General features: G+C 64.1%; 52 protein-coding genes and 1 tRNA gene (2 of these 53 cut by a window edge). 17 read left to right on the forward strand and 36 right to left on the reverse strand.

From position 1 onward, the window contains the following. A protein-coding gene (locus D2E23_RS01510; RefSeq protein WP_126029229.1) for a ComF family protein crosses the window boundary here: on the reverse strand, positions 1 to 114 show its 5' end (the start). 666 nt of this gene lie to the left of the window's left edge; the window shows 114 of its 780 coding nt (coding positions 1–114); its start codon is at positions 112 to 114; its stop codon lies beyond the left edge, outside the window. A gap of 43 nt (positions 115 to 157) precedes the next feature. Further along, complete coding sequence (locus tag D2E23_RS01515; protein WP_126029230.1) at positions 158 to 982, reverse strand: HAD-IIB family hydrolase; 825 nt, start codon at positions 980 to 982, stop codon at positions 158 to 160. Between the two features lie 189 nt (positions 983 to 1171). Between D2E23_RS01515 and D2E23_RS01520 the strand changes: the two genes are divergently transcribed. After that, positions 1172 to 1642 carry a metallopeptidase family protein gene (locus D2E23_RS01520; RefSeq protein ID WP_093961475.1) on the forward strand — a complete coding sequence of 157 codons (471 nt, stop codon included), beginning with the start codon at positions 1172 to 1174 and terminating at the stop codon, positions 1640 to 1642. 58 nt (positions 1643 to 1700) lie between these two features. Here D2E23_RS01520 and D2E23_RS01525 read toward each other — a convergent pair whose 3' ends face one another. From D2E23_RS01525 to D2E23_RS01535, 3 genes are read right to left on the reverse strand one after another with little or no spacing between them, the layout of a single operon-like run. Then, a complete protein-coding gene (locus D2E23_RS01525; RefSeq protein WP_126029231.1) occupies positions 1701 to 3248 on the reverse strand; it encodes a DUF5719 family protein in 1548 nt (515 codons plus the stop codon). Then, a complete protein-coding gene (locus D2E23_RS01530) occupies positions 3245 to 6391 on the reverse strand; it encodes a glycosyltransferase family 2 protein (RefSeq protein WP_126029232.1) in 3147 nt (1048 codons plus the stop codon). The genes D2E23_RS01525 and D2E23_RS01530 overlap by 4 nt, the downstream gene beginning before the upstream one ends. A 42-nt stretch (positions 6392 to 6433) precedes the next feature. Continuing rightward, a complete protein-coding gene (locus tag D2E23_RS01535) occupies positions 6434 to 6775 on the reverse strand; it encodes a WhiB family transcriptional regulator (RefSeq protein ID WP_240541516.1) in 342 nt (113 codons plus the stop codon). 399 nt (positions 6776 to 7174) lie between these two features. Between D2E23_RS01535 and D2E23_RS01540 the strand changes: the two genes are divergently transcribed. Then, on the forward strand, positions 7175 to 8557 hold the full coding sequence (locus D2E23_RS01540) for an LCP family protein (RefSeq protein WP_126029233.1): 1383 nt from the start codon (positions 7175 to 7177) through the stop codon (positions 8555 to 8557). A gap of 147 nt (positions 8558 to 8704) precedes the next feature. Here D2E23_RS01540 and D2E23_RS11765 read toward each other — a convergent pair whose 3' ends face one another. After that, positions 8705 to 8875: a hypothetical protein gene (locus D2E23_RS11765; protein WP_240541515.1), complete on the reverse strand. Its 171-nt coding sequence runs from the start codon at positions 8873 to 8875 to the stop codon at positions 8705 to 8707. Positions 8876 to 9080: 205 nt separating this feature from the next. Here D2E23_RS11765 and D2E23_RS01545 point away from each other — a divergent pair, with 205 nt between their 5' ends. The 3 genes from D2E23_RS01545 (at position 9081) to D2E23_RS01555 (ending at position 12406) form a co-directional block, all read left to right on the forward strand. Then, positions 9081 to 10031: an LCP family protein gene (locus tag D2E23_RS01545; protein ID WP_241227164.1), complete on the forward strand. Its 951-nt coding sequence runs from the start codon at positions 9081 to 9083 to the stop codon at positions 10029 to 10031. A 176-nt stretch (positions 10032 to 10207) separates the two neighbouring features. Beyond that, positions 10208 to 12028 (forward strand): FtsK/SpoIIIE domain-containing protein, encoded by a 1821-nt coding sequence (locus D2E23_RS01550; RefSeq protein WP_164520620.1) that lies wholly within the window; start codon positions 10208 to 10210, stop codon positions 12026 to 12028. 99 nt (positions 12029 to 12127) lie between these two features. After that, on the forward strand, positions 12128 to 12406 hold the full coding sequence (locus tag D2E23_RS01555) for a WhiB family transcriptional regulator (RefSeq protein WP_093961469.1): 279 nt from the start codon (positions 12128 to 12130) through the stop codon (positions 12404 to 12406). Between the two features lie 126 nt (positions 12407 to 12532). Here the strand turns inward: D2E23_RS01555 and D2E23_RS01560 are convergent, their stop codons facing one another. After that, entirely contained in the window at positions 12533 to 14014 is a 1482-nt protein-coding gene (locus D2E23_RS01560) for a sensor histidine kinase (RefSeq protein WP_126029236.1), read from the reverse strand. Between the two features lie 200 nt (positions 14015 to 14214). Here D2E23_RS01560 and trhA point away from each other — a divergent pair, with 200 nt between their 5' ends. After that, positions 14215 to 15081 (forward strand): PAQR family membrane homeostasis protein TrhA, encoded by an 867-nt coding sequence (gene trhA / locus D2E23_RS01565; RefSeq protein ID WP_126029369.1) that lies wholly within the window; start codon positions 14215 to 14217, stop codon positions 15079 to 15081. A gap of 89 nt (positions 15082 to 15170) precedes the next feature. Here trhA and D2E23_RS01570 read toward each other — a convergent pair whose 3' ends face one another. From D2E23_RS01570 to D2E23_RS01650, 17 genes are all read right to left on the reverse strand, one after another. After that, positions 15171 to 15656, reverse strand: a complete 486-nt coding sequence (locus tag D2E23_RS01570) for a GreA/GreB family elongation factor (RefSeq protein ID WP_093961467.1) — start codon at positions 15654 to 15656, stop codon at positions 15171 to 15173. 93 nt (positions 15657 to 15749) lie between these two features. Then, positions 15750 to 16160 (reverse strand): FKBP-type peptidyl-prolyl cis-trans isomerase, encoded by a 411-nt coding sequence (locus D2E23_RS01575; RefSeq protein WP_126029237.1) that lies wholly within the window; start codon positions 16158 to 16160, stop codon positions 15750 to 15752. A 175-nt stretch (positions 16161 to 16335) separates the two neighbouring features. Then, positions 16336 to 16950 (reverse strand): 4-hydroxybenzoate polyprenyltransferase, encoded by a 615-nt coding sequence (locus tag D2E23_RS01580; RefSeq protein WP_126029238.1) that lies wholly within the window; start codon positions 16948 to 16950, stop codon positions 16336 to 16338. An 84-nt stretch (positions 16951 to 17034) separates the two neighbouring features. Next, positions 17035 to 17114, reverse strand: a tRNA-Leu gene (locus tag D2E23_RS01585). 77 nt (positions 17115 to 17191) lie between these two features. Then, on the reverse strand, positions 17192 to 18211 hold the full coding sequence (locus D2E23_RS01590) for a Ppx/GppA phosphatase family protein (RefSeq protein ID WP_126029239.1): 1020 nt from the start codon (positions 18209 to 18211) through the stop codon (positions 17192 to 17194). After that, positions 18208 to 18816 carry a DUF501 domain-containing protein gene (locus D2E23_RS01595; protein WP_126029240.1) on the reverse strand — a complete coding sequence of 203 codons (609 nt, stop codon included), beginning with the start codon at positions 18814 to 18816 and terminating at the stop codon, positions 18208 to 18210. The genes D2E23_RS01590 and D2E23_RS01595 overlap by 4 nt, the downstream gene beginning before the upstream one ends. Beyond that, a complete protein-coding gene (locus D2E23_RS01600; protein WP_126029241.1) occupies positions 18813 to 19508 on the reverse strand; it encodes an FtsB family cell division protein in 696 nt (231 codons plus the stop codon). The genes D2E23_RS01595 and D2E23_RS01600 overlap by 4 nt, the downstream gene beginning before the upstream one ends. Before the next feature lie 123 nt (positions 19509 to 19631). Further along, complete coding sequence (eno, locus tag D2E23_RS01605; RefSeq protein ID WP_093961461.1) at positions 19632 to 20930, reverse strand: phosphopyruvate hydratase; 1299 nt, start codon at positions 20928 to 20930, stop codon at positions 19632 to 19634. Positions 20931 to 21070: 140 nt separating this feature from the next. After that, on the reverse strand, positions 21071 to 22540 hold the full coding sequence (locus D2E23_RS01610) for a DHA2 family efflux MFS transporter permease subunit (RefSeq protein ID WP_126029242.1): 1470 nt from the start codon (positions 22538 to 22540) through the stop codon (positions 21071 to 21073). Further along, positions 22537 to 23043 carry a MarR family winged helix-turn-helix transcriptional regulator gene (locus D2E23_RS01615; RefSeq protein ID WP_240541512.1) on the reverse strand — a complete coding sequence of 169 codons (507 nt, stop codon included), beginning with the start codon at positions 23041 to 23043 and terminating at the stop codon, positions 22537 to 22539. The genes D2E23_RS01610 and D2E23_RS01615 overlap by 4 nt, the downstream gene beginning before the upstream one ends. 133 nt (positions 23044 to 23176) lie before the next feature. Next, positions 23177 to 24013, reverse strand: a complete 837-nt coding sequence (locus D2E23_RS01620; protein WP_126029243.1) for an aminotransferase class IV — start codon at positions 24011 to 24013, stop codon at positions 23177 to 23179. Beyond that, on the reverse strand, positions 24006 to 25478 hold the full coding sequence (locus tag D2E23_RS01625; RefSeq protein ID WP_164520621.1) for an anthranilate synthase component I family protein: 1473 nt from the start codon (positions 25476 to 25478) through the stop codon (positions 24006 to 24008). The genes D2E23_RS01620 and D2E23_RS01625 overlap by 8 nt, the downstream gene beginning before the upstream one ends. Positions 25479 to 25495: 17 nt before the next feature. Next, positions 25496 to 29110 carry a transcription-repair coupling factor gene (gene mfd, locus D2E23_RS01630; RefSeq protein WP_126029245.1) on the reverse strand — a complete coding sequence of 1205 codons (3615 nt, stop codon included), beginning with the start codon at positions 29108 to 29110 and terminating at the stop codon, positions 25496 to 25498. Beyond that, entirely contained in the window at positions 29100 to 29699 is a 600-nt protein-coding gene (gene pth, locus D2E23_RS01635) for an aminoacyl-tRNA hydrolase (protein ID WP_126029246.1), read from the reverse strand. Before pth ends, mfd begins: the two co-directional genes overlap by 11 nt. Continuing rightward, a complete protein-coding gene (locus D2E23_RS01640) occupies positions 29699 to 30328 on the reverse strand; it encodes a GNAT family N-acetyltransferase (RefSeq protein ID WP_126029247.1) in 630 nt (209 codons plus the stop codon). The genes pth and D2E23_RS01640 overlap by 1 nt, the downstream gene beginning before the upstream one ends. A 76-nt stretch (positions 30329 to 30404) precedes the next feature. Further along, the gene (locus tag D2E23_RS01645; protein WP_126029248.1) at positions 30405 to 33644 is read right to left on the reverse strand and encodes a UPF0182 family membrane protein; all 3240 of its coding nucleotides are present in this window, start codon (positions 33642 to 33644) and stop codon (positions 30405 to 30407) included. 118 nt (positions 33645 to 33762) lie between these two features. Next, entirely contained in the window at positions 33763 to 34506 is a 744-nt protein-coding gene (locus D2E23_RS01650) for a L,D-transpeptidase (protein WP_241227165.1), read from the reverse strand. A gap of 211 nt (positions 34507 to 34717) precedes the next feature. Between D2E23_RS01650 and D2E23_RS01655 the strand changes: the two genes are divergently transcribed. Both D2E23_RS01655 and D2E23_RS01660 read left to right on the forward strand, forming a co-directional pair. After that, positions 34718 to 35995, forward strand: a complete 1278-nt coding sequence (locus D2E23_RS01655) for a glycoside hydrolase family 3 N-terminal domain-containing protein (protein ID WP_241227166.1) — start codon at positions 34718 to 34720, stop codon at positions 35993 to 35995. A gap of 26 nt (positions 35996 to 36021) precedes the next feature. Continuing rightward, entirely contained in the window at positions 36022 to 36786 is a 765-nt protein-coding gene (locus D2E23_RS01660; protein WP_126029249.1) for a Fic/DOC family protein, read from the forward strand. Here D2E23_RS01660 and D2E23_RS01665 read toward each other — a convergent pair. After that, on the reverse strand, positions 36752 to 37681 hold the full coding sequence (locus D2E23_RS01665) for a DMT family transporter (RefSeq protein WP_241227167.1): 930 nt from the start codon (positions 37679 to 37681) through the stop codon (positions 36752 to 36754). The genes D2E23_RS01660 and D2E23_RS01665 overlap by 35 nt on opposite strands. Positions 37682 to 38154: 473 nt before the next feature. On the opposite strand from D2E23_RS01665, the gene D2E23_RS01670 reads away from it, so the two are divergent. Then, on the forward strand, positions 38155 to 39417 hold the full coding sequence (locus D2E23_RS01670) for an alpha-amylase family protein (protein WP_241227179.1): 1263 nt from the start codon (positions 38155 to 38157) through the stop codon (positions 39415 to 39417). Positions 39418 to 39462: 45 nt separating this feature from the next. On the opposite strand, the gene D2E23_RS01675 is transcribed toward D2E23_RS01670, so the two are convergent. Continuing rightward, on the reverse strand, positions 39463 to 40290 hold the full coding sequence (locus tag D2E23_RS01675; protein ID WP_126029252.1) for a histidine phosphatase family protein: 828 nt from the start codon (positions 40288 to 40290) through the stop codon (positions 39463 to 39465). Positions 40291 to 40576: 286 nt separating this feature from the next. On the opposite strand from D2E23_RS01675, the gene D2E23_RS01680 reads away from it, so the two are divergent. The 4 genes from D2E23_RS01680 to brnQ all read left to right on the forward strand — a co-directional run bounded on the left by D2E23_RS01680 (position 40577) and on the right by brnQ (position 45020). Then, complete coding sequence (locus D2E23_RS01680; RefSeq protein WP_126029253.1) at positions 40577 to 41239, forward strand: MptD family putative ECF transporter S component; 663 nt, start codon at positions 40577 to 40579, stop codon at positions 41237 to 41239. 3 nt (positions 41240 to 41242) lie between these two features. After that, a complete protein-coding gene (locus tag D2E23_RS01685; protein WP_126029254.1) occupies positions 41243 to 41944 on the forward strand; it encodes an energy-coupling factor transporter transmembrane component T in 702 nt (233 codons plus the stop codon). Beyond that, positions 41941 to 43515: an ABC transporter ATP-binding protein gene (locus D2E23_RS01690; protein ID WP_241227168.1), complete on the forward strand. Its 1575-nt coding sequence runs from the start codon at positions 41941 to 41943 to the stop codon at positions 43513 to 43515. Before D2E23_RS01685 ends, D2E23_RS01690 begins: the two co-directional genes overlap by 4 nt. 110 nt (positions 43516 to 43625) lie before the next feature. Then, positions 43626 to 45020 carry a branched-chain amino acid transport system II carrier protein gene (gene brnQ / locus D2E23_RS01695; protein ID WP_126029255.1) on the forward strand — a complete coding sequence of 465 codons (1395 nt, stop codon included), beginning with the start codon at positions 43626 to 43628 and terminating at the stop codon, positions 45018 to 45020. Between the two features lie 76 nt (positions 45021 to 45096). On the opposite strand, the gene D2E23_RS01700 is transcribed toward brnQ, so the two are convergent. Next, a complete protein-coding gene (locus D2E23_RS01700) occupies positions 45097 to 45807 on the reverse strand; it encodes an SDR family oxidoreductase (RefSeq protein WP_126029256.1) in 711 nt (236 codons plus the stop codon). A gap of 243 nt (positions 45808 to 46050) precedes the next feature. Here D2E23_RS01700 and D2E23_RS01705 point away from each other — a divergent pair, with 243 nt between their 5' ends. The 4 genes from D2E23_RS01705 (at position 46051) to D2E23_RS01720 (ending at position 50317) form a co-directional block, all read left to right on the forward strand. Further along, entirely contained in the window at positions 46051 to 46839 is a 789-nt protein-coding gene (locus D2E23_RS01705) for a sulfite exporter TauE/SafE family protein (RefSeq protein ID WP_126029257.1), read from the forward strand. A 140-nt stretch (positions 46840 to 46979) separates the two neighbouring features. Next, on the forward strand, positions 46980 to 47825 hold the full coding sequence (locus D2E23_RS01710; protein ID WP_126029258.1) for a sulfite exporter TauE/SafE family protein: 846 nt from the start codon (positions 46980 to 46982) through the stop codon (positions 47823 to 47825). A gap of 361 nt (positions 47826 to 48186) precedes the next feature. Further along, positions 48187 to 49071 (forward strand): hypothetical protein, encoded by an 885-nt coding sequence (locus D2E23_RS01715; protein WP_164520622.1) that lies wholly within the window; start codon positions 48187 to 48189, stop codon positions 49069 to 49071. Between the two features lie 82 nt (positions 49072 to 49153). After that, positions 49154 to 50317: a caspase family protein gene (locus D2E23_RS01720; protein WP_126029260.1), complete on the forward strand. Its 1164-nt coding sequence runs from the start codon at positions 49154 to 49156 to the stop codon at positions 50315 to 50317. Positions 50318 to 50355: 38 nt separating this feature from the next. Here D2E23_RS01720 and D2E23_RS01725 read toward each other — a convergent pair whose 3' ends face one another. The 9 genes from D2E23_RS01725 to D2E23_RS01765 form a co-directional block, all read right to left on the reverse strand. Continuing rightward, positions 50356 to 51039: an HAD family hydrolase gene (locus D2E23_RS01725; protein ID WP_126029261.1), complete on the reverse strand. Its 684-nt coding sequence runs from the start codon at positions 51037 to 51039 to the stop codon at positions 50356 to 50358. 98 nt (positions 51040 to 51137) lie between these two features. Next, positions 51138 to 51842, reverse strand: a complete 705-nt coding sequence (locus D2E23_RS01730) for a hypothetical protein (RefSeq protein ID WP_126029262.1) — start codon at positions 51840 to 51842, stop codon at positions 51138 to 51140. Beyond that, complete coding sequence (locus D2E23_RS01735) at positions 51839 to 54094, reverse strand: hypothetical protein (protein WP_126029263.1); 2256 nt, start codon at positions 54092 to 54094, stop codon at positions 51839 to 51841. The genes D2E23_RS01730 and D2E23_RS01735 overlap by 4 nt, the downstream gene beginning before the upstream one ends. 8 nt (positions 54095 to 54102) lie before the next feature. Continuing rightward, positions 54103 to 54360: a hypothetical protein gene (locus tag D2E23_RS01740; RefSeq protein ID WP_126029264.1), complete on the reverse strand. Its 258-nt coding sequence runs from the start codon at positions 54358 to 54360 to the stop codon at positions 54103 to 54105. Positions 54361 to 54448: 88 nt separating this feature from the next. Beyond that, a complete protein-coding gene (locus D2E23_RS01745; RefSeq protein ID WP_126029265.1) occupies positions 54449 to 54886 on the reverse strand; it encodes a hypothetical protein in 438 nt (145 codons plus the stop codon). Positions 54887 to 55138: 252 nt separating this feature from the next. After that, the gene (locus tag D2E23_RS01750; RefSeq protein ID WP_126029266.1) at positions 55139 to 55477 is read right to left on the reverse strand and encodes a hypothetical protein; all 339 of its coding nucleotides are present in this window, start codon (positions 55475 to 55477) and stop codon (positions 55139 to 55141) included. Between the two features lie 182 nt (positions 55478 to 55659). Then, the gene (locus tag D2E23_RS01755) at positions 55660 to 55998 is read right to left on the reverse strand and encodes a hypothetical protein (RefSeq protein ID WP_126029267.1); all 339 of its coding nucleotides are present in this window, start codon (positions 55996 to 55998) and stop codon (positions 55660 to 55662) included. 140 nt (positions 55999 to 56138) lie between these two features. After that, positions 56139 to 57230, reverse strand: coding sequence for a hypothetical protein (locus tag D2E23_RS01760; RefSeq protein WP_126029268.1), 1092 nt, complete (start codon positions 57228 to 57230; stop codon positions 56139 to 56141). A gap of 120 nt (positions 57231 to 57350) precedes the next feature. Next, a protein-coding gene (locus tag D2E23_RS01765) for a hypothetical protein (RefSeq protein ID WP_126029269.1) crosses the window boundary here: on the reverse strand, positions 57351 to 57671 show its 3' end. Its footprint extends 780 nt past the window's final position; the window shows 321 of its 1101 coding nt (coding positions 781–1101); its start codon lies off the right edge, out of view; it ends in the stop codon at positions 57351 to 57353.

Below are 57671 nucleotides of genomic sequence, written 5' to 3' on the forward strand. Positions count from 1 at the left end.
GGGCAGATCGCAGCCGGCGCATCCACGGGGCAGCAGCAGGTCGCGCATCTCCCGTCCCAATCCGATCATGGCGTCCATGATGGATGCCGCATATGGGCGGGGATGTGGGTGCATGTCGGGTCTCGCTTCCGTGGTCTGCTCGTCGGCGTCCGTTACGTTATTCGGCCGTTGTCAGCGACAGCACGGCGGTCAGTCGTCGGATCGCCTCGAGCGTATCGTCGGGGCAGGTGACGCGAATCGCATAGGCTCCGGCCACCGCCGTCGGATAGTCGTTGCCGTCCGGGTCCATACGGTCGCCGATGAATGCGATGCGTCCGATCGGCACGTTGAGAATGGTCGACAGCTGGTGCATGGCGTATGCCTTGTCGATGCCCTTGGCGACCACGTCGACGCTGGTGGAGCCGCCCGAGCGGACGGTCAGCTGGGGTAGGTCGGCCGCCACCGCGGCGGCGAGCCGGTTCTTCTTGGCACGGTCGGGATCCCATGCCTCCTTGGCTGCCACCGGGGCGAGCTGTCCCAATGCGGAGAACGTGATCTGGCTGCCGCGATCCTCCAGCCGGTCGCCCCAGATACGGTCGTCGGGCAGCCACAGCCCCTGTTCCTTGGCGTGTCTGGTCAGGGATGCGATGGCGGCGTCGCGGTCCTCCGGGCTGAGATCATGGGCATAGCGGCACTGCCATGCGGAACCGTTCCACGCGTAGTATCGGGTGCCGCTGGTCGGCATGAGGTGGAGGTTGCGGCGATTCGCCTTGTCGCCGATCATGGCGAGGATCTGATTGGTGAACAGATGGTATTTGCCGCCGGACACCACGGCGCAGGGGATGTGATGGGTCAATTCGGCGAAGGCATCGGCCATGTCACGGGTCATGGGCGTCTTCGATTTGGCCAGTGTGGTGTCCAGGTCGAATCCGACGGCGTCGATCAGTCCGCCCAGTCGATCGTAATCAACTTCGTCCCAGCGGTGAATCATCACGTCGCCCATCAGTCCTCCTTTGACACCTATGAACGCCCACGACAGGCATCCGCATTCCAGCATTATCGCACAATCAGCGCTGCGAACACAGGTCACACGCCATTGTTCACAACGCCTTCCAGAGGTTCGGAGTGTCGGCGCGGACCGGTCCCGTGCAAATGACGTCGACATCAGCACCGCAGGCTAGTGTAGAGGCTCATGACCAAGGAATCCGAGTTCACTTCGCTGCTGCGTGCCACGGGCACCGTATTGCCGTGGGAGCGCAAGATCTATCGTAATCGTCACGGTCGGGGAAGCCGTCAGGCGATGTTCGGCATTCGAATGCCCCGATACCGCACCAAGTCGGGCACGTTTGACGGCATGGTGGTGGCCCAGTTGAAGCGGCTCAACGCCGCATGGCCGGAACTGCTGAAAAACGTGGAGTGCGCGGTGGAGGACGTTCCCCCGTCGGGCCCGGTGTCGTGGGAGACGAAACGCGCGTTTCTGTCACAGGGATTCCCGGCGGAGCATGGTTCCCCCGCACGTATCGTGCTGTATCGCAAGCCGATCGAGCAGCGCAGTCGAGATCGTCTGGACATGCAGTTTCTGATTCGGGACGAGATCGTGGCTCGACTGGCCGATCTGACGGGCCGACATCCCGAGGACATCGACCCGGATTGGGGATTCTGACCGACAGGACCGGCGATGGTGCCGGTCCGTTATTTCGCGATTATCCCGATTGCTTCGATTATTTCACGACGGACAGCGACTGATCGGTGCGCACCTGTGCCTGTGCCGGCATGAGGCTTGACGAGCCGATCACGCCGAGTCCGGCGAGCTGTGCATCGTTCACCGCGCCGACGCTGATCATGGCGCTCCAGACGACTGAGGCGTCGTCATCGTTCATGGTTACCGCGACGACGCCGTCGGCGATGTCGTTGGGGTTGACCGAGACGGCCTTATGCGCGTCGATCGTGACGTCCTTCTCGCCCTTTTGCGTCCCGTCATCGCCATATCCGGTCAGTTTCACCGTGGTCTGGCCGTCGGAGTCGTTCACCATTGCCAACGTGGCGTTCACGCCGTCCGGTATCGCGACCGCGCCGGACGCCACCGCAACGGTGCCGTTCGTCAGCGAGAAATCGGTCTGGCTGTCGGAGGATTCAGAGCAGATCGCCGACGCATACGCGGCGGCGGAGCTTTCCACGCGCACGCCCAGAACGCCGTCCGGCGCCTTACCGAGTGACACCGTCTTGACCGTATTGGCGGACACATTGTCCTTCTTCGCCTCGCTGGTGCCTGAATCGGTGATCCAGGAGAGCGTTACGTCACTCCCCTGTTCGGCGTACAGATTCACGGTGACGTCCTGTCCCGCGCCGACGCCGGCGATCGTGGCATCGGTGGAGGCCGTGGACGGCAATGCGGTGGCATAGTCGGAGCCACGCGGGGTGAGCCCTTCGGCGTGGACTACACGCACGACGGCGGCCACCGGGGCGCCGCTGCTGGTCAGGGACAGGTACAGGCCGTCCTGGGACGGTGCCGCGGCGGAGACGTCCACCACGGTCTGCGACTTGCCGGCCACGGTCACCTTGCTGTCGGTGGACGAGGCGATGGCCTTATCGGAGCCGGTGCCCCACATGTTCAGCGACACGGTGGTCGACTTCTCCGACGGGTTGGCCAGCACGAGCTGCTGCGTCCAGCCGGTCTGGGTGGCCGGCAGCAGGAAGGACTGGCGTAGCTGGGCGGATGCGCACTGCACGGCCGAAACACCTCGCAGATCACCTTCGGTGGCCCATGACGCGCTCGCCGCGGCGGAACCGGAGCCCTTGCCGACCTCCAGCATCTTGGCGGTGAGCAGCAGCGGGTCGGCCGCGATGTCGGAACCATGCACGAACGCCTTGGTCGAATCGGTCAGGTCGATGTCCGCGGTGTCCTGCTTGGTGTTGCCGTCCAGCGACGAGACGACGGTGCTGTACATGGAGCCGAACGTGGCGAACCGCGCCTTGCCGGTGATGTTGCCTTCCGAGATCTGGTAGGCGGAGTCGCCGTAGGTGCCGGTGTCGGCGAGCTGCATGCGTGCCGGGCAATAGGTCTGCAGTGTGGTCTGCCCCACGCTGACCGTGTGGAAGCCCGGCTGCGCATCGGATCCGTCGACCAGCCAGCCGGCCGGCGCAACGACCGCGAGCAGGCCGAACACGGCCAACAGAACGATCGCGGTGATCGAGGAGACGACCACCTTGCCGAGGGTGCCCCATATGCTGCGGGAACGCCGCGCGGTCGAACGTGATGATCTGCTCATGCCTGTCCCCCATTGACGTTAATTCGACGGAACCGCGGGAATGCGACGATGCAGTACAGCGCCACGACGATTCCCATGCACCAGACCCAGGCCAGACGCCATCCATCGGCCAGCGCACGGGATTCGGCGCCGGTGTCTATGCCGATGTTGCCGCCGGACGTGGTGGTCAGGCGCACATAGGTTCCGGACTCGTTGCTCACCACGGACTGCGTGCCGCCGCTGGCGAGAATGTTCGACACCAGATCACGGCCCGCGGCATCGTCGGAATACGGAATATAAAGACCGCCGATACCCAACGACGCCAGCGTGCTCACCGCGGAGTCGTCGTTGCTCTGCAGCAGGCTGGCCACGGCCTTGGACACCTGACGCGACGTCTTGTCCTGGGGCTGCGAAACCGCGCGCGCGTTGATGACCGGCGAATTGTCGATGAAATCGCCCTGACCGCTGCGCATGAACGCATAGTCGACGGATGTGGACGATTCGGCGCTCAACGCGAGAACGCGATGCCCCGGATCGGCGGCGAGATAGTCCTGCGCGATCAGCGGAAGCTCATGGTCCTGCACGGCGAGATGCGCACCCTGCTGCACGCGCACGCCGCATATCGATCCCCACAGTCCCAGGCATGCGGCCAGTAGCAGCACCAGTGCGGCACGAGCCACGATGATGAGATTGCGACGGCCGTAGAAGCCCCGATGACGGGATTCGATGCGGGCCGCCGAGTCGCCGTCATCGCGTACCAGCAATGGAGAGAACGGGCGCACGGCGCGGCCGGCGACGATGCACACGCAGGCGAAGACGCCGACCATCATGAACGCGAGTCCGGGCAATGCGGTGCCGGCGATCGGCGCATCCACGCCGGGAGCCACCGCCACGCGTACCGCAATGATCGCGGTCAACGCGCCCATCAGGACGATGGTCCACATCATGCGGGACGCGCGCAACGCGAACGGCAGGAACAGGGCGACCACGGCCACGACGACGATCAGCACCACGGTGGCAAGCACCGCGGCCGATTCGGGGTTGCGCAGCATGGACAGCACCGGGGATGCGGTTCCCTCGGAAACACCCATGGCCTCGCCGAGAATGCCGAGCAGGCTCGCCGATCGGACGGATCCGTTTACCGCGGTCGTCGGCACCATCATGTCGGCGAACAGCTGACGGTAGGACCCGTCATTGAGGTTCAGCACCACGTTAAGCAATGTGGGCGCGAGCAGGAAGGCGCCGGTGACCGGAATGAGCAGCAGCATCACACGATGCGAGCGCACCATGACGAGGAACGCCAGGAAGACCGCCACCAGCGGCAGTACCAGCTGGGGTTCGCATGCCACCACCACGGCCAGGCAGAGGGACGCGAGTCCGGCGGACTGCACGGATGCGGTGGGGGTGAGCACGGCCTCGGTGTGGTACATGCCCACGGCACGGAACACGAATGCCATGCCGGCCGGCAGAAAGACCATCACCATGAGCATCGGCAGGTTGCCCTGGGCGTAGAGTCCCAGCATGCCGCCGAACATGCACCACAGCAGACCGGTGGCGACACGCACCGAATTGGATCGGGTGAAGATGCCGGCGAGCGCCCAGAACGACAGTGCCGACAATGGCGCCGCGAGGAAGACGATGAGCGCCATCGCCGCGGTGACGTGTCCGAGAGTGGCCGTGGTGGCCACCATGAGGATCAGCAGGAACGGCGCGGGCGGCGCCGGAGTGCCCATGCCGTTGGCGTAGGTGAAGACGCTGGTCGCCGATTCGGCGATCTGGGCGAGGCTGGCCGACGAGGGTACGAGCGTTGCGGAGTGGAAGGACGTGCCGGCGGTCAGCGCGGTGAAGACGCTGAGATTGGACAGGATGCCGGCGACGAAGGCCAGCAGCAGCATGGCGCTCACCCAGAGGAACCGGCGGCGGCGCTGGGCGCGCAGATGCGCGAGCGCGAGCGGGCTGAGCAGCGTGGTGCCCTGCGAGTCGGCGAAGGCGGCGCGGCGTTCTCGCCATTGGGCGATCTGGTCGCGTCGGGCGACGAGTACGGACAGCTGGCGCAGGCTTATGGTGGCCTGGCTGGCCACTTTGCGTCGTACGCCTGCGCCTCTGGGCATCCAAATGAGGGTGCGCCACGGCGTGCCGAGTTCGCAGAGGGCCTCGTAGGGGCGTTTGCGGGCCAACTGGGTGAAGGCGAGCACGAAGGCCATGAGGAAGCGTAGAAGCCAGACGGGAAGCCACATGATGCCGCGGATGTCGGTGAAGCGGTAGCGTTCGCGGGCGTCGGCCTTCATGGCGTAGGGGTTGATTGAGGTGTGATTGCCGGTGGCGTGCCCATTGTGGGTGCGCAGTCCCTCGAAGCGTGCGCGCCGGTGGCGGATGGCGCTGCGCGGTACGACGAGGACGCGGCCTCCGGAGAGGCAGACGCGTCGGCAGAAGTCAGCCGATTCGGCGAATGGTCCCATGTGGGGGCTGGTGCCGCCGAGGTCGGTCCAGGTCTGCAGGGAGACGAGTGCGCCGGCGAGGTCGACCGCGTAGACGTCCTGTCGGGCGTCGTACTGTTCCTGATCGGGTTCTCCGTCGACCACGAGGGAGACGATGCCATGGCTGCGGGTGGCGTAGGAGCCGACGTCGTGCAGGTGATCGCCCTCCCAGGCGAGCTGCTTGCAGCCGAGCACGGATGCCGTCGGGGCGTTGCGCCAGGCTTCGATCATGGTGTCGAGGCAGTCGTCGCTCGCGGGACGGGAGTCGTCGTGAAGCAGCCAGAGCGCGCGGATGGCCGGCGTGAGCCGGGCGTGGCCGATGGCGAGTCGTATCGCGTCGCCGAACGTGGCGGCGCCGTTGGCGCCGACGATCTGAATATCGATGTCGTGCACCATGCTCGTCTGTTCACGATCATAGGAACCGTAGACGGGCGTGGCCAGTCGGAATGCGCATCGTACCGCGGTCTGCGTCCCCCCGGTGCAGTCGGCGATGACGATGATGCCGGGCAGTGTGGTCTGTGCCAGTACGGCGTTGAGCGTGTCGGGCAAGTATCGGGTGTCGGATTCCACGCAGATCACGGCCGCAATGGAGGAGTCCACCTCCTGTCCGGTCTGCGCCCTGTGGCCGGAAAGTACGGAGCCGACCGTCTCCTGTATGCCTTGGGCCTCATCCATAACAGATTTCATCTTCTCCACTGTATGACAACCCGGGCGAACACGGCGTATCCGTCAGGCTTGTTCTTTACCATGTTCTTTCTTATACCGGCGACGCTCGCGCTCGCTCATGCCGCCCCAGATGCCGAATCGCTCATCGTGGTCGATGGCCCATTTGAGGCATTGCTCGCGTACCTCGCACTGGGAGCATACGCGTTTGGCGTCCCTGGTGGATCCGCCCTTTTCCGGGAAGAACGCCTCGGGGTCGGTCTGGGCGCACAACGCCTTGTGCTGCCATGACACGTCCTCGTCGGTGTCGAACAATCCCCACAGTTCGAACAGTGCGCGTTCGGCCGCCTCCGGTGTGGCAGAGTCGGAATCGTCGCCCTTTTGGGAATCGTCGAACACTCCCCACATGCCGAAAACCTCCCAAAAATATGCCGTGAAACGCCTTCCGGTACGGAAGACATGGTAAATTACACACTTGTCACTCAGTTTTTGTCAAGTTTAAGGGGTGTCGTTACCGACAAAATTCATATGGAGTGGTAAAGGCGTGTCGATATGTGCCGCCGGCTAATGGAAGGGTGTTGTAAACAATTCCCGTTTCACGGTCGTGCCGTACACCCATCGTCGAAAGATGAGTCTGTATAGTACAGGCTCGTCGGCCTTTGCGACCGCACCCCCGTTGTCTTCCATACCCGGCAGAAAGGCGTTCCCGTGGCATCACACCGCCCAAGCAATTCCCGAGGCAGGTACACCGCCCCCAATCTGGCGAATCACGGGGGCGCCAGACCGCTCCATTCGCTCGGGTACACGGTGAGCCACAAGCTGCGCACCACGATCGCGCTGGCGCTGGTCGCTCTCTTCGCGTTTGTCGCCACGGCCACGGGAGCCACCGCCAGCAACCTGTTCGCCCTGATCAACGACAGCAAGACGGCGGTTCTGGGACAGTCGCACGTGAAGTCCAATCAGGTGATCGACCCGAACGCCGGCAAGACCGTCAATATTCTTGTGCTGGGTCAGGATACCCGCGAGGGCGAGGCGAACGCGGCCATCGGCGCCGGCGGCTCCGCTTCGGACCACCAGTCCGACACGGCCATGATCGTGCAGATCTCGGCCGACCGCAGCTACATCAACATCGTGTCGATCCCCCGCGATTCGATCGTGGACGTTCCCAGCTGCAACACGACCAACGGCACGGTGCCGGAACGTCATAACGCACAGTTCAATTCAATCTTCGCGCTGGGCTATACGACCGGCGGCGACGTGGCATCCGCAGCCAGCTGCACGCTCAACGCGGTCAACTCGCTGACCGGGCTGGACATCTCCCAGTTCGTGGTGGCCGACTTCGCCGGTCTGAGCTCCATGATCGACGCCGTCGGCGGCGTGGACATCTGCGTGAATCAGGATATGAAGGACGACACGACCGGCATCGATCTGACGCAGGGCATGCATCATCTCGACGGCGTGGCCGCCACGCAGTACGCCCGCGTGCGCCATGTTGGCGACGGCACCGACATCATGCGCACCACCCGTCAGCAGTATCTGGTCAAGTCGCTGCTTCGCGAGGCGTCGAGCAAGAATCTGTTCACCCAGACGAACCAGCTGTATCAGCTGGCCACCGCCGGCATCCAGTCCCTGAAGATGAGCGACGGCCTGGCCGATGTCGGCGTGCTGGTCGGACTGGCCGCCGCGCTGAAGAACCTCGATACGTCGAAGATCTACGCGCAGACCGTGCCGGTGACCGAATGGGCGCGTGACCGCAACCGCGTGGTCTGGACCAAGGATGCCGACGATCTGTGGAAGAAGCTCGCCGAAAGCAAGCCGCTGACCGTCGCCGACGACTCCGATTCCAAGGACTCCTCCTCGAACAGCAAGGATTCGAAGGACTCGTCAGAATCGTCGAGCGCGTCTCCCTCGGAGACCGCCTCGGCCACGCCGTCCGAATCGTCGGACAGCCAGCAGGCGGCCGGCTCCACGAATTCCTCCGACGCCTCCGCGTCGGCCAGCGCCGATTCGACGCCCGACCCGGTGACCGGACTGATCACCAAGGCCGACGGCACGCTCGTGGATCCGAACACGGGTGGCATCGTGGATCCCAAGACCGGAACCATCCGCGATCCCAACACCAGTCAGGCCATCGGCATCGCCGACGCCTACGTGAACAGCACGTTCTGTGCCGTTACTGAGAAGGAATAACCGTCTCCGGTCTCAGACCGGACATTATGCGGCATAGTCAGGTGAGCACCGCATTCGCCACGAGAGGAGATTCATGAACGGCACGCCGGAGACCACGCCCCCGAGTTTCATACCCTCAGGGGCACCTCGTCGCCGTTCCATGCCATCTCAGCCCGCCGCAGAGCAGCCCCAGTCCTTCCAGCCTCGCAGACACACGCCCAGGCGCGCGAATACGGCGGCGCCGACATCGCCGGCAACGGACGCGACCGTACCGCCAAGCTTTTCTCCGGCGGGCACGGCACGACGTGCGGAACCCCGTTCGTCCTCCGGATCGGGCAACCACACGGCCTCCCCGTCCGCAGGATCCTCCGTCAGCCGCGATGATGAATTCGCTGCATTCCAGGGAGCGGAATCCGAAGCTTCCTGGTCCTCGCCTCGTGCCGACCATCGGTCCTTCGCCGACCGTCAGCCGTTCGGCACGCAACGCACGCGACAATTCGATCGTTCCCCGCTGCGCCGCCCCGGTCGCGGACATGTCAGGGCCGTGGGACCGCATCATATCCGTCATCGCGTGCTGACGGTGTTGGCAGCGCTGATCGTCGTGATACTGGTGGCGCTGATCGGTCTGGTCAACTGGATCAATGGGCAGCTCACCCACAAGGACATGCTCTCGTCGATGGCCAACACCCCTGCCGCCACCTGGCTGATTCTGGGCTCCGACGAACGCGACGGCACCGCAGGCACGGGCACCGAGCAGGATGTGCCCGGCTCCCGAACCGATTCGATTCTGGTGCTTACCCGCCCCAAGAGCGGAGCCAGCTCGCTGATTTCCATCCCCCGCGACTCCTACGTGACCGTGGACGGTCAGGACATGAAGATCAACGCCGTGGCCACGATGAGCGGCTACGGCGCCCTGGTCGAACAGGTGGAGAGCATCACCGGCATGAAGATCGATCATGTGGTGCAGATCGGATTCGGCGGCGTGGAGAAGGTGGTCGATGCGATCGGCGGCGTGGAACTGTGCTACGACCGTACGGTGAACGACGCCAACTCCGGTCTGGTGTGGGAGGCCGGATGCCATCAGGCCGACGGCGGCACCGCGCTGGCGTTCTCCCGTATGCGCTACTCGGATCCGACCGGCGACATCGGCCGTGCCGCCCGACAGCGCCAAGTCATCGCGGCCGTGGCGAAGAAGGCGTCCTCCCCCTCGGTGCTGACCAACCCGGCCACGGTAAGCAAACTTATGAAGGCCGGCCTGTCCTCCCTGACCGTGGACGAGAAGACCGGCGCGTTCGATCTGCTGTCCATGGCCCTGGCGTTCAAGGCCGCCACGGGAACCAAGGGCGTGACCGGCAGCGTCTACTACACGAATACCGACTACTATCCGAAGTCCGGCATCGGTTCGACGGTGCTGCTCAACGAGTCGAAGAACACCGAACTGTTCAACCAGCTCGAGGCCGGCACCCACGATCCCGGCACGGTGGGCGGACAGTAGCCACGGCCCGCGTAATCGCGGACGAATCCACATTGGCGCACATTCCTCGCTATCCCTTGCGCATATGACCGTACTCGGCCCAGACTCGGGTCATGGTTACCATACGACACACATCACGTACACGGGCCGGCTCTCGCACAGCAGGAGGCGACGGCTCGGGATTGCTGCTGCTGTCCATGATCGCACCAGTGGCCGGTCAGGCCATGATGCTGGTGATGATGATCATCGAACGACGATGGATGTTCGTGGGACTGATCGTCCCCGGCCTCATCGGATGCCTCGCATCGGCGTTGGCCAATATCGCGATGCGCCGCCGCGCACGATCGGAGGCGGAAGACAACACGCCGAACGCACTGTCCGACGAACTCGGCGGCGGGTTTGGCGCCTCTCAGGACGATCGCGACGCCGAGGCCGCACGACAATGCGCCGCCATGCACATGGAGCTTGAGGAGCTGCTTGGCATGGAGGCCAAGGACGTGCCTTCGGCCTGGAAAGTTATGGCCCGACGGTGGGAGCGCTCCCGCTGTGCACAGGACCGGGGAGACCGGAGTCTGCTCGCCTCGCTGCACACCGTGCCCGTGGGCATAGGACCGACCGGCGTATTCACGATCAACATGCCGAAACAGGGACCGCACGCGCTGGTCGCCGGCACCACAGGCTCCGGCAAATCGGTGCTGCTGGAATCATGGTGCCTGTCATTGGCCAGTCGGTTCCCGCCATCCATGCTGAACTTCGTGTTTCTGGATTTCAAGGGAGGTTCGGCGTTCCGTGTGCTGCATCGTCTACCGCACACCGTCGGTTTCGTCTCGGATCTTGATCTCAAGCACGCGGTACGCGCCCTACGGGCCATGGAGCTGGAACTCAAGCGCCGGGAGATGATCGTCTCCCGCGCGCATGTGGCGGACGTCAACGAGCTGAAGCATCCTCCGGCCCGCATCGTCGTGGTCATCGACGAATTCCATGCGCTCAAACGTCAACTGCCTGATTATCTGACCCAGCTGACCGCATTGGCGGCGCTGGGTCGCTCCCTCGGCATGCACCTCATCGCCTGCACGCAGAATCCGCTCGGCCAGGTCAGCGGAGAGATGAAGGCGAATATCGGACTCAATATCTGTCTGCGGGTGCGCGATCCCATGCAGTCGTCCGAACTGCTCGGATCGAAGGCCGCGGCGCTGATCAGTCCGCAGGCGCCTGGCGTCGCATTCGCCTACGGGGGTGAAGAACGGGAGGCGTTCCGGTGCGCGGTTCCCGTATCCAGTGAGACGCTGACTCGTGGCGGGCAATGGGCATGCCGTTTCCTCGGCGAACAGACGCCGCCACCATTGTTCTCGCCACCGCTGCCCCAGCGCATCGACGCCGAGGACGAGACCATCGGCACCGGCGCCGAACCGGATGCACCGCTGTATATCGGAGTTGCCGATACCGGGGTCACACTCGAACCGTTGCTGCTGCCATTGGATCTGGGCAACATCGCCATCGTCGGATCAGGCCCCCGCGGCAAGACCACGATTCTGTCGGCGATCGCACGACTGTTGTCCGTACGCGACGGCGTGGAGGCCATGGTCACGGTCAAGACCCCCGACGGGTACGTCACCACGTCTTTGCCGACAACGAATCATGCATCGGAACACGAAGACCCCTCCCCCACCGACGCGCGGCCGCGAACCCGAATATGGCTGGTCGATGATGCGGATGACCTGCTTGATCCCATGGGACGTGGCGCCGAGCACGACGACTTTCAGGAGGCGCTGGCCGACTCCCATCGTGTCGTGATCTTCACGCTGAACGCGGCGAGGCATCTGCGGTTCCCCGACCATTGCGGCGTCCGCCTGGTGTTTCCCACCGGGGATCGTGCCATCGACATGATGGCCGGCGTGCCGACGCAGGTGCTGGCCCAGTTCGACGGCGACGATGTGCGCATTCCCGGACGTGCGGTTCTGCTGGTGCAGGGCGCCGCCACGCCGGTGCAATGCCATGATTGTGCCCCATTCTGGTGAATCTTGCGCCCAGTTGCGTAAAAACCCTTGAAAAATCGTGCCATTCGTGGTTTGCTCATACATGAGAGTTTTGTATTTCGTTTGGGATCGAGGACACTTATGAGCAGTGCATACGATTGGCGCGCGAAGGCCGCTTGCCGCGACAAGGACCCGGAGCTGTTCTTCCCCGTGGGCAACACCGGTGCCGCCTACCAGCAGATCGAGGAGGCCAAGGCCGTCTGCCGCACCTGCAAGGTCATTGACGCCTGCCTGAAATGTGCCATGGACACCAATCAGGACTACGGCGTGTGGGGTGGCCTGAGCGAGGACGAGCGTCGCGCCCTGAAGCGTCGCGCCATGCGCGCACGTCGTTCCGCGGCTCTGCAGATGCAGGCCTGATCGGCTGTCGCATACGGACGTATTCATATACAAGGAAGGTCCTGATTCTAGCTCCTGTCATAGGAGTCCGGAATCAGGACCTTCCTCTATATGCGTCCGACCGTGGTATTCCGGTTCACACGGTGGTCACTGTGCGGCGCGCAGTTTCATGTCGAGCACCACGCGGGTGCCGCCGTCACGACGCGGCTCCCAACGTACGGAACCGCCGAAGTCGTTCTTCACGAACGTGTTGATGATCTGCGTGCCGAGACCCGAGCCGCTGGAACGTGCCATGCCCTGATCGGATTCCGACGTGTAGCCGATGCCGTCATCCTCCACGACGATGTTGAGGCTGCTGCCGCCACGTCCCACGGAGATCCACACATTGCCTTCGGTACGGCCCTGGAAGCCGTGCTCGACGGCGTTAGTGACGAGCTCGGTGAGCACTAGGGACAGCGGCGTGGCGTCCTGGGCGGGCATCATGCCGAACTTGCCCAGATACGAGATGCGAATGTGCTGGTCCTTGCTGGTGGCGAGATCCACACTCATGCGCAGCAGGTCCGCGATCACCTTGTCGAAGTCGACGATCTCGTCGGCGGTCTGGCTCAGGCCCTCGTGCACCACGGCGATGGTCTCCACGCGGCGCATGGCCTCCTCAAGCTCGGACTTGACCTCGGGGGACTTGGTGCGGCGGGCCTGCAGACGCAGCAGTGCGGACACGGCCTGCAGATTGTTCTTCACGCGGTGGTGGATCTCGGCGATGGCCGCATCCTTGGTTTCCAGTTCCTTTTCACGGCGGCGGACCTCGGTCACGTCGCGGCAGAGCACCACCGCGCCGGTGCGGCCGTGCGGGCCGAAGAAGGGCATGGAGCGCAGGGACACCGTGGAGCGGTTGGCGTTAATCTCCGAATCGACGGCGGCCTTGCCGGCAAGCACCAGCGGCAGCGTCTCCGGCAGTATGTCGTTCTCGTGGATCAGCGACGTGCCGATCTGGGAGAGGGACTGGCCCTCCATGACGCCGATGGATCCGAGCCTGCGGAAGCAGCTGATCGCGTTCGGGGAGGCGTATTCGACGATGCCGTCCTCGCTGAGCACGATGAAGCCGTCGGACACGCGGGCGTTGTGACGCTGGTTGAGGATGGCGTCGCGATAGGGGAAGGTGCCGGCAGGGATCATCTCGAACAGGTTCTTGCCCGCCGCGATGCTTTCGGATTCATAACGACCGTTGAGCATGCGGGTGGCCATGTTGGTCTCGCGTACCACCACGCCCAGCACCTTGCCCTCTCGGCGCACCGGTGCGTAGACGTCGCATACCGTGGTGTTGCCCACGGCACGGTAATGGTCGAGCCGAGAGATCTTCTGTTCGGTCATGGCCTTGGAGATCGCACGGGCGTCCTCGCCCTCGATCGTCGAGCCGACCATGTCCTCGAACCGTACCGACATGACGGTGGAGGGACGGCACTGTCCGGCCACGACGTATTGGCCGTTCGCACCGGGAAGCACCAGCAGCAGGTCGGCGAAACTCAGGTCGGCGATGACCTGCCAATCGGCCACGAGGTGATGCAGCCATTCGCGATCCGCATCGTCGAAATCCGGATTATTCGCTACAAGATGTGAAAAATCAACCATGGTACTTATGCTAGCGGGTAGTCGGGGGAAAACGGGGGCCGACACGGCTCCGACACCGTTCCGCCGCATATCGGATGACGGGATTGACACAGAAGCTACGGTGGCGTAAGTTACGGTGACGTAGGTAACACGAAAGGAGACCCATGGCGAAGCAGTCGGAGGGGGAAACGACCAGGACGCAGACGGTTTCCGGCAATCGGATGGCGCCGACGAATGATCTGCCCGACCCGGAACAACTGGAACGCACACGCAAGGCGGTGCGCGCGGCATATCTCAAGGAGCGGCAGGCCAAGGCCGACGAAGTACGCGCCTACGCCCGCGCCAAGGCCGACCGCGTCATCGCCAAGGGCGAGCTCAAGGCGCAACGCATCATGGACAAGGCGCACGGCATCCGCAAGATCCGTCTTGACGTACACGGCCGCCCCAAGCCGCTGATGCGCGGCTGGATCCACGCCTTCGCCACGCCATTGGCGCTGGCCGCCGGCATCGTGCTCATCTGCCTGTCTCCCACGGCGCAGCTCAAATGGGCGTGCGCCGCATTCATGACCTGCTCGCTGATCCTGTTCGGCAATTCGGCCATCTACCATCTGGGCGACTGGTCACCCAAGGTCACCGACGTGCTGCGCCGCATCGACCACGTCAACATCTTCCTGCTCATCGCCGGCACGTACACGCCGGTCTCGTTCGCGCTCGAACCGTTCTGGAGAAACCTGATCCTCGGCAGCATCTGGTCGTGCACGCTGGTCGCGCTGCTCATCCATGTGGTGTGGATCTCCGCGCCGCGCTGGCTGTACACCATCGTGTACATCATCTTCGGCGTATCCGGGGCCGCGTTCCTCGGACTGTTCTGGATATCCCCCCATGCGGGGCCGGTGGTCGTCTGGCTCATCGTCGCGGGCGGCATCTGCTATATCGCCGGCGCCATCGTCTACGGTCTGCGCAGGCCGGACCCGTGGCCCAAGGTCTTCGGATTCCACGAGATCTTTCACTGCGGCACCGTGGCCGGATACGCCTGCCACATGGTCGCCATCTATTTCGTGATCGTCAGCATCATGCTGGCGCAGTGATCACGTCGACGTTCACAAAGCCCGCCATATATGACAAGGCTCGTTCCCCATACGCGTGGGGAACGAGCCTTGTTGGAAGCGAGAGAAAATCACTCGTCGCCGAGCGGCTTGGCGGCCTTGACGGTCACCTTGATCTCACGGCCGTTGGGAGCCTTGTAGCTCACCGTGTCGCCGACGCTGGCGCCCATGACGGCGGCGCCGATCGGGGACTCGGGGCTGATGATGTCGTAGTCGGTGGCGGCGGCCAGATCATGCGCGCCAAGCACGTACACCATCTCATTGCCCATAAGATCGAGCGTGACCAGCGAACCGTTGCCGACCTTGCCTTCCGGCGGGGCCTGCAGGATCTTGGCGTCGCGCAGCTTGACGGTCAGCTCCTCGATACGTCCCTGGTTCTTGCGCTGGGCCTCGCGGGCGGCCTGATAGCCGCCGTTCTCGCTCAGATCGCCTTCGGCGCGGGCCGCGGCCACCTTGGCGATAATCTCGTCGTGCAGCTTGCCCTCGCGGTACTGCAGCTCCTCCTGGAGCTTGTCGTATGCCTCCTGCGTCAGCAGCAGGACCTTATCGTCTGCCATATGTGAAACCTCCTGGATCACATGTTGTTGGTAATCGCCGTTCTCATCCATCGACCGTCCCCGTACGAACCCGTGCGGACGGTGCGATGCACGTCAGCGAGTGGAGATGATGTCGATCACAAACACCAGCGTGTCACCGCCGCCGATGCCGGCCTGCGGAACGCCACGGGAGCCATAGCCGTACTCCGGCGGGATGGACACGACCAGACGGGAGCCGACGTTGTGACCCGGAACGGTCTGGTCCCAACCCTTGATGACCTGACCGACGCCGATGCCGAAGCTGGCCGGCGAATGACGTTCGAAGCTGGAGTCGAACGGGGCCTGCTTGCCCCACACCACACCGTGATAGTTCACGGTCACGGTATCGCCCTTGCGGACCACCGGGCCGTCGCCCTCGATGATCTCAACGCTCTTGAGGCCCTTGGGCGCGGTTTCGGTCGGGAACTCGATCTCCGGCTTGGCACCGAACTCGGTGTTCACCTTGGGCATGGTCGAATCGCTCATCTGTCACTCCTTACACGAATATGTGGGCACGCCCGACCGGCATGCGGACAAGCGTGGCATATAACCGTTAAACGTATACGCAGTCGGAGACAGTTGCAACCCGCTGCATCATCAGGCGGTCGCATGACGGACGACATGACGGATGCGACGGACGCTCCGCCGTCGACGAGCACGGTCAGTACAGCATGGCGTAGAACCGCCACAGGTAGAAGACCCCCAGAACCGTGACCACAAGCAGCACGACGCCGATCGTGATCGCGGCGGCCCGTCGTTGCGCCAGACGCCTGCCGAACAGCGCGGCGCACAGGTACGACACCAGTCCGATGATCACGCAGTTGAACACGATGGCCCACAGGTTTCCGCGGGAGATGGGATCGATGCCGACCGGTTCGAGTACGGAGTTGATGAACGTGGGATAGAGCAGACCGCCCCAGATGCCGAACGACAGTCCGCCGATCACCGCATAGCAGATGGGTGCTCGGCGCTCCGGGAAGTTATGGGAGAGATTGTCGGCCATCCAGAGGAACGCGAATCCGAGGACGAGCACGAACAGTACGGCGAGCATACATGCCACGGCGATCCACGGGATGAGCGCGAACGCCCCGGACGCCATGGAGATGATCATCGGCGCGCAGATGATCTCGCATACGCACATCACCCCGGCCGCGATGATGGCCTGGGTGAGCATGAGCGGCAGGGCCTTCGGCTCCGCGGCGGCATGCGAATGCGCCTTCGACATGTGCGCGGCAGCCCGCGCGGTCTGTGATGTGGTTCCATTCTGTCGAGTCATGCGCATCATAGTGCCACGCGTTTCGAAAAACCACGTTACGAACGGGCATCGGTGACCGCATGGCGGACGCCATTCGCGAAACGGTGCCCCCGGCGGGACTCGAACCCGCAAGCCGAAGCGGCTGATTTTAAGTCAGCTGCGTATACCGATTTCGCCACAGGGGCGCGTCGGCAAAATGCCGACTTGGCTATTATGCCACGATCTGGGACGGGAATGCGCACCCGCCTCGGAAAAATTCGTGTTACCGTGCGGCCAATGTTCTGCGACCCAGATCCAGAACGATACCGTCAAGCAGTCCGTGCTCGCTGGTCACGTAGGAATTGAGTACGCGGCGGGTGTGATCGCGCACCGCGTCGCCGATGCGGTTGAGCACGCAGTTCCACACCAGTGCGCCGCCGCCGATCACATCGATGCGGCCGGGGTGGATGACCGGATACTCGCGGCGTTCGGCGCGGGTCATGGTCAGCACCTTCTCGCAGGTGGAGCAGGCGTCGGCAAAGCCGATCACCGCGCCGTCCACGGCGTCGCGATCATATTCCCGGAGGCCGAGCGCGATGCCGGTCATGGTGGTCACCGTACCGGACACGCCGATCAGCGTGCCGGTCCTCCACGCGGGAACCTTCTCGAACGCCTCGTCGATGTGCTCGTTGATGTCGGCCACGGCCTGATCGATCTCGTTGCGGGTGGGCGGATCGCTGAGCAGGTGACGCTCGCTCATACGCACCGAACCGATGTTCATGGAGAACGCCGCAGCCACCTGATCGACCGACACGTCCGTGCCGTCGCCGCCGATGACCATCTCCGTGGAGCCGCCGCCAAGATCGATGACCGTGTACGGCGCGGGGGGCAGCTGGTCGCCGAACTGGGTGTGCAGCACCGACGTCGCACCGAGGAAGCTCAGACGGGCCTCCTCCGTGCCGGGGATCACGTCGGGACGCACGCCGAGGCGCTTCTCCACCTCGTCTTCGAACTCCTCACGGTTCTGCGCGTCGCGAGTGGCGGACGTGGCCACGAATCGCAGCGCGTCCACGGGATGCTCCCTGAGCACGTCGGCGAACTCGTCGATGGCACGGTAGGTGCGTTCGAGCGCGTCGTCGGCAAAACGGTGCGTCTTGTCAACGTCCTGTCCCAGGCGGACCACACGCATGATGCGGGGCACCTCGACGCGCATGCCACGCTCCCCCACCGTGGCGACCATGAGTCGGATCGAATTCGTGCCGCAGTCAATGCCAGCAACACGCACTTCCCGTACGTCGCTCATCGTGCATCATCCTTTCGGGACTCCTCCGCGGCGTCGGCACCGTATGGCACCGCGCAGCGGCATACATTCGGATCGAACTGCGGCTTCACTCGACGCAGCACGTCATCGGCCACGGGATTCACGCCCGCTCCCATGACCAGCGCCTGTCCGGTCAGCGCGTGCAGGCACTTGACGCGCACGGGCATGCCACCGGCGCTGATACCTTCGATGTGGCTTTCGTCGTCGCCCAGACGCTCGGCCAGCTGGTGACGGAACTCGAGATACATTTCATGCGCACGCTCATAGGCGGCCTTCGTCTCGGGATCGTCCTGCACCTGACGCGTGTATTCCACCATATCGCCATCGGCCTCCAGACGGGACACAGCCTTCACGGCCTCCGGCGAGGTGAGATAGCAGGTGGTGGGGAACGGGATGCGCCCCTCGACCAGAGGACGGGTGATCACGGCCAGCGGATTGCCGCACACGCAACGGGCTCCGACCGCGACCATGCCACGGGGGAACCTTCCCAGCTGACGCTGCACCACGTCGATGTCGCGCTGGTCGAGTTCCTCGCCCAGACGCTCCTGCAGAATCGTCGTCACCTTGCGGATGTCGTCGTTGTTCATTGACCTTCCTTCGTGTTGTTGGATTCGGTGCCGGTGGAACCGCCGGTGTTGGAACCACTGGTGGCCGAACCGGTGGATGCGGATCCGGTGCCGCCGGCCGTGCCGTTCGATTCGGCGGATTGCGATCCCGAGGCGTTCTTGGAATCGTTTTTCGAGGTGCCTTCGTCGGCCTTGCTCAATGACGAGAATAGGTCCTTGTACCAGGGCTTGGTCTGTTCCGTGGTCGCCGTCGAGGTCTTGTCGTTCCCCGTTGCGGCGCCTCCCGTCACGGCTTCGGGGTGGAGCACGCGCACCGAGCGTTCTCCGGGGAAGACGAACCCCAGACGCTCTCGTGCCTGTGCGGTGACATAGGCGTCATCGTCCCAGCGTTTGATGTCGTTTTCCAGTTCGGCCTTTTTGGCCACCAGAGCGGCTTCCTGATTGCGCAACGAATTCAGTTCGGCCAGATTCAACGCATACGTATGGAAGGTGGACAGCAGCTGGATCGATCCGAGAATCACGATGATCACGGCGATGAAGAACGTCAGCGGCATGGTCGACGACCGGGTGGAGACGCCGGTTTTCCCCTTGGATGCCGGTTTCCTGTTCGTGGCCTTTGCGGCTTTCGAGGTTTTGCCGACTTTGCCTGTGCCTTTGACGGTCTTGGCCCCTTTCCCACCGCGAGGGGTTGATGTGACACCCGGTTTGTTCATAGCTATGAAAATACCCGCCGCATTCGACGAGGAATGCGGCGGGCATGCGCCAGACGTCAATACCGGGCAAATCGTCTATTCAGACATGATGCCTGTGGACGTGACGTCGGTGAAGGGCATCGCTCAGGCAGCGATGTACTTCTTGCAGGCCTTGAAGGCGCTGTAGCCGGCGTACTGAGCGGTGGAACCGAGCTCCTCCTCGATCTCGAGCAGGCGGTTGTACTTGGCGATGCGCTCGCCACGGGCCGGAGCACCGGTCTTGATCTGACGGGTGTTCTTGGCCACGGCCAGATCGGAGATGGTGGTATCCGGGGTCTCGCCGGAACGGTGGGACACCATGGAGGTGTAGCCGTTGGCGGTGGCCAGCTCGATGGCGTCGAGGGTCTCGGTCACGGTGCCGATCTGGTTGAGCTTCACCAGCAGGGAGTTGGCGGCGCCCATGTCGATGGCCTTCTGCAGACGCTTCGGGTTGGTGACCAGCAGGTCGTCGCCGACGAACTGCAGACGATCGCCGAGGCGGGCGGTGATGGCGGCCCAGTCTTCCCAGCCCTCTTCCTGGAACGGATCCTCGATGGAGACGATCGGGTACTCGTTGATCAGGTTCTCGTAGTAGTCCAGCATGTAGGCGGACTCGCGGTCCTCACCGTCGAAGTGGTACTTGCCGGTCTCCTTGTTGTAGAACTCGGAGGAAGCCACATCGAGGGAGATGCCGATCTGCTTGCCGGGCTCGTAGCCGGCGGCGGAGATGGCGTCCATGATGTACTTGATGGAGTCCTCGTTGGACTTCATCTTCGGAGCGAAGCCACCCTCGTCGCCGAGGCCGGTGGCCAGGCCTTCCTTCTTCAGGACGTTCTTCAGGGTGTGGTACACCTCGACGCCGGCGCGCAGGGCGTCGCTGTAGGTCTCGAAGCCGTACGGGGAGATCATGTACTCCTGGATGTCGGTGGCGAAGTCGGCGTGAGCACCACCGTTCATGATGTTCATGTTCGGCACCGGCAGGATGTGGCCGTTGGTGCCGCCGATGTAGCGGTACAGCGGCTGGTCGGTGGACTCGGCGGAAGCGTACAGAGCGGCCAGGGAGACGCCCAGGATGGCGTTGGCGCCCAGCTTGCCCTTGTTCGGGGTACCGTCGAGCTCGATCATGGTCTCGTCGAGAGCACGCTGATCGGCAGCGTCCATGCCGATGACGGCCGGAGCGATGACCTCGTTGACGGCCTTGACGGCGTCGAGAACACCCTTGCCCTGGTAGACGGACTTGTCGCCATCGCGACGCTCCCAAGCCTCAGCCTCACCGGTGGAAGCACCGGAGGGAACGAGGCCCAGACCCTGGGCGCCGTCCTCGGTGTCGAGGACGACCTCAACGGTCGGGTTGCCGCGGGAATCGAGAATCTGGCGAGCGTAAACGCTTTCAATTGCTGCCACAACTACTCCTTAAGACAAAATGTTGTGCTGACGAACATTAAGAGTAATGCCTTTTATGGACGAAGGACGATGTTCCATCAGCGTGTTTTCCAAAATACGGCGTGGCGCGTCCACCGGCGGAACGCCGCGCATGGGCACGCTCACGAATCGACTTCGCGCAGTTCCACGCCTCTGATGCTCACCTTGGCCATGATCAGGGCAATGATCAGGCCGACGACGGCGAGGCCGACGAACACCGTCATGGAACGGGAGAACGCCTGCAGGTACGCTCCACCGCGATCCGCACCGGACGCCGTCGCGGACGCCGCGAATTCGGTGATCAGCGTGCTGGCGACCGCGGTACCGATGGCCCCGGCAAGCTGCTGCACCGTGTTGAGCACCGCCGATCCGTCGGCGTTCATGCGCATGGGCAGCTGGTTGAGCGTATGGGTCTGGTCGGGGACCAGCACGAAGCTGGCGCCGCCCATGAACAGCAGGTAGAACACGGCCACGGCCCAGATGGATCCGGCCAGCATCAACGCCACGTTCACCGCGGCGAGCGCCACGAATCCGCAGATGATGAACTTGGGCGGGTAGTGCTTCTTGAGCAGGGTGCCGATCAGCGGGGCGCCGACCGCGCCGATCACGGCACCGGGCAGCAGGATCAGCGCCGATATCATGCTGGACTCGCCGTAGCCGCGCTGCAGCAGGATCGGCAGCAGGAAGTTCACGCCAAGCACGGTGCCGCTGCTCAGGAGGATGATGAGGATGCCGAGCGCGAAGCCCGGGTGGGAGAAGGTGCGCACCTCCACCAGCGGCCGTTCCATGCGCAGCTGCATCCGCGTGAATACGGCGAGCGCGACGATCGCGACGGCGAGCGTGGACCAGACCCTCCAGTCGCCGTGCCATTCGGAGAAGAAGCTGACGGCCACGATGATGCCGCTGAGGCCGATGGCGGCGAGCAGCAGTGAGGGGAGGCTGATGGAGCCCTTGTCGCCGGGTTTGCGGATGTCGGGGACGGTGGCGGTGCCCATGATCAGCGAGAGTGCGAGGAACGGCAGCATGATGATGAAGATCCAGTGCCAGTTGAGGTATTCCATGACCACGCCGCCGAAGACCGGTCCGATGGCGGGTGCGGCGCAGGTAACGAGGCTGACCAGGCCGAGCATCATGCCGCGCTGGTCGAATGGCGCCTTTTCGAGGATGATCGTGGTGAGCAGGGGCAGTGAGACGCCGGTGCCGAGCGCCATGATGAGTCGTGCGGCGAGCAGCATGGGGAAGTTCATGGCGAGCGCGCCGAGCAGGGTGCCTGCGGAGAAGATCACGACGGCGGTGATGAACAGTGTTTTGGTGGGGAATCGTCGGACGAGGAAGGGCGAGCTGGGTATGGCGACGGCGAGGAGGAGCAGGTATCCGGTGGTGAGCCATTGCACGACGGATGCGGAGATGGCGAATTCCTCCATGAGTGCCGAGTAGGCGATGTTGAGCGAGGTTTCGGAGAGAATGCCGAGGAAGGTGAGCAGGGCGAGGGCCACTACCGTGATGATGAGGGCGCCGCCGACGCCACGACCGCCGATGTTTCCGGCGCGTTCGCCGTCGTTGACGGTGTGGCTCGTTGTGGTTTCGGTCATTGCTGGTCCTTTCCGCGTTGGCTGTTTCGGTCGTGCTGCATGAGTCGCAGGGCGGTGTGCAGGGTGCGTACGGTGGTGTCGCATTGTTCCGGGGTGAGGCCGTGCAATACGGTGACGAGTCGGGCGTGGTATTGCTCGACGTAGGTGCGCCGGCAGTCGAGTCCGCTGTCGGTGAGGGTGAGGGTGACCGCGCGTCGGTCGTCGTGTGAGGAATGCTTTTCGACCATTCCGAGGTGGACGAGTTCGTTGACGAGTTTGGTGACGCTGGGGGTGGTGATGTCGAGGAATGCGCTGACGTCGCCGACTCGGGCCACGGCCGTGCGCTGCCCTGCGGGGGCGTTGATGTGCCAGATTGCGTCGAGGACATGGATGTGTCGCGGTTTCATGCCGCGTGGCAGTTCCGGTAGGAGTTCGGTGATGCGTTTGGCTTTCCAGCAGGCGTCGAGCAGTCGGCGGACGTCTTCGGTGCTTAGCGGGCCGTCGTGGATCGTGTCGTCGTCCAAGCCATTCCTTCCCCTAGGTAATTACGTATAGTCATTACTATTGGTAAGTATATGGAAGAGGCGGACACGTCGTATCAGGCGTGTCCCATGCCCTGCGCGGTCCGGCGTCGCACCGGACCGCACGGCGTGAAGGTCAGATCCGGTTCGATCCCTCGACGGCGAACCGCGCCTCGCCGAGTTCCGCCACGGGACGCACGCCCATCAGCGAATTGGTGGCGTAGCAGGCGTCGAAACCGGCGAGATCGTCAGGCCGGATATGCGTCTCGACGGCGCGATGCATTTCGCAGACGCGCTGGCGGACGGTACCGGGCAGCAGGCCGCATTCGACGGCCGGGGTATACCAGCGTCCATCCCTGACGAAAAACAGGTTCGCGTTGGTGGCCTCGCACACCTCGCCGCGGGAGTTGAGGAACACGGCGCCGTCGAATCCCAGCTCATGCGCCTTGCGGAATTCAAGCATGTTGTCGCCCTGGTTGAGGGTCTTGTGATAGGTCAGTACGGAGCGTTCGTTGCGGCGGGACTCGCACCATCCGAGTCGCAGCGCGCGGCCGGGCTTCCAATCGTCGTATGGATTGTCACGGTCCGTGATCACCGTGTTCGATTCGGAGACGATGACCTTGACCACGGCGGACGGGCTGCCCTCCAGTCCCGCCTCATGCAGATGCTCGCCGATGAGCCAGCGCAGGTCGTCGTCGCTGGGCGCGGTGATGCCCAGCGCCTCGGCGCCTTTGCGCAGGCGGGCCAGATGCCTGTCGAGCATCATGATCCGCCCGGCGCGCAGCGCCATGGTCTCGAACACGCCGAGACCGAACTGATAGCCCTCGTCCAGGGCGATCGTCCGGACTGCCGGCTTGTTCTCGTTCTCGTGTGATTCGGCGTTCTCGCCATTCGCGTTTTCGACGTCGGACGTCGCCGTGGTTTCCTCCGTCGGTTCCGTCACATGCTGCTCATCAGCGTTCGATTCAGTCATGCCATCCCTTTCGCATATCGCACCCCAAGGCGGACAGGAGGGCCTCGGTCTTCTGCATGGCCTCGTCGTACTCGAAGTCCGGATCCGAATCGAGCGTCACTCCCCCACCACCGCCGATACTATACGCGCCACCGGTGCTGGCCTTCCCTGGATGTATCGCCATGCGAATCAGGATGCTCAGGTCGCAGTCCCCCGACGCGTCGATGTATCCGAGACTGCCGGTGTAGGCGCCGCGAGAACTGTGCTCGTAGCGGTCGATCAGCGTCATGGCACTGTGCTTGGGCGCACCGGTGATCGACCCGCCCGGACTCATGACGTCCAGCACGTCCACGATCGACCGGTCGGGCGCGATGTCCGCCTCCACGGTGGAGACCAGATGAAAGACATGCGGATAGGTCTCCAGTTCGGCGAAACCGGTGGTGACCACGGTTCCGGGAGCGGCGATGCGGCTGAGATCGTTGCGCTCCAAATCGGTGATCATCAGCAGCTCGCTGCGGTCCTTGAACGAATGCTCGAGCTCCGCGCGCAGACGGTCGTCCTCGTCCGGAGTGTCGCCACGCGGACGAGTGCCCTTGATCGGCCTGGTGACGACGTGCCGGCCACGGCTTTCCAGGAATCGTTCGGGCGACGAACTGATGATCTGCCAGTCGCCGGCGTCGACGTACGCCATGAACGGCGCCGGATTGTCAGCGCGGAGACGGTCGAACATGACCGGCGGCGTGACGGGACTGTCGACGTACAGCCGCAGCGAATAGTTCGTCACGTAGATGTCGCCGTCGCGCATGTGACCGAGCAGCGCCTCGATGCCGGAACGGTACGAGTCGCGATTGTGGTCGGACGTCCATGTGGCGCATGCGTCGGCGCTCTCGACGGCCGTGCCATGCGAACGGCAGACACCCTGTTCAACGAACGTATTTTCTTCGGCGTCGATCATGCCATCCCATAATTCGACAACGCGATCGACCGCACCCGGCACATGTCGACGATCGATCAGCGTGACCGTGCCGGCAACGTGATCCTCGACGAGAATGACGTCGAACCACCACCAGGCGGCGTCAGGCATGGCCGGCCCATCATGACGGGAGCGGATGCCGTCACGACGCAGACCGTCGTCGTACGACATGAATCCCATGACGCCGTCAGCCATCGGCAGGCGTAGCCCCGTGGACGGATCGGCCACGACCGGCGCAGGACACGCCGAGGAGTATCCGGCAAGCCAGTCGCCCAACACGCCCAACGCATCACCGGGCACGGCACGCCCGGTCCACCGGCCGTCGACGGTCAACGACTCGTCGATTACATCGCCGCCGACCTGCATTAGCCGACGATAGGGGTACAGACCAAGCATCGTGTACCGGCCGCCCCGAGCCGAATGCAACAGCATCATGACCCGCCCGTCGGCGAGCGCGGCGGCCATGTCAGCGAGCGGATGGTACGGCAGTGAACGCACGGCAAGGTCCGTCATCGCGTCGATTCTCCCGATCATGCCTTGGCTGGCTTGGCCGCGGCGCCGGACGACTGTGGACGGTGGCGCCACGACAGGTCATCGAGCAGCTGGTTCGTCCAGTCGAGCACGCCCTGTGAATCCATGGGCCCCGATCCCATGGAGCCTTGGAACGGCGTCTGGATCAGGTACTGGTGGGTGAGCGGACGGTACTGCAGGCCCTTGTAGATGCGGGCCATGCGCATCGCCACGGACTCGAGCGGATCGATCCTGCCGACGCGCACGTTGCGCCCCTGGGTCACGATCTCCTCGAGTCCCATCGCGCGGGCGCGGGCGCGCAGTCGGGCCACGGCGAAGAGCGTGTCGAGCTGGGCGGGCGGCGTGCCGTACCGGTCGGTGAGTTCCTCGCGCAGCTCGCGGAAGTCGTTCTCATCGCGTGCGGCGGCCATCTTGCGGTAGGCCTCGAGCCTGAGCTTGTCGGAGTCGATGTACGTCTCGGGGATCGATGCGTCCACCGGTAGGTCGATGGTCACGGACACCGGTTCCTTGCGGTCGGGCTCCTTGTACTCCTCCACGGCTTCGGAGACCATGCGCACGTAGAGGTCGAATCCCACGCCCTCGATGTGGCCGGACTGTTCGCCGCCGAGCAGGTTGCCGGTGCCGCGCAGTTCGAGATCCTTCATCGCCACGTCATAGCCGGAACCGAGCGCCGTGTTCTGCGCGATGGTGGCCAGACGGTCGTGTGCGGTCTGCGTCATCGTCTTGGACGGGTCGTACAGGAAGTACGCGTAGGCGCGTTCCCGGCCTCGTCCCACGCGGCCGCGCAGCTGGTGCAGCTGGGAGAGGCCGAACCGGTCGGCGTGGTCCACGATCAGCGTGTTCGCGTTGGAGATGTCGAGTCCGGTTTCGATGATCGTGGTGCACAGCAGCACGTCGATGTCGCGATGCCAGAAGTCGCGGATGACCGCGTCGAGCTGTTTCTCGCCCATCTTGCCGTGTGCGATGCCGATGTTCGCTTCGGGGACGAGCTCCTTGATGTGTGCGGCGAGCCGGTCGATGCCGTCCACGCGATTGTGCACGTAGAACACCTGTCCGCCGCGCAGCAGTTCGCGTCGGATGGCGGCGGTGACCTGCGCGTCCTCGTAGGCGCCCACGTAGGTGAGCACCGGCAGACGGTCCTCGGGGGGCGTGGCGAGCGTGGACATCTCGCGGATGCCGGTGATCGCCATCTCCAGCGTGCGCGGGATCGGCGTGGCCGACAGACTCAGCACGTCCACGTTGGTGCGCAGCGCCTTGAGCGCCTCCTTGTGTTCCACGCCGAAGCGCTGCTCCTCGTCGATGATGACGAGTCCGAGGTCCTTGAACCGGATCTTGGGGCTGAGCAGCTTGTGCGTGCCGATCACCACGTCCACGGTGCCGTCGGCCAGTCCCTCGGTGGTTTCCTTGAGCTGTTTGGCGGTCTGGAAGCGGCTCATGGCGGCCACGTTCACCGGAAAGCCCTCGAACCGTTCGGTGAAGGTCTCGTAGTGCTGCTGCACGAGCAGCGTGGTGGGTACGAGCACGGCCACCTGCTTGGAGTCCTGCACAGCCTTGAACGCGGCGCGCAGGGCGATCTCGGTCTTGCCGAAGCCCACGTCGCCGCAGATCAGGCGGTCCATGGGAACGGGCTTCTCCATGTCGGCCTTCACCTCGTCGATGGTGGTGAGCTGGTCGGCGGTCTCTTGGTACGGGAAGGCGTCCTCGAGCTCCTTCTGCCACGGGGTGTCGGGGCTGAATGCGAATCCCTTGGCATGCTGGCGTGCCGAGTAGAGCTTCACCAGGTCCTGGGCGATGCGCTTGACGTGCTTGCGGGCCTTCTCCTTGGTGGCGGCCCAGTCGGATCCGCCGAGCTTGTTGAGCTTGGGCACGTCGGCGCCCACGTACTTGCTGACCTTGTCGAGCTGGTCGGTGGGGATGAACAGCCGGTCCGGCGGGGCGCCCCTCTTGCTCGGCGCATACTCCACGACCAAGTACTCGCGCTGGGAGCGTGTTCTGCCGGAGCCGATCGTACGCTGTCGCATCTCGATGAACCGGCCGATGCCGTGCTGGTCGTGCACCACGTAGTCGCCGGGCTTGAGCTCCATGAGGTCGATGGCCTTGCGGCGGCGCTTGGGGGTCTTGGCCTGCGCGGCCACGCCGGACTTGCCGGTCAGGTCGCGTTCGGTGAGCAGCGCCAGGCCGGCGGCCTCGTCGACGAATCCGTCGACCGCGCAGGACGGCACGTAGTCGACGCTGGCAATGCCGGCCATGTCGAGCGCGCGGCGCAGGCGGGACAGCGTGCCCTTCGCCGCGGCGGTGACCGTGACGGCCATGCCACGTTCCAGCAATCCCTCCACGCCGGCCGTGGCCCGGGATTCCACGCCGCGGTATTCGTCGGGGGCCTCGGCGGCGAGCTGCACGTGGCCGTCGCGGGAGTCGTCCACCGTGAAGTCGGTGAGCTGCCAGACCCGCCGGTCGGAGACGATCAGCGAGCGCACGGCGTCGTCGTAGTCGATGAAGCTGGCCTCGTCGAAGCTGATCGGAGCGCCGGACCCGTTGCCGGATGCGGCCACGTGCCAGCTGGCGGCGAGGAATTCGTCGGCGGTCTTGTTGAGGTCCTCGCTGGCTCGGCGCAGTCGTTCCGGATCGCACAGCATGATGACCGAGTGGGACGGCAGCAGCGATGCGACGGGGGTCAGATCGTCCACAAGCGCCGGCAGTAGCGATTCCATGCCTTCGACGGGGATGGCTTGGGCGATCGATTCGAGCATGTCCGACGCGGCGGGGATCTGGTCGATCAGTGATTTGGCACGGGCTCGCACGGCATCGGTGAGCTGCAGTTCACGGCATGGGGTAGCCCAGATGGCGGGCACATCGTCGCCGTAGGTGCGCTGGTCGGAGGCGTGGAATTCGCGGATCGTATCGATCTCGTCGCCGAAGAACTCGATGCGCACCGGGTGTGCGGCGGTGGGCGGGAACACGTCGAGGATGCCGCCTCGTACGGCGAATTCACCACGGTCCATGACCAGTTCGGTGCGCGTGTAGGCGTTGCGGACCAGTCGTTGCACAGCGTCGTCGAGCGCCAGTTCCTCGCCGGGGCGGAACACCAGTGGTTCCACGTCGCCGAGTCCGGCGACGACCGGCTGGATCAGCGAACGGACCGGCATGACGAGAATGCGAATGGGGCCGAACATGCCGTCGCCGTCCTGCGGATGGGCGAGACGACGGAACACGGCCATGCGGCTCGCCACGGTGTCGCTGCGCGGGGAAAGCCGCTCATGCGGCAGCGTCTCCCACGCCTGCAGCACGGCGATGTCGTTCGGGTCGCCGGCGTACCAGGAGCGCAACGACTGCGCGGTCTCCTCCGCATCGCGGCTCGACGGCACGACCATGATCACGGTTCGCGGCGCGGCGTCGGTGTCGTCGGTGGTGTCGTCGGCGGCGCATACGGCCGCGGCCAGCGCCGGACGAATGCCGAGCGGGGCGCCTATGGTCAGCTGCGGTTCGAGGGCCGCGGCGGATCCCGTGCCCTCTCCCCCGTTCACGATATCGGCGAATTGCCGATCGTCGGCGAGCCGGGCGAGCAGCGGGACGAGCGTGCCGTCGACCGTGCCGGCGGAACGCTCATCGGCCATTGAACTTCTCCTGGGCGTGGCTCAGTCCGTCGATGATGATCGTTTCGGCCGCGTCCGCGCCGTCGGCGAGGAATTCGGGCAGCTGCTTGCGCTGCTGGGGGGAGAATCCGCCGAGCACCCAGTTGACGGTGTTGTCGTGCGCGTGCGGACCGCGCTGTGCATGGCCGACGCCCAGACGGACGCGGGAGTACTTGTTGGTGCCCAGCGAACGGTCGATGGACTTGATGCCGTTGTGGCCGCCCGCCGAACCGCCGGCCTTGACCTTGATGCGGCCGAAGTCGAGATCCATGTCGTCGTGGATCACCACGATGTGTTCGGCGGGAATGTCGTAGTAGGCGCTGATCGACGAGACGGCGTTGCCGGACTCGTTCATGTAGGTCAGCGGCTTGGCGAGGAAGAACTTGACACGCTGGCCGCCAAGCGACATCACGCCCTTGCCGAGTTTGGCAAGTCCCTTGTGGTCGGACAGGCTCACCGACCAGCGTTCGGCGAGTACGTCGGCGCACATGAATCCCATGTTGTGGCGAGTGCCCTCATACTTCGCGCCGGGATTGCCCAGTCCTGCGATCAGCCAGAAATCGGATGCCATCACTTCCCCTGTTCGTTGGTGTCGGTGTTCTCGTTCGTGTGTTCGGCGGTGTCGGCACGCAGCTCGTCGAGGTTCTTGTACCAGTACGCCACGTCGAGTAGACGGGTGCCGTTGCAGCATGCGGCCGGCAGATAGCCGTAGCGTTCGAAGCCGAACTTGTGCATGAGCGCGGTGGAGCCCACGTTGTCGGCGAACACCACGCACACGGCGATGCGGAAGCCGATGCGGGTGGCCGCCTTGACCAGCCAGTCGACCAACATGGTGCCGAGGCCCTGCTTGGCGTAGGCCTTGTCCACGTAGTAGCTGAACTCCGTGATGTCGGAGTAGCCGGCGCGGGCGTGATACTTCGACAGGGACGCGAATCCCGCCACCTTGCCGTCGACCTCGATGACGACGACCGGATACTGGTCGCGCGGATTGTGCGAATACACCCATTCGCGACGCTGGTCGAGGTTGCGCGGGGTGAGATCGGCCGTGCTGCCGCCGACGACGACCGCCATGTTGTAGATGCGGGTGATATCGTTCAGATCGGCGTCCACGGCGTCGCGGATCACGATGGTCCGTCCCTGGGAATACGTGGTGGAATAGGTCTCATTCAATAACTGCACGGCAACAGTGTATACCGGCATACGAAAAAGGGTTCCGCCGGGAGAATACCCGGCGGAACCCGTCACTGGTCCGATGCGGATCGCGGTTGTGTCACGGTCACTGGCCCGACAGCTGCATGGCCTTGTTCAAGGCCTCCTGCAGTTTCTGCTGTGCCTCGCCGTAGGCACTCCAGTCGCCGTTCTTCATGGCGGTGTCGGAGTCCTGCATGGCCTGTCCGGCATCCTTGAGCGCCTGCTGGAGCTCGGGCGACATCGTGGCCGTGCCCGAAGCGCCTGCGGACTGGTCTCCGGACGTGTCGGACTTGCCGGAGTCGGACGAACCGTTCTGCTGATCCGTGGACGGGGTCGACGACGAGGTCGAGCCGTCGGCGGCATCACCGGCCGAGGCGCCGGAGTCGCCGCCGAACACCTGGTCGAGTGCCTCGTCGAGCGTGTCGGCGAACCCGACCTGGTCGCCGAACGCCACGAGCACCTTCTTCAGCAGCGGGTAGCTGGTGGAGCCGCTCGACTTGACGTACACCGGCTGCACGTACACCAGTCCGCCGCCGAGCGGCAGGGTGAGCAGGTTGCCACGCTCAACGTTGGTGGAGCCGGATTCGAGCAGGTTGAGTTCCTTGGACACGTCGGCGTTCGCATTGAAGTTGTTCTGCGCCTGGCCGGGACCCGGAACGTTGGTGTTCTTGGGCAGTTCGAGCAGTCGCAGCGTGCCGTAGCTCTTGCCGATCACGCCCTTCTCATTGCCCGCGTCCGAGTCCACGGACAGGAATCCGGTGAGGATCTCCCTGGTGGACGAGCCGGCGGGAATGTAGGTGGAGGTGAGCGAGAACGTGGGCTCCTTGGTGCCCGGGGTCTGCATGGTCAGGTAGTAGGGCGGCTGCTTGATGCCGGCGGCCTGATCCTTCTTCGACTCCGTCGGGTCGGTGGGCGTCTGCCAGAAGTCCTCGCCGGAGAAGAACTGGTTGGCGCTGGTGACGTGGTACTGGGCGAGCAGCGAGCGCTGCACCTTGAACAGGCTCTCGGGGTAGCGCATGTGGCTCATCAGGTCGCCGCTGATCTCGGAGATCGGCTTGTACTGATTGGGGAAGATGCTCTCCCACGCCTTGAGCACCGGATCGTCGGTGTCCCACGCGTACAGGTCGACCGAGCCGTCATAGGCGTCGACCACGGCCTTGACCGAGTTGCGGATGTAGTTGGCCTCCTGGGAGCCGAGTCCCTTGACGGTGTTGGAGGTCTCCGTCAGCGAGTCGGTGGTGGCGGTGCCCAGATCGGTCTTCTGCGAGTACGGGTAGGCGTCGGACGTGGTGTAGCCGTCGACGATCCACTTGACGCGGCCGTCCACCACGGCCGGGTAGACGCGGCCGTCGAGCGTGAGGTAGGGGGCGACCTTGGCGACGCGGGTCTGCGGGTCGCGGTCGTAGAGGATCTGCGACTGGTCGTTCACGCGGTCGGAGAACAGGATCTGGTCGGAGCCGAAGCGGATCGCGTACAGGATGCGGGTGAACAGGTTGCCGATGCTCGGGCCGCCGTTGCCGGCGAACGTGGTGGTGGCGCCCTGCGAGCCGGTCGGGTAGTCGAACTCCCAAGAGGACGTGCCCTTGGGCGCGCCGACGATCGAATAGTCGGGCGAGTTCGGGGAGAAGTAGATGCGCGGCTCGTACTTCTGGGATTCGGTGAGCTTGCCCTGGGTGGGCACGCCGTATTCGAAGAACTCGGGCTGGCCGTCGGCGGTCACCTTGTTGCCGTAGGCGGCGACGACGCCGTATCCGTGCGTGTACACGGTGTGGTCGTTGACCCAGTTGCGGTTGTCGTTGCCGGCGAGGTTGATGTCGCGCACGCCGATGACCGTGTCCTGGCTCACGCCGTCGATCTCGTACTTGTCCACGGCGAGCGTGTCGGCGAAGGTGTAGTACTGCTTGGACTGCTGCAGCTGCTTGAACGTCGGGGACACGACCTGCGGGTCGAGCAGTCGGATCTGCGCGGTGGATTCGGCGTCGGACGCCAGTGCGCCGGACTGGCCGGCGGTGGTGGCGTCGTACTTCTCCACCTTGATGTTGTTCAGTCCGTAGGCCTTGGTGGTGGCGTCGATGTTGCGCTGGATGTACGTGGATTCGAGCTCCTGGGCGTTCGGATTCACCTTGAATCGCTGCAACAAGGCCGGGTAGACGATGGTGAGCAGCATGGATGCGACGACCACCACGGCGATGGCGACCACGGGGGTGCGCCATGCCTTGAGCGCCTCGCCGGCGGATGCGGCGGGGGTGGCGTTGCTCAGCGACTTGGTGGTCATGATCCAGACGCCGATCACCAGGCCCAGCAGGGCGATGAGCACGGCCATGACGAAGGTGACGGGGATGGTGGCGTGCACCGACGCGTAGGCGGCGCCGGTGATGCGGTCGCCCTGTTCGGTGAGGGTGGAGAACACGCCGAGTCCCATGCGCACGGCCCAGGCCAGGAAGAAGAGGATGAGCCAGACGCCGATCTGGCGGCGGGCGCGCTTGGTCATGTCGAAGATGGAACGGCCCTGCGTGGGCATGGCGAGACGGATGCCGCCCATGAGCACGTGGGTGATCACGGAGAACACCAGTCCCATGGCCAGCAGCGTGAACACGGCCATGACCACGAGCTTGAGTCCGGGCAGGATGAACACGTAGAAGCCGGTGTCGAGGCCGAACTGCGGATCCTTGGTGCCGAACGACTGATTGTGGAACAGCAGCAGCACCTCGGCCCAGTTGGCGTTGAACTGCGCGCCGAACACGAGGCCGACGAGCAGGGAGATGATGAACGCGACTCGGCGTGCCAGCTTGGAACCGACGCCGGGTTCGATCTCCATCACGCCGTCGCGGATGCGGATCTTGCTGCCGTCCTCGAAGTCGGGGCGGGCGCGGATGGCGAGCAGCGCGGACACGTAGGCGACCAGCGCCACCAGGATCGCGTATGCCACCCATACGCCGATGCGCACGCCATAGGTGGTCCAGATCACGCTGGAGAAGCCCAGCTGCGTGTACCACATGACCTCGGTGATGAACTGGGACAGGCCGAAGACGAGGCCGACGACGACCAGCAGCGCCACGACCACGCCGATGAAGATCTTGTTGCCGCGGCTCATGCCCTCGGCCGAACCGCCAGCCGAACCGCGCGGGATGCGGGGGAAGTTCGGCGGAACATTGCCGTTGCCGCGCCCGGAGCCCGAGGAGCCGCGATGCTCCTCACGGCGCTCGTCGCCGTCGACGGTCACATTGAGGATCGTGGGATCGTCATCGTCCCGTCCTCGTGAGCCACGTCGACCGTCACGGGGGTCGAAGGGGTCGGGGATTCCAAACATATCGAATAAAGACATGCAACCACCTTACCGTAGTCTGGTAAAAGATTGGAAAACTACGGAAAATGCGGTGGGGAAATGCTTGGATGACCGGGATCCGCCGGTTTCGTCCATGGCGTAACGGCCGCGGCGAACGCTATTCGATGACGACCGGCGTGCCGCCGGGAAGCTGCTCGTACAGCCATTTCGCGTCGGCGACGGTCAATCGCACGCATCCGTGCGATGCAGGGGCGCCAAGCTTTTCGGCCTCGGAGACGATGTACTCGCCGTTGCTGTCGGTGGGCACGGTGTGGAACAGGTATTCGCCGTAGTTGGCCCAGGACACCCAGTACTTGGCGCCCATGTTCTCCTCGTCGTTGAAGAAGTCCTCGCCGCGGTTCTGCACGGTGTAGCTTCCGGTGGGCGTGGACCCGTCCATGCCCGTGGAGCAGGTCATGGTGTAGACCACCGTGTCGCCGCTTTTGACATAGACCTTCTGGTCGGCGATCGACACCCGGATGTTGAGGTCATCGACCTGAGCCAGGTCCACGTAGTCGCCGCCGCTGGGCAGCATCCACGCGGGGTTCCCGGAACCGTCGCTCACCGCCGCCGGCACGGCCGACGCATGCTTGGTCGCGGACTTCGACGCCGTCGTGGCATCGGAGGACGCGGCCGATGCGCCATCCGCCCGCATGATCGGCGTGACGGACTGGTCGTCCATGAACGCGGACGGCCCCTTGGGCACGATCACGCACAGCGACGCCACCGCGAACACCACGCAGGAGACGATCAGCACGCGGGTGGGCTTGTCGAACAGCCGGAGGAAGGACGCGACCATCGCGAATATGTTGAGGCGAAGCGCATGCGCCCTACGACGTCGATCGTTGTTGGATGCCGTCATGTTCTCACCTCGTTCATATACGTTTCGCGCATGTCATGCGCCCGCCCACGATCCACGGGCCCGGACACGCCGGGATATTCCACAGGGACCGTCATCGCGCGCGGCCGGGCCATCCCAGATCGGACGGCGTGCGAATTCACCGTCATATAGGGTAGCACCCGCGGCTTCGCGAGTCCTCACATTGGAACGGGGGCGTGCTATCAAGGACTGTATGACGCATCAACGATCCCTGTCCGCACTGACCCGCCGAGCCGCCGCATTCGCGGTCACCGCCGCCCTGCTTCTGGCGACGGCGGGCTGTTCCATGCCGCTGTTCCCCGACGGAAGCGAAGCCTCTCCCAAGGCCTCCGCGTCCCCGTCCGCCTCGGCGAAAGCACAGTCGACGAAGGGCTCCGACGCCGGGGACAAAAGCAACGACGCCGGTTCGGCCACCCCTCAGGCGAGCGAGGCCAGCGCCCAGGACAAGGCGAAGGCGATTCTCGCCACGATGAGCGTGGAGCAGAAGGCGGGCCAGTTGATGATGGTGCCGCTGTTCGCCGGCAACGGCGCCACGGACGTGCAGTCCCTGGTGCAGAACGACCATGTGGGTTCGGTGCTGCTGCTGGGCAACTGGAAGGGCGGCACGAATGCGGTGGCACAGGTGTCGTCGACGCTGCAGGGATATACGTCGGGCGTGGGACTGCTGATCTGCGCCGATCAGGAGGGCGGCCAGGTGCAGCATCTGACCGGTTCCGGATTCGACACCATGCCGTCCGCGGTGAAGCAGGGGCAGATGAGCGTGGACGATCTGCGCACGTCCGCGAAGACGTGGGGCGGCCAGCTCAAGTCCGCCGGCGTGAATGTGGACCTAGCGCCGGTGGCGGGCACTGTGCAGACGGCCAGCCGCAGCCAGAACGCCCCCATCGGCGCGCTCGACCGTGATTTCGGTCTGGACGCGACCGGCAACGGCCAGCATGCCGCCGCGTTCGTCAACGGCATGCGTGACGCGGGCGTGATGACCTCGATCAAGCACTTTCCCGGTCTCGGCGGTGTGACCGGCAACACCGATTTCACCGATTCCGGCATCACCGATGCGACCACCACGTTGGACGGCGGGCAGATCGAGGGCTTCCGCCAGGCGCTCCAGGCGAACCCGGACATGGTGATGATGTCGCTGGCCACCTATTCGCAGATCGACCCGAATGAGCCGGCCGCGTTCTCTTCGACGATCCTCAACGACTATCTGCGCGGCACGCTGGGCTATCAGGGCGTGGTCACGTCCGATTCGATGTCCGCGGCGGCGCTCGGCTCCATTCCGGCCAAGGAGCTTGGCGTGCGGTTCGTGTCCGCGGGAGGCGATCTGATCTGCATCGGCGCCAACGACTACGTGCGGCCGATCCTCACCGGTCTGGTGCAAAAGGCGCAATCCGATCCCGCGTTCGCCCAGCAGGTGGATCAGGCGGCGCTTCGGGTGCTCACGTTGAAGGTCAACGCCGGTCTGGCGGGCTGATGCGGAAGGAAGGCTATCATCGAATTATGTTGCCAGCAGAACGAATGAGCGCGGTGGCTTTCGCCGCGAAGAACTGTGCCCTGGAATCGATGACGATCAGCGGGCGCGCCATGCAGGCCGCCCGCGACTATGAGTCGGGCATGATCCCTCTTGACGGATTCGTTTCGGCATGTTCGCCGGACGACACCGTCGCGACCCCGAACAACGGCCGGGATATCAGGGATCTGGGAGACGCCGTGTTCGCCCGTACCGTGGTGTTCGCAAGCCGCCCGGCCTCGGGCGGCGGTCTCGCCGAGCTGCGCGGCATCCACGCCACCCTGTTCGGCGGCGTGCGCACCGATGCCGGCGAGATCCGCACGCATGACACCACGAGCGCCGCATCGGCCAGCGGCATCGGGGCAAGCTCCCAGGCCTTCTTCCCGGCGGCGCTGTTGGAGACCGGCGCGGCGAACATCGCGTCGGAGCTTGCCGAAGCGGGAAATCTCAAATGCCTGGACCGTCCGGTGTTCGTGACCAAGCTCGCCCATTTCTACGATGAGCTGGGCTATCTGCATCCCTTCGCCTATGGCAATGCGATGACATTGCGCATCTTCGCGTCGCGGCTGGCGCACGCCGCCGGCTGGGATCTCGACTGGGGTCCGGTGACCCGGGACCAGTATCGCGAGGCGAAGCTGCGCGCCTACAACGGTGATCTGTCCGGATTCTGCGAACTGTTCGACGCGATCGTGCGTCCGGCGAATCCGACGCGCGTGTTCCTTATCGCCGGTTGGGATCAGGGTCCGGCGCACTGACGGCCGGGGCGGCATCGTCGGCATCGCCGTTCTTCGCGCGCTTCCTCTTCGGCAGGTGCAGTTCGGACAGGAGGATCGCGCAGAAGATCAGCGCGAATCCGATGACCACGGCCACCGTGAGCCGTTCTCCGTAGAAGATGACGGAGACGAGCACGCCGAACAGGCTTTCCGTGCTGAGGATGATCGACGCCTGCGAGGTGGGCACGTAGCGGATGGCCACGGTCTGGAAGATCTGCGCGATGATCGTGGAGCCGATGACCAGATAGGCGAGGCCGGCGATGATCCTCCAGTCCGCCCACGACGGCTCGGGAGACGGTTCGGTTAGGAGCGCGCCGCCGAGGAACAGCAGCGCGGTGAACACGAACTCCATGAACATGAGTGCCACGGGGTCGAATTTCTTGGCCATGAAGCCCACCGCCACCAGGTTCGCGGCGAAGAAGAATGCGCCCACTATCGTCACGGCGTCGCCGAAGCTCACGGACAGCAGGCCCGATGCGGCACCCTCGCTGAGCGACACGAATCCGATGCCCACGATGCACACGAACGCAGCGGCCATGTGCTGCCAGTTGGGCCGGCGGCGCGTGATCGCCCAGATCAGGAACGGCACCATCACGCAATAGGTGTCGGTGAGGAAGGAGTTGCGGCCCGGGGCGATGGTCTTAAGCCCCTCGAGCTGGAACATGAATCCCAGCCAGTAGGTGACCGCCAGAATCAGTCCGGGAATCACCAGACGACGCAGATCGATCTTGCGCAGCTTCGGCAGGAAGATCACGCCCATCAGTATGGCCGCCGCCCCTAGGCGGAATGTCATCATCCACTGGGTGGGCACGGTCGTCTGAATGAATTTGAGGATCGTGTAGCCGGATCCCCATACGGCCGCATTCGTCAACAGCATCAGACGGGCCAACGACGGCGAAATGCCACGGGACCCATCATTCGTCGCGTTCAGAACCCTGCGCTCCGCCATCGCCCTGTGCTCCCACCTGTCTCACGGCCGCGTCTGCCGCGCGGCCACACATCGATAAAGCCGAAGAGATTATATCGAATCACGGCCGGCCGCGTTCGTCGGCGCGTTCCGGGAAGAACGACATCACGGACACGCGGTGTCGGTTGCGTTCGTACGGCATCTCGAATCACTATAGAAGTGAAAGAGATACAGGGAACGGGACGTCACTTCACGGAAAACGACTTCACGGAACAGGAGGCTCCCCCATGGCCGCTGCACAGCACACGACCCCCGATACGAACCCTACGAATGGGTTGGACGATACGAAACGGCATCACAACGCCGCGGCCGATAGCGGCATCGACGACGGCAACGGCGGCCCCACGCACGTGCCGCTGCACTTTCCCCTAGCCACGCACCCACTGCCGAATTGGGTCCGTCATGGCATCTGGTGGCATATCTACCCGCTGGGATTCGTCGGCGCCGAGATCCGTCCCGCCGGCGAACGCACGTTCCGCGGCCGCGGTCTCGACTCGTTGATCGACTGGCTGGACTACGCCCGTGATCTGGGCGTCTCCGGTCTGTTGCTCGGTCCGATCTTCGAATCCTCGTCGCATGGCTACGACACGTTGGACCATATGCATGTGGACGTGCGGCTGGGTGGCGATCCGGCGTTCGATCGGCTCGCCGAAGCCTGCCGTGACCGCGGACTGCAGCTGGTGCTGGACGGCGTGTTCAATCATGTGGGGCGCGATCATCCCGCCGTGAAGGCCGCGTTGGAGGGCGATGCGAACAGCCCGTGGGCGGGTCTGGTCCGTACCGGGACCGACGCGGACGGGCATCCCACGCTCGCGGTGTTCGAGGGGCATGACCGTCTGGTGGATCTGGATCATTCGTCGCCGGCCACGGTGGAGTATGTGACGACGGTGATGAATCATTGGCTGGATCGCGGCGCGTCCGGCTGGAGGCTCGATGCCGCGTATGCCACGGATCCGTCGTTCTGGGCGAAGGTGCTGCCGCAGGTGAGGCGCACCCACCCGTATTCGTGGATCTTCGGCGAAGTGATCCACGGCGACTATACGCGGATCGTAGCCGATTCGACGATGGATTCGGTGACCGAGTACGAGTTGTGGAAGTCCGTGTGGTCGAGTCTGAAGACGCGGAACTTTTTTGAGCTGGACTGGACGCTGCGCCGGCACAATGGGTTCCTTGACGCGTTCGTGCCGCAGACGTTCATCGGCAATCATGACGTGACGCGCATCGCCAGTCAGGTCGGCCCGGCCAAGGCGGTGCTTGCGCTGGCGGTGCTGATGACGGTGGGCGGCGTGCCGAGCATCTACTATGGCGACGAACAGGGGTATACGGGCGTCAAGGAGGAGCGTCTTGGCGGCGACGACGACATCCGACCGATGTTTCCCGTCTCCCCCGCCGAACTGTCCGCGTTGGGTGCGCCGATCTATCGGGCGCATCAGGATCTGATCGGTCTGCGTCGACGTCATCCGTGGCTGGTCGAGGCGCGTACGGAGACGTTGACGCTGACGAATGAACACTACGTGTATCGTTCGGTCTCCGCCGACGGCGCGCACGCGATCACGGTGGATCTGGACGTGTCCGACACGCCACGGGTAACGATCGTCGGCGAGGACGGGCAGACGCTGTACCGGATGGAGGGGCTGGAAAACTGACGGATTGGCCTCCCTCATCGGAGGGAGGCCAATGAAGATCACTGATTACTTGGTGTACTGGTCGAGGTGGTGGTCGACGGCGTGGACTACGTCCACCAGATCGCCGTTGCTGAGCAGCGGTCGCTGGAATTCGCGCCACGGCTCCACCTTCACTTCCCAGCGGCCGGTCTCCTCGTTGAACACAGGGCGGGCGGTCTGCTCCCAGCGCACGCGCTGCGAGGTGCGTCCGGTGTTGGGGTCGCGACGGGAGTAGTGCAGGCAGGTGCAGTTGGTGATGGTCCACGCGTCGTCGGAGGTGCGGCGGAGGAACTCCTCGTCGGAGATGTCCTCGAGGGTGAGCATGAGCGCGAGCATGAAGTCGCCGTGGGTCACGGCCACCACGGATTCGGCCTCGGCACGGCGGTTGAGTGAGGTGAGCAGGTTGTGCACGCGGTCCTCGGCCACGTCGGCGATGGATTCGCCTGCCGGCGGACGCCAGTACAGCGGATCGGTGCGTTTGAACATCCAGTTGCGCGAGTAGTTCGTGCGGAACTCCTCCTGGGTGATGGTATTGATCTCACCCCAGGAGCGTTCGCGCAGCACGCGCGTCTCCTCCCATTTGGCCTTGGGCAGCGCCATCGTGGCCGCGGTTTCGCGCGTGCGCACGTACGGGGAGACCAGGTAGCGGTCGAACAGCGGCTGCTGGGCGACCAGCCAGCGTCCGATGCAGTCCGCCTGCTTGCGTCCGGTGGCCGTAAGCCTCCACGACCGGTCGGGGACCGTCACGTTGTCCTGCGTGTACAGGGAGTTGTCGCCCTGCTCGCCGGCTTTGACGATCACGTTCGCCTCGGATTCACCGTGGCGGATCACATACAAATCCAACGGCATTCCCATGCTTGCCGTTCCTCCATTCACTTCGTCGAGAATCTCGAATGTTCTTTTCACGGTAGCCGATGCGAATGCGCGACACCCACGCGTTCGGCCGGACGGCGAAGAATTTACGTTCCGTCCAGATGATCGTCAAACGACGTTCAGCCGTCCGACCACGGAAAAGCACAGACCCCGAAGTTCGCGAAAGACTATTGTGCAACCATCCCGACGTCGCTAGATTGGTGTCGGTTAGGGATTTTTCCGCATATTCCGCATATGGGGACATATTTTTTCAAGGGAAACGAGGATCATGACGCAGCAGGACAACGCTACGACCGCCTCCACGAACGCAACGAAGACCAAGGGAACGACGGCCGCGCGATCCGGCCGGCTGTCCGTGCCGGACCTCATCACGATCGGCGTGTTCACGGCGTTGTATTTCGTGCTGGTAGCGGTCGCCACGCTGATCAGCACGGTCGCGTTCGTCGGATTCGCGTCGATCTTCCTGCCGGCGATCGCCGCGCTCATCTCCGGCTGCGTGTACATGCTGCTGGCCACCAAGGTGGGCAAGTTCGGCGCGATCACAGTGATGGGCGCGGTGATCGGACTGTTCCTGTTCGTATCCGGCCATTTCGTATTGTCGTTCATCGCCAGCATCGTGTTCCCCGTGATCGCCGATCTGATCGCCAGGGCAGGCGCCTACCGGAATCGTGCCGGCCTGCTGGCCAGCTACGTGGTGTTCTCATACGGGCTGACCGGCCCGATCCTGCCGCTGTGGTTCATGAAGGACGCCTATGTGGCGAGCCTGCAGGCGCGCGGTAAGGACGCCGCATACATCGACGGCGTGTTCTCACATATCAATACCGGCACGTTCGTGATCTCCATGGTGGCCATCGCCATGTGTGCGCTGGTCGGCGGCTGGTTCGGCCAGCGCGTGCTGCGCAGGCATTTCGTCAAAGCGGGAATCGTCTGACCGATGGCGTCGCATCCCCTGGCGCTGGATCCGCGCACCAAGCTGTTCATGCTGCTGCTGGCGAATCTGCTGCTGTTCTTCCACGTGCACACGCATACCGAGATCATGCTGGTGGCGTTGACGCTGCTGCCGATGCTGCCCGCCGGACGGTGGCGCATGGCGTTGCGGCTCGGTGTGACGTATGCGGTGCTGGTGGCCGTAAGCTATCTGGTGCCGGCCGATTCGCCGAACCCGTGGCTGCACCTGCTGGCGTTGCTGGCGGTCGGCCTGCGCATGATGATGCCATGTTTCATCACCGGCGCATACGCGTTCTCCACCACGCGGACCAGTGAGTTCGTGTGCGCGATGCGGCGAATGCACGTGCCGGAAACGATCGTAATCCCGTGCATGGTGGTGATTCGCTTCTTTCCCACGATCGTGCAGGACTATCGGCAGATCCGTGCCGCCATGGCGTTGCGCGGCGTGGCCGAGGGCCGGTTCGCGCTGGTGCGGCATCCGATGCAGTCGTTGGAATACGTGCTGGTGCCGCTCATGATGAACGCGGCCAACGTGGCGCAGGACCTGTCCGTGGCCGCACTGACCAAGGGCCTGGGGCGTCCGGGAACGCACACCTCACTGACCATGATCCGCATGAGACCGCTCGACTGGCTGACCATGATCGTGTGCGCGACCCCGCTCGTGCTCGACATCATAGGAGTGCTATGACCGACGACACCAACGACATCATGAACGACGCAGTGGAAACCACAGCCATCGAGACTTCACGGGTCACGTTCCGCTACGGTTCGGGCGGCGATGGCGCGGCACGGGACGAACCGACGCGGCACACCGCATTGCATGACGTCTCGCTGCGCATCCGCCCGGGAGAATGCGTAGTGCTGTGCGGCCGCAGCGGCTGCGGCAAGACCTCGTACACGCGACTGGTCAACGGTCTGATTCCCACGTTCTTCACCGGTGAGCTGACCGGCACGCATCATACGGCCGACCTGGCCTCCGGAAGCCCGGTCGACGCGTTCACGCCGATCGTCGGCAGCGTGTTCCAGAACCCCAAGACCCAGTACTTCAACGCCGACACCACGTCGGAACTGGCGTTCCCCTGCGAGAACATGGGGATGCCCGCCGACGAGATCCGCCGCCGCATGGCCGAGACGGTTCGGCGGTTCGGCATCGAACCGCTGCTCAACCGCAGCGTGTTCCGACTGTCCGGCGGCCAGAAGCAGCGTCTCGCCGTGGCGGCGGCCACCATGCTGCGACCGCCGATCATGGTGTTGGACGAGCCGACCGGCAATCTCGACGCCCGATCGATCGACGAACTGCACGACATGATCGCACGGCTCAAGGAGTCCGGCACGACCGTGCTGATTGCCGAGCACCGTCTGGCATGGTGCCGTGATCTCGCCGATCGGTTCGTCGTGTTCGAGCATGGCCGCGTGATCGGCAACTATCCGGCACGTGACTTTCTGGTGCTCTCCCCCGAAACGATCATGAGCATGGGTCTGCGCGCGCTGGACATACGCCCGTACCGTGCCGTCGTGGAGGCGAAACGACAGACTTCCGACTCACTGCACAGGCGTGATGACGAAACCGCATCGGCACCGGCGCTGCGCACCCGCATGCTGCGCATCGGCTATGGTCGGCGTCCGCACGGGTTTCGGCCGTTCGGCACACGGCCGAAGCCCGGCGATTTTCTGCGCGACGTTCCCGATCTGACGCTCCGCGCCGGTCGTATCACGGCGCTGATGGGCGGCAACGGCACCGGCAAAAGCACACTGGTGCGCACGCTGTGCGGCCTGCTGCGGCCGATCGGAGGCAGCATCCTGTGGAACGGCAGGCCAGTGAAGGCGCACGCCCTGACCCGCAAGGCGTTTCTGGTGATGCAGGACGTGAACTATCAGCTGTTCACCGACAGCGTGCGCGAGGAGCTCATGCTCGGACTCGATGAGAACGATCCGGCGGTCGGGAAACGCTGCGAGCGCCTCCTACGCGATCTGGACCTCGAAACGCTGGCCGACCGGCATCCGATGAGCCTATCCGGCGGGGAGAAGCAGCGCACGGCCATCGCGTCGGCGCTGATGTGCGGCAAGGAGCTGATCGTGCTGGACGAGCCGACCAGCGGACTTGACCGGTTCCACATGCGTCAGGTGGGGCTATTGCTGCAACGGCTGAAACGTGCCGGGCGCATCGTCGTCGTGGTCACGCATGACGAGGAGCTGGCCGCCGACTGGTGCGACGACGTGATCGACTTGGATCCCGTCGAGACGTCGTCGTCCATATGATCGTCCAATTCCCCGATACCGGGCTCCGTCTGATTTGACGAATCACGCCGATTCCACCACAATGCGTTGAGGATTTTCGGACATTCAACGGCAAAGGGAGGACTGGCCTCATGGCGGATAAGAGGAACGCGACGACGGGCGTCACGGCACTGAACGGGCGCAACCGCGTATTGGCCACGTTCACGTTCTTCTCCATGTTCTTCGGCGCGGGCAATCTGATCTTCCCGCCGTTCGTGGGCGCGCAGGCCGGCGATCATACGGTGCCCGCCTCGATCGGCTTCATCGTTTCGGCGGTGGGTCTGCCGATCCTCGGCGTGGTGGCGGTATCGTTCGCCGGAGGCTTCGAGCGTCTGGCGAACCGCGTATCCGGCAAATTCGCGTTCCTGCTGGGCATGGCCATCATTCTGACCATCGGCCCGTGCTTCGCCATCCCGCGTACGGCCACCACATCGTTCGAGATGGCGGTCGTGCCGTTCACCGCCGACCTGCCGAGAGGCTGGACGCAGTTCGCGTATTCGCTGGTGTTCTTCGCCGTGTCGTATCTGCTCTCGCAGCATCCGGAGAAGCTGTCGAAGACGCTGGGACGCTTCATGGGCCCGCTGCTGCTGGCGCTGATCGCGATCCTGTTCGTCTTCTGTGTGATACGGCATCCGGGCGGGTTCGCCGCTCCGATGGGCGACTATGCCACCGGACAGGCGGCGCGCGGCTTCCTTGACGGCTACCAGACGATGGACCTGCTGGCGGCGCTGTACTTCGGCATCGTGATCTCCGCGAACGTGCGATCGATGGGCGTGGATGACGAAACGCAGGTGCGGCGCGAGACCGCGCTCGCCGGCGTGGGCACGGGCCTGCTGCTTATCGTGATCTACGGCGTGCTGGCCTATATGGGCGCGGTGTCCGGCTCCCTCGCCACGATCGATCCGTCGCATGACACGGGCGCGACGGTGCTGACGAATCTGACAAGTGCGCTGTTCGGCCCGTTCGGCACCGCGTTCGTGGGTCTGGTGTTCATCATCGCCTGTCTGAACGTGTGCACGGGTCTGATCTCCACGTGCGGCACCTATTTCCAGAACCACTTCCCCACCGTGGCCGGCCGCCGCATGAACTACCGTCGTTGGGGCGCGGTGTTCACGGTCTTCAGTTTCGTGGTGTCGAACGCCGGTCTGAGCATGATCATCAAGGTGTCGGTGCCGGTGCTGGCGGCGCTCTATCCGATCGCCATCGTGCTGGTGGCGCTGGCATTGGTCGACCGCGTATTCTCCTCGCGGTTCCCGCGCGTGTACTTCTGGACGGTGCTGCTGACGGGAGTGACGGCCGCGTTGAACTGCGTGGCGAGTCTGGTCGCCGTGTTCGGCGGTTCGCTGCCGTGGCTGGACGCCGCTCTGGCATTGTTGCCGCTCGCCGACGCCCAGCTTGGATGGCTGTGTCCTGCGATCATCGGTCTGCTGCTCGGTGTGATCGACAGTCGTATCCGCCCTGTGTCCAATTCGTCCGATCAGGCCTGACACGGGACGGCACCTGATATTCGTTCGTCCGACCGTACGTGATCGTCGGCCGGACGAATACGACTATCGATAACAGCTACCGGTAGTTGCGTTCGATGAGGATGTCGGAGACGGTCAGGTTCGCGTCGTTGACGAGGTTGAACAGGATCACTTCGGCCAGTTCGGCCGGGCTCATGAAGGAGTGCTGCTTCTCGAGCGACACGTAGTCGTGGCTGTCGCGGTAGAAGTCCGTGTCGATTCCTCCGGGGTATACGCCCACGATCTTCACGCTGGAGCCCTTGTACGCCACCTTGAGGCTCTGCGTGTAGCCCTTTTCTCCCCACTTGGTGGCGCAGTACACGGACTCGTTGGCGTTGCCACGCGTGGCGGCGGTGCTCATCACGTTGGCGATCTTGAGATCCTGCTCGCCGGTGGCCTTGAGCGTCTCCACGCTCCACAGGATCATGCCCTTGAGTCCCTTGAGGCACTTGTCGACATCGGCCGCCTCGTACTTGGTCGGCTCCTTGAACGACGGCTGGCCGGCGTTGTTGATCAGCAGGTCGATGTGGCCGAGCTTTGCGATTTCGGCGACGGACCGCTTGACGAACAGTTCGTCCGACACGTCGCCCACGAATCCGCGGTACGAGTCCGCGGGGAACTCCTGGGAGAGCTCGATCTGGCGAGCCTCGTTGAAGTCGATGCCGGCCACGAACCAGCCCTTGTCGATCAGTTGACGGGCAAGCTCGTAGCCCAGGCCCAGCGCGCTGCCGGTGACGATGGCGAGTTTCTTTCCGGATTCGGTGCTCATGATCGTGTCTCCTGTCGTTCGTGTCGGTCGATGCCGACATTGCCATACCAACGTTTCGATGGTAACGCCTGAAGCCCACGTGAAGTCAAACGTTTGACATGTGTTTCGGCGTTTCACCGGGCGCATCGCCCACGGTCGGGCATGAGGGTGTTCCACGTTGCGGCCGGGCGTTGCCCGCTCCCCGGCACGGTGGCTATCATCGAGTGCGTTTTGCTTTGCCCACCGCCGTCGAACAGGAGCGTCATGACCATTGCGGGAGTTCCCATCGCCACACTGCTGCTGGTGCTGCTCGCCGGATTCGGCACCGGATTCGTAGGGTACGCCACCGGCGCGGCGTCGCTGGTCTCCTACCCGTCGCTGCTGGCCATCGGCGTGCCGCCGGTGCTGGCGGACACCACGAACACCGTCGGCATGCTGGGCACCGACGTCGGAGGCCTGCTCTCCGCCCGCAGGGAGCTCGCCGGCCATGCAACGCGTGTCGTGGCCTACACGGTCATCGGCGTGATCGGCGGCATCGCCGGCGCGCTGCTGCTGATCGAACTGCCTCCCACGGTGTTCGAGTATCTGGCGCCGCCGCTGATCCTGTTCAGCGCCATCACCATCGTGGCCAATCCCGGCAAACGCATCGCCGACGACATGGGCGCGACGCCGGCACGGGACGATCCTCGTCAGGACCAGTGGTGGATGTGGCTGGGCGTGGCGTTCGCCTGCGTCTACAACGGGTACTTCGGCGCCGGTGCCGGAACGCTCACCATCGCCGTGCTTGGCTTGGGCCGTGTCGGATCGTTCCATGAGATCAACGCGCTGAAGACCGTCATCGGATTCGGGTCGAACGTCACTGCCGCCATACTGTTCATCGCGCGCGGATCGGTCAACTGGCCGTACGCCCTGGCACTGGGAGCGGGATGCTTCGTCGGCGGAGCGCTGGCGCCGCCCGTCACCCGCCATATCCCCGCGAACGTCATGCGCATGGTGGCCATGATCGCCGGCGTCATTCTCGCCATCGCGCTGGGATGGAACACCTACCGCTGAGACATGGGATGCGGACGGACGCACGTGTTCGGCGGGCGGCGGTCCACGTTGCGGTCAGCCATTCGACCCCGTGGCGGCGAATGGCTATGCTCGCTTGGTGTTCAATCCGTTTCTGATGACGACATGAGGTGAGGACGACCATGACCATTGCCGGAATATCGGTAGTCACCCTGCTGCTTGTGCTGCTCGCCGGCATCGGCGCCGGTTTCGTCGGCTACGCGGTGGGCGCGTCGTCGCTGGTCTCCTACCCGGCACTGCTGGCCATCGGCGTACCGCCAGTATTGGCGAACACCACGAACACCGTGGGAGTGGTGGGCACTGGCGTGGGCGGATGCCTGTCCGCCCGCAAGGAGCTGCACGGCCATCGCACACGCGTGATCCTCTACGCCGCCATCGGCGTGATCGGCGGCATCATCGGTGGTCTGCTGCTGCTTGAACTTCCCGCCGTGGTCTTCGAATACCTGGTGCCGCCGCTGATCCTGTTCAGCGCACTGATCATCGCGTTCAACCCCAAGGAGCGCGCGCACGCCCGCGACTCGGTGAGCCAGGCGCTCGGCCCGCAGTCGGTGCAGGCGCGCGAATCAGCCGAACGCGAACTGACCCAGCCCAAGGACGACGTGCGCAAGGATCCGTGGTGGATGTGGCTGGGCGTAAGCTTCGTCGGCATCTACAGCGGCTACTTCGGTGCCGGCGCCGGCACGCTCGCCCTCGCCATGCTCGACCTTGGCCGCATCGGCAAGTTCCACGAGATCAACGCACTGAAGACCGTGATCGGATTCGGCGCGAACATCACCGCGTCGGTCATGTTCATCGTGCGCGGCTCGGTCAACTGGCCGTACGCCATCGCCCTGTGCGCCGGATGCTTCATCGGCAGCTACATCGCCCCGCCGATCACCCGCCACATCCCGGCGAACATCATGCGCGCCGCGGCCGTGCTCGCCGGCGTGATCCTCGCCGTCAAACTCGGCTGGAGCACGTATCTGTGACCGGCTGATCCGGATTCGTTCCGTCGGCGCGGCGCGATCGACGTCGCTCGGTCACGCCGACGGCAATCCCCCCCCCTGACCCCGTTGCGGGTATGGTAGTATTCCTACTGTTTGAGACACTCGTCTCCTCCCTTCTTCTCATATAGACCGCCCGGGCACCGTCATATCCGCTGCCGTGGCGATCAGCCGTACGGAGGAGCAGTGCCATGATTTTTCATATCCGATTCTGACGATTCCTCGTCATACACGCATACGTCACACATCAATGCACGTGCCGCCCATCGACCGGCACCGATAACGAGGAACGGATATGCTGACATTCCCTTCATCAACACTGCAACGCCCTATGTCTCCCCAGGACATGGCCATTCTGGTGGACCGCTGTCTCGACGACAACCGCACCTCTCCCCTGCTGATGCTTTCCACGCCACAGGGATCGGGCCAACCGACGATCGACGCCGAGGCCCTCGCCAAAGCGACGGAATCGCTCATGGACGTGGCGATCATCGATGACGACGAACTGATCTGCTACGCCGGAGAGCTGTTCCGCGACCGAAACCAGCCGGACCTTACGCCCTACAACGGCGCCGCCCGCCTGTTCCCGGCCACGGTCGGCTCCAGTCACCCCGAGAATAGGGGGACGCTACGGGGAACGCAGCTCTACTACACCGACACGGTCCGGCATCGTCGCAGACTCGCCGACGCCATTCTCGACGCACTGCCCGTCACGCCGGGCGCACGCCGGGCAGACGCCATCATCGACGCCGTCTGCCGGCCCAGAAATGACGACACGCACCCGCTCACGTCATTCCAACGGCGTATCCATACCGTCATCCGCACACTGGAAGAGACCGACTCGCTCGCCGACCTGCTGCTCTCGACGGACCGACATCTGCCCGTGGTCGTCATCTCCCACACGGCACGGCAGCGCCCGGCATTCGTCGACATCGATCTGCTGACCGACCTGCTGCACGACATCGCACCGATCGTCGAGATCACCTCACGAAAGGCAACCGAAACACTCTGCGACCGCCTCTGCAAGCCGGCATGGCTGTACGGCGAGGCGGGACGAGTCTATCCGACCGGCACCGAATGGAACTCCCCCGACGCCAAAATGCGACTGTTCCTGCCCAACGCACACGTGTCACGCATGCTGCTGACCAACATGATGGCCTCCGAGGCGCTGCTACGACACGCCGATACGCTGCGGAACGGCTCCGCGGACAGGACTGGTCGCCATGCATGATATATGGTGACAGGACAGGCTGGGGCGCCGGCGGGAATCCGCCATCGAGGCGCCCGGCCCGATAGCGAGATCGGGAGGAACCGTGGCACAGCGTTTGGGATTGTTCATCGGCGTAGGCCAGTACCTCGACCCGTCCTATGGCGGACGGCAGCCGGAATGCTGCAGCGGTGACGCACTGACGTTCGCGGACCTGCTGCATGAAAACGAGCCGAGAACCGCAGCGCCGAACTTCCGACTGCTCGGCGGCACCGTATACGCCACGCCGGACGTGTTCGATCCCGCGGACGAGGAGATGACGGCCGCGGCACTCACCGAACGTGTACACGACCTGTTCTCCATGGTGCGCAAAGGCGACGCGCTGCTGTACTTCACCGGGCACGCCATCGCCGTCGATGACGGTGCCGACCTGCTGCTGCTCACCCCGGACGACACCTCCGCAGAGCATCGGGGCATTCGCATCAGCGAGGTCCGGGAGGCGGCACGGCGCTCGCAGGCGAGCAGCATCACGATCATCCTTGACTGTTGCCATTCCGGTGTGGCCGCCACGATGGAGTGGCCGCGCAACACCACGATTCTGGCCAGCACCGACGAACACACCGCCTCGCAGGCGCTGTTCGGCACGCATCTGCTGTATACCAGCGCGCTTATGGCCGCATTGCGCGGCAGCGCCGCGGACGTGCAGGGCGTGGTCACCCCGCTGTCGCTGCACGCCACGGTGTGCGCGATGCTCAACCTTGGCGAGGACGGGCAGCAGCCCGTGCTGCGCACGTGGAGCGACACGAACACCGTGCTGCGGCAGGTGAACACCGACCGCAAGCTCACCGAAGACGAGATCGCCCGCATCGTGCCGCCGCGCATCCGCCGCCGCGCACGTGCCCCGCGCCAGTTCGAAGGTGTGCCGCTGCCTGTGTTTCAGGGGTTTCCGAACATCGACGCCGTATTCGCCGTGCATCCCGAGCATGAGGCCCCCGATGCGCGTCACGGCGTGATGCGGACCGGCCGGGAGGCTCCGGACGAACTCGATGATCTGCAGACCGATATGGAGCTGTTCAAGCATCTGCGCAACGCCAAGCTGCTTGAGTCGTTCATTCGCGGCGCGGACGGGCGCACCGAACGGGACAGCGACCTGTTCTGGGCGTGCCTGGCCGAATGGGATACGCAGCATCAGAGGCCCACCGGCGAGCAAGGGTATGTGAGGCTCACCGAATTGGGGCGACTGTACTGGCGTATTCAGAACAAACGGTGAACGCGTACCACGCGATCAGCGCGATCACTTGACACGGATCACTTGACACGGGTGATGACATCGCCCTTGACCATGAAGCCCTTGCGCGCCATATCGATCATGGGCTGATCAAACTTGCTGTCGGTGTAGAACTCATCGATCACCGCGTCCGCCCCCAGCACCTCACGCAGCCGCTTCGGCTTGTTCGTATTGAAGTTGAGGTAGGTGACCTCCAACGTGGCGGGATTGATGGTCGAGGCGATCAGCCTTCCCACGCCCAGTCTGCGGCAGGCCTCCCCCACCGTCACGTCGAACGATGCGGTGAGGATCACATCGTCCGGGCGTGGCACGTACCAGGGCTTAATCCTGCGCATGTTGCGATCCCAGAACGCGTTGACCAGCGCATGCAGGCCGCCGGTGAGCGATTCGAGTTCCATGGTGGCGGCATCGCCGGCGAGCACGTCGTCGCCCAGTCCGGCGTCCTGGGCGTGGTTCAGCCCGCGCACGCGCATCCGGTCCACACGCCGCGAATCGGCGAGATCCTTGAGATATCCTCTTGCCACCTTGCCCACGCCGCGTTCCATCTGTTCGAGGGTGGCACGACCGAGCTTGTACTTGATCGCGTAGCGCAGCACGGGGGCGATGTGACGGAACACCTTGGGATCGTAGCGGGCGCTGAACAGATACAGGTCGAACAGACTTTCGCCGTCGTAGATCGTGCCGTCGAAATCGAACACCCGCATGCCTTGGTCCTTCCGTTTCCCCTTAGGGCTTCAGTGTAGGTGATGGTATGTCAATGATGCTTGGAAAGCGTTAAGAATCGCCGTGCGGCATGCCGGCATCACAACGACACGCGGCACGAGACGGGCAGCAGATCGTCGGGATTGTCGATGTTCCCCGCACGCCATACGCCGCGCACGATGGTCGCATCGAGCTCCAGCTCCAATCCGTCGGGGAACCGCAGGGTGATCGTATGCCGACCGTCATGGTCGGGCCATTCGCAGCGGATGGCGAGCGTGTGGCGCTCACGGTCGGCCCGTACCAGCACGTGGCACTGCTGGGAGAGGAAGCTCACATCCCAGGCGGCGGTGCCCGGTGACGGTGTCGCGTGTTTGTCGGCGTCGCCGAGCAGAACCGGCATACGCCGCTCCGTGGAGGCATACGGCACGGCGCCCATGCTCATCTCGTTCCCCCACGTCGCGGCGTCGTCGCGCAGTTCGTCGAACACATTGTCGGGTATGCCGTAGCCGACGGCGAAGGCGACGCGCAGGTCCCAGTCGCCCTCCTCGGTGGGGTCGGCGATCTCGTCGTCGACGCGCGACTGGAACATGTACGGCAGGTGGCCGGTACGACGGCGGTATTCGGTCAGGTAGCGGTTGACGAAGGCGAGGATGCCGTCGTCGGCGAGCGCGCGGCGGGCGTCGTCCGCGCCGAATCCGCCGGTGATGGAGGCCATGACCTGTCGTGGTGACACGGCGCGGTGGGCGCCGTCTGCCCACGGAGAGGCCGGTCGAGGTTCTCCGGTTCCGTTCTGGTTGTTGGTCATCGGTGGTTTCCGTTCATGGTTGGGGTGGTCGTGGCGGCTGCGGTGGTTCTGCCGAAGGCGCAGACACCGTCCGCGGTCATGCGGCTGCCGACGCAGGCCAATGGCTGTGGTCGGATGGCTGCCCATCGGCGGTCGTGTCGGGCAAGTCCGGTGATCGCGGTGGCGACGGTGTCGTGCACGTAGTGTTCCGCGAGGTCGAGCATGGATGCGATGTTGCGGCTGTCGGCGAGGAGTCGTTTCGCTTCGTCCGCGCCGACGGGCTGGAAGGCGCGAACGAGGTTGACGAGTTTGAGTTCGCCGACGACCAGTGTTCTGCCGGCATCGTCGGCGGTGTGGTCGGCAAGCAGTTGCGGGCCGATCTGTCGTCCGGTGGTGTCGGGGATGGTCAGGCGCAGACGTTTGGAGCGGGCGGCCCTGGTGAGTGTCCAGCAGGCTTTGCGGAACCGGTCGTCGCGGCGGCCGTCGCAGGCGTCCATGAGCCGTATGAAGGTTTCGACGCCCTGTGTGGAGTGCAGCATGGCGCCGAGTCCGCAGACGGCGGCGATGTATTGCACGGCGTCGTTCATGCCGCGGGCGGTGATCGCGTAGTCACGGATGCTGCGGTCCAGAGCACGTTCACCCTGCTTGTTGAGGTGGCCACGGTCGCGGTAGAGCTGGGCGAGTCGGCTTCCGGAACCCCAGGTGCGTGCGCCTTCGTAGGTTTCGAGGGCGTGGCCGAGCCGCCAGGCGTTGACGTCCTGATAGGCGGCGACGGGATCGGCCGCCCGATAGGACAGGAAGTGGCCGTGGCCGTCCGTGGCCGCCGTGTGGACGGTTTCGGCGGCAAGCCATTCGCTGACGGCCGGGTCCGCTCTACGGTGGAATCGCAGGGCTTCGGCGTCCAGATGTTCGGCCGGTACCGGTGAGTGCCATTCGGATGAGACGCTCTCGAATGTCTGGCGCATGCGCATGGCGGCAAGTCGTTCCTCCATGTTGGGGAACAGCCAGACGGTGGCATGGTCCTGGTTCGTGGACGGGGAGCCGGTCATCATTTCGACGTACCGTCGATAATCCTCGCCGTGGAGGTTCACGTGTCGTCCACCGTAGGCCGCATGACCGCAGATGGCCTTGCGCAGTCCCACATAGATGAGTTCGGAGGACGTGCCGCCTGAGGGTTCCACGCGTCTGCCCACGCACAGGTAGTCGACGACGCGATGCATGGCTTCGGCGAATCCTGCCGGTTCGGGTTCGTTGCCGGTGGCGAGTTTGTTACACAACGGCACCAGGCCCATCTCCGCGAAGTCCGGATCCGAGGCGATGGCACGAACCGATAGATTCAGTTGGACGGTGTCGGATTCGTCCGGCATCATGTCGCACCACCGGGAGTAGATGCGTGACACCGTGCGATGCACGATGGTCATGCGGGCGATCAGACGCTGCCATTCCTCGCCTTCCCCGGCACGTTCGCGCTGCCATGCGAGGCTCAGCACGGCGTGCCAGTGGCACCAGCGCAACACCTCGTCCCTGGATCGGGGCGTGTTGCGCCGGCTCTCGCCGACGCGTCGAAGCCAGTCGTCACGACTGGAGCGGAAGGCCGCCGATACGGCATCGATGGTTTCCGCATTGTCGTGTCGGTCATCGGCCGTCCAGGCCGTCAGACGGTCGGACGCCGCCTTGACCGGGTCGGCTCCCAAGACCGATTCCTCGTCGGCCCATAGGGCGAACTCGTCTTCGGCCAGATGTCTGGCCGCCCGTATGGCGAGCGCGTGCAGCAGCTCTTCGGATTCGATGTCGCCGTCATAGCCGTACCGTTCCTTCACCATGCAGGTGAAGGCGGCACGATCGGTATCGGGCGGCAGGGCTTGGATCGCGTCGACGAATTCGTCGAACGCCATCTGCAGGGCCATTGCGGCCTGCGATACCACCGATTCGTCCGGCTCGTACCCGAGTGTACGCAGGTTGCGGGATCCGATGGGGAACGTGTGCCGCTGGTCGACGATCAGGCACAGATTCGTGAAATCGTTGCCGTAGTCGACGGCATCGTCAGCGGTATCGTCATCGTGCGGACCGTCGGTTGCCGGCGATGCCGGCAGCACGCCCTGATGACGCAGATAGTCGGCCATCAGCCGTCCCATGACGGTGGCGTAGCGTTCCAGAAACGGTCTGCGAATGTCCGGATGCACCGGTTCGAGCCATTCGTCCGGGAACCAGTCGTGGGAAAGTCGCGTCTTCGTTCCGTTCGGCACGAACCGTGCCGTGCCGGCAGTGCCCATGAGAGCGCCTACCTGTTGAGGCTGGTGGTCACGTGCTGCTGCACCTGTTCCACGCCGGACTGCAACAGCATGTGGCCGGGGACGGTGGTGAGCAGGAACGACAGCGCGGCGGCGATGATCGCGGTGAGCAGGCCGGTGATGAACCGGATGACGATCTTGAAGACGGCGACGGCCACGATCACGCCGACGATGACGGTGACACCGGTCTGTACGATCTGCGGCAGACTTCCATACCACAGCAGGATCTGGTCGATGGTCGATTGCATGATGCCGACTCCTTATGACAGACAACGTAGAGGGATGGTCCCCAACCTCTCATCTGCTGTCATAGTAGCCGACGTGTGGGCCAAGCGGTCAGAAGCTGAACCAGTCGCCGCTGAGCGGGGAATCCTTCAGCGCCTGCTGGAAGACCTGTTCGGCCTTGCCGCGATCGTACTCGCTGTACTCGGCGATGAACTTGGCGAACTGTTCGGCCGTGACCTTCTGCGAGGAGATGTAGAAGTCGCCGCCCTTGCCGATGACGGCGCTCCATTCGATGTCGACGAGGCTGCTGCCGCTGTGGTCGTTGTAGACGATCATCCAGTATTCGGCCCATTCGCGACGGTCGAAGAAGCCGCCTTCGGTTTTGGTGACCGGCCATGCGGGTCGGACGCTGGCGGCCCTGACGTTGATGCCGCGGCAGGTCAGGCCGATCTGTTCGGCGGCCGACGTGAACTCCTTTGCCGCGGCCAGGCAGAAGTCAAGGCACTCCTGGCGGTCGTTCTTCAGTCCTTCGATGTTCAGTACTCCCATGATGATTCCTTTCGGTTGTTGGTTTTTGGGGAAGTAAAGAGGGATTGGTTGTGCGGGGTAGAGGGGGGCGAGCTCTCTCTGTTGCGGCGGGAGTCTTCTGATGGGCAGTCCGTCCTAGGCCCCGGCCGAAGCCCTCCCTCTGTCGCGGCGGGGCCGCGACATCTCCCTCCCTTGGAGGGAGAACGCGTGGTTGTCGAGCTGGTCGAGTCCGGTGCCGACATATCTCTCTCCCTTGAAGGGAGAACGCAGGGGTCAGCGACCGGCGACTTCGGCTTCGCGCAGCTCGGCGCGCAGCTCGGTCAGCTTCCTCTCATGCTTCTGCTGCTCCTTGGGCAGGGTGACGATCTGGTAGACCGCCAGGCCGAGGGCGCCGATCGCGAAGACCCAGAGCGACTTGAAGATGATGTGCGTGAGCTGGGTGAACAGCAGCACCGCCAGAAACGCGCCCACGAGGAAGACGACGAAGAGCAGCGTCGCCTGCGTGGTGTTCTTCTCCTCCTCGGCGAGTTCCTTGCGGATCTCGTCCGAGGTGCGCGGCCCGTTGGCAGTGGTATTGGTGGCGGCGGTGGGGTTGGCGTTGGCGTTGGTCATGATGATGTCCTTCGTTGTGAATGATTGATAGTGATTGAGATGTCTTTTGCCGTGCTCCGTGTCCGCTCCGAGGAGAAAGACCCCGGTGACACGAGCGTGGCCATTGCTTCGCCGTGCTCCCCTCCCCGGGAGGGAGCTGTCACGTGCAACGTGACTGAGGGAGGGATCTATTACCCGAACGGTCACTTCTTCCCGACGGAGTCCCAGTCGACGCCGTTCTGAATGGGCTCGTCCTGGTTCTTGGTGGAGGTGGAGCCTGCGGTCGCACCGCAGTAGACCTCCACGTCGGTGCCGATGGCGAGCGTGCCCATCACGCTGCTGGTCGAGTCGAATCCGTGCTCCTCGATCATCTTCATGATGGCGTCGCTGCGATCGTTGTAGTCCAGCTGCCCGTATTCCTCGCAGGTCATCTTCGAGGCCTTGCTGAACGGTCCGCAGCCGCTCAGCATGGTGGCGCACATCGTCACTCCGGCGACGCCGGCCAGAATCCTCGTCATGGTCTTCGCGGTGGTCTTCTTCATGGTCGTTCTCCTTGGTCTGATGGGGGGCTTTCCCGCCCGTGGTGTGCGAGCTGCCCTGAATATGTCGCGGGTCGGGATGAATCGGATATGAAAAAACGAAGACCCCGAACGAAGCGGGTTCGGGGTCTTGGAACACGGGATCAGATGCCGTCGGTCTTGGCCAGAATGTAGCAGTCCGGCCCTGAGTCGGCGTTCTCCGCCCGTTCCAAGTTGGCGCCGGCATTGTATGGCGTTTGAGCGTAGCCCTCCTTGATCGTGTACAGGCTCGCCCAGCCGTCGGGGTGGCGTAGGGCGTCGATCATCTGATCGGAGGCCGCCTGATCGATGGTCAATGAACCACCGCAGGACTGGCCCTCGTTCAGACAGCTATCGTCTTCGATGGATTCGCCCGTATTGAACTGGCGGGTCTCCACGATGGAGCTGTCCTCATCGGCTCTGATGGGAACCGATGCAAGAGGAGGGATCCAATACTGTTTGCCTCCGATGATGTAGGATTCGCACTGTCCGTCATCGCCCGTCGCGCTGCTGCACGGATTCGTGGAATACAGCGGCTCCACGGTGCCGAAGTACCCGGTGATGCTGGTGTCCTTGTCCTCCCAGTTGAGAGGAGCCTTCTTCCCCGCCGTCGTGTTGGTGATGGTGAAGTGCGTGACGCCGGAGTCCCGGTAGGAGATCGCCACCGTGCCGGGATCCCCCTTGGTGGTGTCGACCGACGCGGACATGTTAAGGCCCGCGATCTTGACGCCGTACGTGTACCCCTCGTTGCTGGTGATGGTGTAGGACATGGCAGGCAGCTTTGCACGGTAGGAGGCGATTGCCGCGGTCAGGGCGGTATTCTGATCGCTGAACGTGGTGCTGGCCTTGTTCAGCTTGTCCGTGGCTGACTGGTATGACGCGGCATCGCTGTCGGGCAAATCACTGTCCACGGATGTGGACGAATAGACCTTCTGCGTCTTGTCGATCACCGACTGCAATGTGGCGGAATCGTCGGTGGAAGCGGCGTCCTTGATCATGAGCTGGGCGTCTTGCAGGGCCGATGACAGCTCGTTTCGAGCTTCCCCGGCCGTTTCCAGTGCCTGTTCCCAGTCGTCGCGCATCTGTTCGCTGGCGGCCTGCGTGCTCTGTGAAGATTCCGCATTGGATTTCGAATCGCCTGACTGCCCACAGCCGGCCATGGCGAAGACCGTCATGACGCAGACGAGTGCGGCGACCGTTCGGTTCGCCCTCTTCATTGTGTTCTCCGTTTCTCGTCATCAAGATTGGACATGCCCAATCGTCATTGCAAAGGGGTGGGGCGAGTGCCCGGATGCGCGGCACCGACGTCTCGCGCTTCATCGTCTTACGGACGCCGATTAGATGCCGTCGGTCTTGGCCAGAATGTAGTAGTCCTTATCCCACAGGTCGTGTTTGACCGCCCGTTCCAGATTGGCGCCGGCATTGTATGGCGTGCTGTACGAGATTTCCATCACCGAGGCCCAGCCGACGGGCTTTCGAATGGAGTCCGCCACCTGCTCGGAGACGTCCTGATTGGAGGTTTCCGTGAACTTGTTCGTCTTCTCGTCGGGATACCAACCGGTACGCGGCATCAGCGTTCCGGAGACGGATTCGCCCACCGAGAATTTCGCCATAGATCTGAGCGTGTTATTCTCATCCGGAATGACTACGGCAGCGGA

Source organism: Bifidobacterium callimiconis (assembly GCF_003952005.1).
Taxonomy (GTDB): domain Bacteria; phylum Actinomycetota; class Actinomycetes; order Actinomycetales; family Bifidobacteriaceae; genus Galliscardovia; species Galliscardovia callimiconis.

Bases quoted from the DNA above. Each gene is read 5' to 3' on its own strand.
- D2E23_RS01515 (WP_126029230.1), bottom strand. From the start codon at position 982: ATGGGCGACGTGATGATTCACCGCTGGGACGAAGTTGATTACGATCGA.
- D2E23_RS01520 (WP_093961475.1), top strand. From the start codon at position 1,172: ATGACCAAGGAATCCGAGTTCACTTCGCTGCTGCGTGCCACGGGCACC.
- D2E23_RS01525 (WP_126029231.1), bottom strand. From the start codon at position 3,248: ATGAGCAGATCATCACGTTCGACCGCGCGGCGTTCCCGCAGCATATGG.
- D2E23_RS01530 (WP_126029232.1), bottom strand. From the start codon at position 6,391: ATGAAATCTGTTATGGATGAGGCCCAAGGCATACAGGAGACGGTCGGC.
- D2E23_RS01535 (WP_240541516.1), bottom strand. From the start codon at position 6,775: ATGTGGGGAGTGTTCGACGATTCCCAAAAGGGCGACGATTCCGACTCT.
- D2E23_RS01550 (WP_164520620.1), top strand. From the start codon at position 10,208: ATGATCGCACCAGTGGCCGGTCAGGCCATGATGCTGGTGATGATGATC.
- D2E23_RS01555 (WP_093961469.1), top strand. From the start codon at position 12,128: ATGAGCAGTGCATACGATTGGCGCGCGAAGGCCGCTTGCCGCGACAAG.
- D2E23_RS01560 (WP_126029236.1), bottom strand. From the start codon at position 14,014: ATGGTTGATTTTTCACATCTTGTAGCGAATAATCCGGATTTCGACGAT.
- trhA (WP_126029369.1), top strand. From the start codon at position 14,215: ATGGCGCCGACGAATGATCTGCCCGACCCGGAACAACTGGAACGCACA.
- D2E23_RS01570 (WP_093961467.1), bottom strand. From the start codon at position 15,656: ATGGCAGACGATAAGGTCCTGCTGCTGACGCAGGAGGCATACGACAAG.
- D2E23_RS01575 (WP_126029237.1), bottom strand. From the start codon at position 16,160: ATGAGCGATTCGACCATGCCCAAGGTGAACACCGAGTTCGGTGCCAAG.
- D2E23_RS01580 (WP_126029238.1), bottom strand. From the start codon at position 16,950: ATGACTCGACAGAATGGAACCACATCACAGACCGCGCGGGCTGCCGCG.
- D2E23_RS01590 (WP_126029239.1), bottom strand. From the start codon at position 18,211: ATGAGCGACGTACGGGAAGTGCGTGTTGCTGGCATTGACTGCGGCACG.
- D2E23_RS01595 (WP_126029240.1), bottom strand. From the start codon at position 18,816: ATGAACAACGACGACATCCGCAAGGTGACGACGATTCTGCAGGAGCGT.
- D2E23_RS01600 (WP_126029241.1), bottom strand. From the start codon at position 19,508: ATGAACAAACCGGGTGTCACATCAACCCCTCGCGGTGGGAAAGGGGCC.
- D2E23_RS01610 (WP_126029242.1), bottom strand. From the start codon at position 22,540: ATGACCGAAACCACAACGAGCCACACCGTCAACGACGGCGAACGCGCC.
- D2E23_RS01620 (WP_126029243.1), bottom strand. From the start codon at position 24,013: ATGACTGAATCGAACGCTGATGAGCAGCATGTGACGGAACCGACGGAG.
- D2E23_RS01625 (WP_164520621.1), bottom strand. From the start codon at position 25,478: ATGACGGACCTTGCCGTGCGTTCACTGCCGTACCATCCGCTCGCTGAC.
- mfd (WP_126029245.1), bottom strand. From the start codon at position 29,110: ATGGCCGATGAGCGTTCCGCCGGCACGGTCGACGGCACGCTCGTCCCG.
- pth (WP_126029246.1), bottom strand. From the start codon at position 29,699: ATGGCATCCGATTTCTGGCTGATCGCAGGACTGGGCAATCCCGGCGCG.
- D2E23_RS01640 (WP_126029247.1), bottom strand. From the start codon at position 30,328: ATGCCGGTATACACTGTTGCCGTGCAGTTATTGAATGAGACCTATTCC.
- D2E23_RS01645 (WP_126029248.1), bottom strand. From the start codon at position 33,644: ATGTCTTTATTCGATATGTTTGGAATCCCCGACCCCTTCGACCCCCGT.
- D2E23_RS01650 (WP_241227165.1), bottom strand. From the start codon at position 34,506: ATGACGGCATCCAACAACGATCGACGTCGTAGGGCGCATGCGCTTCGC.
- D2E23_RS01655 (WP_241227166.1), top strand. From the start codon at position 34,718: ATGACGCATCAACGATCCCTGTCCGCACTGACCCGCCGAGCCGCCGCA.
- D2E23_RS01660 (WP_126029249.1), top strand. From the start codon at position 36,022: ATGTTGCCAGCAGAACGAATGAGCGCGGTGGCTTTCGCCGCGAAGAAC.
- D2E23_RS01665 (WP_241227167.1), bottom strand. From the start codon at position 37,681: ATGCTGTTGACGAATGCGGCCGTATGGGGATCCGGCTACACGATCCTC.
- D2E23_RS01675 (WP_126029252.1), bottom strand. From the start codon at position 40,290: ATGGGAATGCCGTTGGATTTGTATGTGATCCGCCACGGTGAATCCGAG.
- D2E23_RS01680 (WP_126029253.1), top strand. From the start codon at position 40,577: ATGACGCAGCAGGACAACGCTACGACCGCCTCCACGAACGCAACGAAG.
- D2E23_RS01685 (WP_126029254.1), top strand. From the start codon at position 41,243: ATGGCGTCGCATCCCCTGGCGCTGGATCCGCGCACCAAGCTGTTCATG.
- D2E23_RS01690 (WP_241227168.1), top strand. From the start codon at position 41,941: ATGACCGACGACACCAACGACATCATGAACGACGCAGTGGAAACCACA.
- brnQ (WP_126029255.1), top strand. From the start codon at position 43,626: ATGGCGGATAAGAGGAACGCGACGACGGGCGTCACGGCACTGAACGGG.
- D2E23_RS01700 (WP_126029256.1), bottom strand. From the start codon at position 45,807: ATGAGCACCGAATCCGGAAAGAAACTCGCCATCGTCACCGGCAGCGCG.
- D2E23_RS01705 (WP_126029257.1), top strand. From the start codon at position 46,051: ATGACCATTGCGGGAGTTCCCATCGCCACACTGCTGCTGGTGCTGCTC.
- D2E23_RS01710 (WP_126029258.1), top strand. From the start codon at position 46,980: ATGACCATTGCCGGAATATCGGTAGTCACCCTGCTGCTTGTGCTGCTC.
- D2E23_RS01715 (WP_164520622.1), top strand. From the start codon at position 48,187: ATGGCCATTCTGGTGGACCGCTGTCTCGACGACAACCGCACCTCTCCC.
- D2E23_RS01725 (WP_126029261.1), bottom strand. From the start codon at position 51,039: ATGCGGGTGTTCGATTTCGACGGCACGATCTACGACGGCGAAAGTCTG.
- D2E23_RS01730 (WP_126029262.1), bottom strand. From the start codon at position 51,842: ATGACCAACAACCAGAACGGAACCGGAGAACCTCGACCGGCCTCTCCG.
- D2E23_RS01735 (WP_126029263.1), bottom strand. From the start codon at position 54,094: ATGGGCACTGCCGGCACGGCACGGTTCGTGCCGAACGGAACGAAGACG.
- D2E23_RS01740 (WP_126029264.1), bottom strand. From the start codon at position 54,360: ATGCAATCGACCATCGACCAGATCCTGCTGTGGTATGGAAGTCTGCCG.
- D2E23_RS01745 (WP_126029265.1), bottom strand. From the start codon at position 54,886: ATGGGAGTACTGAACATCGAAGGACTGAAGAACGACCGCCAGGAGTGC.
- D2E23_RS01750 (WP_126029266.1), bottom strand. From the start codon at position 55,477: ATGACCAACGCCAACGCCAACCCCACCGCCGCCACCAATACCACTGCC.
- D2E23_RS01755 (WP_126029267.1), bottom strand. From the start codon at position 55,998: ATGAAGAAGACCACCGCGAAGACCATGACGAGGATTCTGGCCGGCGTC.
- D2E23_RS01760 (WP_126029268.1), bottom strand. From the start codon at position 57,230: ATGAAGAGGGCGAACCGAACGGTCGCCGCACTCGTCTGCGTCATGACG.